The sequence below is a fragment of the Undibacterium sp. GW821-FHT07F11 genome (assembly GCF_059418665.1).
The window spans coordinates 545,762-602,841 of the sequence record NZ_JBWKQH010000004.1 but is presented as its reverse complement, the minus strand read 5'-3'; the positions used below and the strand labels follow the sequence as shown (position 1 = coordinate 602,841).

Sequence of the window (57,080 nt, the reverse complement as noted above, 5' to 3'; positions counted from 1 at the left end):
TAAAACTTGGTGGTCCTTGCTTCGCGATGATCCCGGGCAAGGAATCAACCATATTGCCTGGGTCGCTTTGTCCTGGCGTGGCACGAGAAAATAAATCCTGCACCGGTGTGTAGATTTGTGGACTGCCGCCATAGAAGTGGTCATCTGCGGCAGCTCGCCTGATGTCCATATCTGCTGGCGAGAAGCGGCTGCCCCAGTCAGCAGAAAACGGCAGGCTGTAGCGGTCTTCATCACTACCACCTCTACTGACAATGGTATTGGGCTTCAAGCGGGGAATGTTGGGCCCCAGGTCTGACAATTGCAGATCGTCTGCCAGATTCTGGTTGTAAGCTCGTGGATCGAAATTATCATACCCGTCAAGCTCATCAAAATCGGGAATGCGGTAGTACAGGCCGTCGCGGCCGCGTATGCTGCTTGTGTTTGGCATGGTTGTTCCTTATGTGTTTTTGAATGGGGATGCAGGCTTGTTGCCTTGTTGTGGCATTGCTGTTGCGCATGGCAATGCGCCCTGCACTACGGCAATTGCCCAGTGCAAGGTGCGCCGTGCGTCCCTGTGTTGATTTGGATATTTGAAAAAAAAATGACCGGAAATGGTACGGGTGGTGCGAGTAGTACGGGTGGTGCGGGTGATGCGTGTCATGCGATGTAGTGCGCACGGCGCACTCTACTGGATATGAGTCAGTAAAGTGCGCGTGGTTTATTGTGCCGGGCTTACAAAACCAGCTTGCGTTCTTCGACCAGGTATTGCAATTCGTCCAGAGCGTTGATAAAGGCTTCTTGCGGGTCTAGCCTGGGATACTTCCAGAAGTTCATCAGGCCCAGGTGTTTGCAGATGGCCCAGTAGGTCCAGGGTTGTTCGAGGCGCAGGTCGTTGATGAGGCAGTCTATCTCTTTGACTTTTTTCTCTCTTTCCATATCCCAGACGGCGTGGCAATCGTCACTGGCAACGCAATAATTGCTGAGGGCGTTTTTGCCGATGATGCCGCCACCGATGCCGGTGTCGCGGGCGATTTCTGCGTGGTTGTTGTTCATCCACATGGCCCATTGGTCCAGCCAATAGGTCAGCAGGTCTTTTTGTTCCTTTTGTGGGTCATTGTTTTTGGTAACTGTGTGTGCAAAATTCTGACGTGCGTTCATGCTTGCTCCTTGTTATGCATGGGCTGTAGAGGTGTTGCTTGCGTATTTTTTAAAACTTTAAAACCTTAAGATCTCTCAACACAGAGGTACGGGGAAAGGCTGGGCGCATGTTTGTTGTGTAGGTTGGGCTGGTACCCCGTAGCCTAGCGAGGCCCGGCCCAACCTACGTATCTACCAACGCTTCAATTTCTCAACGGCTTTGCATTTCTCGGTGTTAACTCTGTGTCTCTGTGCCTCTGTGGTGAGTGGTTTTGACGATCTATATCAAACCACACGCCGGTACGATTCCCAATCAAACACCACGGCTTTACCACCGCCTTCGCGTAGCCTGTCCATGGCGCGGGGGCCGATGTAGCGTTCGAGTTCTGCCAGACCCAGGTTGCTGATGAGGATGCTGGGTTTCATGACTTCGTAGCGGCCATTGATGATGTCGAAGAGCAGCATTTTTTCTGTCTCGCTGCCGAACTGCACGCCGACTTCGTCGAGTATCAATAAATCTGGTTCAACAAATTCCTGTATCAATTCCGCCTCGGTGTGCGGGCTGTCGCGGCGGTAGCTTTCTTTGATGCGGCGTACTGCTTTTAAAACGGAACTCATCACGGCCTGCTTGCCTGCATCCATGATGTGCCTGGCAATGCCCACCGCCAGATGGGTTTTGCCCGTGCCTACACTGCCGCAAAAGATCAGGCTGCGGCCCGTTTTGAGGACAGCATCAAACTCTTGCGCATAGCTTTGGCAAGTGCGCAATGCCTGCTCTGCCGCAGCGCAAGTGGGGCGATAATTTTGCAGATTGCGTTCTGCAAAGCGTGCCGGTATGGCGGCACGGCCGAGGCGTTTTTGCCACAGTGCGGCTTGTTGCGCTTGCCGCTGTTGGCGGATGCTGGCCTGGCGTTGTTGTGCATCGCTACCTTGCTGGCATTGCTCGCATGCAGACCAGATGCCGGGCTTGTGCGAGTAGGCGGTGTAGCTACCGTGCTGCTGGCAATGCCTTTGCTCGCTGCCAAGCTGCATACCGCCGACGCGGACAAAACTGCTGCTGTCAGAATGAACCATCCTGGGCTATCCCCTGTGTGTAGTTGGTGTTGGCAAACCCTGTGTGCTTGCTGCTGGCGGGTGGTGCCTGATGCTCAGGCATGCTCCAGTCGGCCTTGTAGTGCTCGTAAGGGCCAAAGAAGGTCGCAGCATGCTTGACGAACCTGGGTGCCTGCCCGCTGGCGGCGATGTAGGCGGCATAGCGCTTGACGCCATCGACCATGAGGGTTGCATCGACACCGTCCCGCCGTCGTGCCAGCCAGGCTTGCCAGGCTTCTTTTTTGCTGGCACCGGGTCGGCGTGGGTAGGCTTGCCAGGCGGTTTCGAATTCGGCAGGGCATTCGTCGAATTTGCCTGATTTTTTTGGCTTGGCAGCGGCCGTTTTTTTATCGGCAATATCCTGGCGAGGCAAAGCCGTGACAGCTTCAGGGTTAAGGGAATCAGGAATCCGGTTAAGGGGATCAGGAATCAGGTTAAGGGAATCAGCCGGGCCAGTTCCGGTTAACTCTGGTGCTGGCATCATGCCTGGCACGGTCATCATCTGGTGCTGGTCTGGTGCCGGAATGAGGCTGTCATTTTCTTTGACGTGCGGGTTTTGGTGCGCATCCCATTTGCAGATCTGGATATAGTGATTGTCACCCACCACATAACGATGAATGAAGCCACGCGCATCAAGTATGCTGAGCAGGCAATCCACATCACAGTCGTCATAAGGCAAGACCTTGGCCTTGATTTTTTTGACGCGGTCTTCCAGCCGTCCTGCTCTGTCGGCAATGGTCCAGAGGCCGACAAACAATAAACGCCCGAGGGCGGGTATGTCTGCCAGCACATCATTGGTAAAAAAACCGGGTTTGATATTTCTTGCGCGTGCCATGTCAGCATTTTCCTTTTATCACTTTAAGACCTTAAAAATTGCAGCTTTCACTACCCACCACGACACAATTTGCAATACGTATACACAGGCTGGTTCTGCGCATTGCAAAACTGCCGTATCGAGCGCATTTGTCCACGCCCGTGACGACAACGCGGGCCTTTGCATAAACGGCGTGGTGTGATGGTGTGGGTGGGGGAAATCACCCGGTTGTCCAGATGCTGCCAGTCGGTGGTTGCGGGTGACTGGCTCAGCATAGGCAGACCTTTGTTTGTATTGATGCGTATGCGGATACTTGATCTGTTCCGCAGGCTTGCCCCAACAGGCGTGCGCGTGCGAACACCTGACGCAGGATGTCATTTTGTATTTTCATGTTGTCGTCGTGTGGCTGCCTGGGCAGCTTGGTTTGTGTTTTTTAAACAGGGAAGACCTCTGAACACAGAGACACAGAGGGGGCACAGAGAGGCACAGAGAAAAGCGAAACGTTAGTAAAACGAGAGTGTTGGCAAGTGCGTAGGTTGGGCTGGTAAAACGTAGCCTAGCGAGGCCCGGCCCAACCTACAGATACAGCGCACCTTCGCCTTCGCTTTTCTCTATGCCTCTGTTTCGAGAGGTCTTCATCGTAAAATTTTGCCCCTTGCATGAGGGGCCTCGGTCGCTGAAAACGCGACAAAATAATCAGCCGGATCGCCAGAACAAAAGGCGGCTGATGGTGGCCGGGGAATCCCGGCGGGTAAGTAGATAGTTAAACAGCATTCGCGCGGTAATGAATCAAGGCAGGCGAACGGCTAGTATGTTTATTTGATCGGGATTATTGAATTTATACAGTGGGCGGCTTGTTTAAAGTAAACGAGCTCATCCCCACAAACTCAATTATATACACTTTCGTATTGCGATCCAAGTTTTTTTCGTATTGTTCTTGGCATTTTTTATGCGATAACGCATAATGCGCTCATGGACGCGAAAACTAATATCAAATACCTCATGGATAAGTCGGGCATGAACCCGACTTCGTTGGCAACTGCCCTGGAAAAAATGTTCCCTGATGAAGTCAGGGTGCCGCAGGCGACGATATTCCGTATCGTCGAGGGCATCACCAAGGACCCGCGCACTTCGTCGCTGGCGCCGATTGCCAAGTTCTTTAATGTCAGCCTGTCAGACTTGCGCAGCAAGGATTTGCGCGGCTATGAATCAAACCAGCCCGCCGCTGTCAATGATGAGCATATCGGCATTGCTGCTATTAATTACTATGCAGCCAAAGGCTCATGCGGTGGCGGCGCACATAATGAAGATGCCGAACCCAAGGGCCAGCTGATTAAAGAAGTCGGCTTTTTCAAGAAATACGGCGTCAAGGCAGAAAACCTGGCTGCCATCTATGCCGATGGCAGCTCGATGGCTGACTTTATCGTCGATGGCGACATGGTCATCATCGACCAGACCAAGACTGAACCACAAAGCGGCAAGATCTTTGCCATCCAGCATCCTGACGGCCTGCGCATCAAGCAACTGCGCCGCGAAATCGATGGCACCTGGGTCCTGGAAAGCCGCAACCCTGACAAGCGCACTTATCCCGATGAGCGCATCACACCTGAAAACGTGGGCCTGCTGAAGATCATCGGGCGCTTTGTATACAGGCAAGGCGGTTGATCAATGACCCTGAAAGTGCGGTATGAAGGGGCGGTATATGGCGGTATATATATGTAGCACCGCAGTGTCATCTCAATGTCGCCGCACTTTCCCATGCTGATTTGCTATGATAGGCACTCATTCAGAGTGCTATACCCCTGCTCACCATCATGATTGGATGATCAAGTCTCATGCAAACCAAGTTGCCACATCCCCTCCACACCCCGCGCCTGATCGTGCGCACAATAGAAGAGGGCGATCTGCCTGATTTGTTCCAGGTATTTTCTGACGACACCGTCACCCGCTTTTTGCCCTATATCACCTGGCAAGACACGCTTGCTGCCCATAGCTGGTATCAGCGTGCCAAGGACATGGCGGCGCAGGCAAGTGCCTTGCAATGCGTGATCGTTGATAAAGAAAGTAACAAGGTCATCGGCTCTTGCCTGCTGTTTCGCTTTGATACCGACAGTGAGCGGGCCGAAATCGGCTATGCCCTGGCCCAATCGCACTGGGGCGGCGGCTACATGGCAGAAGCCGTGCGCGCCCTGCTCAAGCATGCTTTTGGCGAGATGGGTATCAACCGCATAGAAGCTGAAGTTGATCCGCGCAACCCCGCCTCTGCCCAGCTTTTGAAGAAACTGGGCTTTGTCCAGGAAGGTTTGCTGCGCCAGCGCTGGAAGATGAAGGGCGAAATCAAGGACACCTGGATGTTTGGCCTGCTGCGGGATGAATGGCAGGCACAGGCGGCAAACCGGCCTGCTTGAAGCTGCTGGTGTACTGGTGAGTGGAGCTTGATCGCAGCGAACTACCTCTTGACTTCAGCAATTTATTCACTGCTTCCACTGTATTCACCATATCCAACTACACTACAGACTTAGCAAACTACATCAAGGAAGACGCATATGACTACTTTCTTCACCTCGCGCGACATCCCTTCCCCCCCTGAGCAAGTCTTCGCCGCCATCAGCGACCCGCAACGCCTGGCGCGCTGGTGGGGGCCTGCTGGTTTCACCAATACTTTCAGCATCTGCGAGTTCAAACCTGGCGGCCAGTGGTCTTTCATCATGCATGGGCCGGATGACAAGAACTATCTCAACGAAAGCCAGTTTGCCGAGATAGAAGCCCCCAGCAGGGTCGTCGTGCAACACGTTTCAGAACCCCGGTTCCGCCTGACCATTACCCTGGCACCATCGGCGACGGGCACCCTGGTGTCGTGGTCGCAGGTTTTTGAAAACCCGGATTTCGCCAACAGCATTGAGCATATTGTCGTACCGGCGAATGAGCAGAATCTTGACCGGCTGACGGTGGAAGTGATGGGGGATTAAACCCAACTCGGGAACCCTCCTTAGACAAAACTGCACAGTAAATTTATAGATATGTCGATAGTATTTAAAAAAATCGACATATTGATTCTATATGCCGACGTGACCAGCAAATAAGGGTTTCTTCTCTTATAGCCCCTATCTACCTCTGTGTGCGTCTCACTGCAAAAGCTGGCATTCTTTAATTCTGTCCATGGTGCAAGACGCATAACCCACACAGCAAGCATTTCACTGCCCGCTTCAGCCAATTTCTTTATACCAAATCCAGCACTTTCCGCGTTTACATATAACCAACTATTCCATACGAAATCATACTTTTCAATACAATTTCGTATTGACTCGTTTAATACAAAAGCGTATAGTTCTATACATGGTCAGACAAACAAAGAAAGCGACAAATGAGCACGCAAACTTATTTCGGATTGCCTAAAACTTACTATGCCCAGCCTGCCACTGCATCTACTGCAGTGCTCATGAACGGGCAAAACCTGATCGACGCCTTTGCAGAATGCAGCATGGAACAATGCGACAAACTGGCCAGCATGCTGGACCAGGGGCGATATGAAAACTTTGGCCGGATGATGGCGAAGGTTTTATCAGACTGGCAGCAGTAATCTCAATAATCACAACACCATGCAACTGATCTGCAACTGATCCGCATCTGATCATATTGCGCACACAAAAGTATACGCTGGTGAAATTGGGTCGCGGCCAATTTCGCGCTTGCCGGGGTCAGCGTCCGGCACCTTGTCTGCGCTGGCCTTGCATATTCTGCTGCCGCGTTCACCCGCGGCGGGCAAGGCCAGCGCATCACATTGTCACCAGTTTTTTCAGCATCAACAGCCAGCCGCAATGGCCAGCTATAGCAGCAACAGTTTTACCCTGCAGATTTACATCCAGCAGACTTACATCCAGCAACTAACACCTATTTTTTAACACGAGAACGAGTGCGTTTTTTCGCTGTGTACGCGCTCGCCCAAAATTTTGTGAGGACTAGTATGAAAACATCCCTGACAGACTGGCTGGTCACTGCCCTGGCGTATATCGTCATCTGCGCCGTGCTCAGCATCATCAATAATGAAGAAGACAAACAACCCGGCACAGAGCAGCCTGAACAACAGGCAGCGCCTGCCAGCAAGGCCGCCGCGACACTGCATGCCTCAGTGAGTGCATCAGTGAATGCACAGCTCACGACAAAAATAACGGCACAACAAATGAGTATGCCACGCGCTGAACGCAGCGACCTGCGCCAACTGGCGCAAGAGGCAGAACGCATGACTGGCTTTAGCGCGAGTGTGCAATGAAACATAGCCGCCAATTACACGCCGTCGGCAATGCCTTGTTCGATGCGCGCAGCAGCCAGTGCATGGCGATTGCCTATGGCTGGCAGGCCGAGGCGCATTACGATGCCAACGGCAAGATCTGCAACCCGGATGCCCTGCAACCGTCTGACGAAGCCATTGCCAATGCCCGCCTGTGGGCGATGGCACCAGAGCTGCTGGACAAGGCCCAGGCCCTGGCTGCCAAGCTGCCACAAGATAATCACTGGTTTGCCGCCGATGAAGCGCAAGCCCTGCGTCAACTTTGCCAATCTTTAGAGAAAACCAGCACATGAACGATACACACGCCCTCATCAACCACCTGCACATGCGTGTGCGCATCATGTGTGCGGTATACCGCATGATCAGGAACCTGGGATACAGCCGCCTGGCAGCATGCAAGACAGCACTGCAACACTGAACGATTTTTCTTACCGCAAGGCGACAACACACATGGCATCTGTCAATAAAGTTATCCTCGTCGGCAACCTGGGCCGCGACCCTGAAACCCGTTATGCCCCCAGTGGCGAAGCCATCAGCAGCATCACCATCGCCACCGCCGACAGCTGGAAAGACAAGTCCACTGGCGAGCGCAAAGAGCGCACTGAATGGCACCGCATCAGCTTCTTTGGCCGCCTGGCAGAAGTGGTAGGCATGCACCTCAAAAAAGGCGCATCCGTCTACATCGAAGGCAGCCTGCGCACACGCAAATACAAAGACAAGGATGGTGCAGAAAAATCCATCACCGAAGTACGCGGCGACACCATGCAGATGTTGAACAGCAGACCAGTGGCCCAGACAGATGGGCAGGATGGCGCACCAACAAGACCCCGTCAGCCAGCCCGCGCGCCTGAGACCTGGGACAACATGGATGATGACTTGCCGTTTTGAATGACGCGCAAAACCGCACAGATACAAATGTAGCAATCCCCTCCATTTCAAGGGGAAGGAAGTAACAACCCAAACAACCGCCGAAAGGACACATCATGAGAAACGACATCGCCGTACGCTATGCCCAGGTAGCGCAAATCCTGAGTGACAAATTCCTCTTCATCGAAGACATCATGCGCGAGTTGCGCACTTCAGAAAATTATGCGCGCAAGCTGGTTGCCGACCTGTGTTTTTCTGGTCACGTCGTACAACGCGCCATCCCCAACAACCGTGGCCGCAGCAAGCTGCAGTTTGGCTGGCACAGCGGCAAGCCTGCGCCGACTATCTACACCCGCCAGATCAAGCCCAGTGCAGAAAAAATCCGCCGCACTGATCCGCTGATGATTGCCCTGTATGGTGAGGCCTGAATATCACTTTATGTGCTTCATGCGCTTTGATCCAGGCGAAGATGTAGGGCGCTTAGTAATGCGCCACAGGTAATTTCGCATTCCCTCGGGTCAATGCGCATAGGCGTGATCAACGCTTTCATGCAGTGCGTTGCAGGCACCCGACGCACTGCTTACAGAGCATCATTTAACAAGCATGCATGACATGGCATTTTTTCTGCCAGGCACATACTGGGTATAAACAAAAAAATCGCCACTTCACAGGAATATCATGGCAATCAAACGCATCATAGGCCAGGATGGCCTGCCCTACCTCATCAGCTCCCTGGATGAAGCTGGCGATGAACAGTACAGCGACTGGGCAGCCCCAGACCTGCCCTCATCCAGCCCAGGATTCTATACCTCCACCCTGCTCACTGAGAGCTATCCAGGGCAGCCCGGCAACCAGGGCCACATCAGGCTGATGCCATTTGCAGAAATCAACGACACCGGCGAGTATCAAAACCCGCGTATATACGACAGGCTGCCAGGTGGAAGCAGCAACTTCCAGTCATTTGCGCCATACAGCAGCGACAAAGAACAAACGCCAGGCCAGGCACCAGTCAAAGGTTTACTATTACGTGTTATGGCGGCGAATGATGAATCAGACGCGAATGAACCTGTGATGCAGGTAAACGATGTGGATAGATGGTCCCACAATTCTGTAAATGAACAGGAAGGTGAATATCCGTCTTCTGGACCTGCAGAGCAAGATGCAATGCCCGGAAAAATGGGGTTGCTCAATAGATTTTCTTATCCTGAATCAAAAGGCAGTAAGCCACAATTTATTTTACCCGGTGAATCGGAAAATGATGTCCCGATGATGCGAGTTCCTTGTGAGGATCATATCGATCAACATGAGCATTTCACTGATTCACGCGTAGAGCAGCAACTGAATTCGCCAACTTTACTTCCATACAATAAAATTGAACAGGGTTTTTATTCCAATCACTTCAATAATTCAGATAACAATGAGTTACTCAATGAGATGAGTAAAGACATCAGCAGCTCATCCTGGGACAGTGGAAAAGGGCAATATCCTTTACTGGCTTCGAATGACCCTGTACAACTTTTGCAATGGGAAAAAAGCCCAGATTCGGAAAATAAAAAAGGCATACAGTATTATTTTGACGCTTTCAAAAAAGTCGACAAAGTAATGGATAAAGCATTGCTGGAAAAATGGAATGAAGGCTTACTTCGTAGTGCATTGAATCCAAATGAACTCAAACCTTTTCCTCTCGTTGCGCATCCAAAGACTAAAGAAGCACCTATTACCTTCAATGGAAACGAAGCCCCCACGCCTGAGTTTGTCAACGGATCAGAAATTCCAACAATTAATAGGGGGAAAGGCAGTGGTGTGTGGGGAGAAAATCCCCGAAGATTTTCTGAATTCGCCAAAAAAATTGCAATTCAAGCAGAATTGCCCTTTGTATCTATTGCGCTTCCAGATGCGACCAGGCACTTGCAGCATTATTTGGGCAATACGGGGGAAGATTACCAAGTTGACTTGAAAAGAATAGTAGAAACAACAGATGCTGGAAGGGAACTCTATTTATCGCAACGAAACGGTGCAATAAAATATGCAATAGAAAATGCCAAAGACGGTGTCCCTCTTGATTTTTCTTCCAAGCGCTTGGAGCAGCGAGTTTTTGCCGAAGGCACTGAAAACTGGTTTTATGCCAGTGGAAATTTTTCTGGGTATTCGCAATCCAAGGTAATAAGGAACGGCGATAACTTCAGCATGAAGTTCGAACTAAACTATATTGATCCCTACGATTGGGATAGAATAAAAACACCGCTTTTTAACGCCAAGGACATACTTGACAAAGATATGGCGGAGTTTCACAAACAAGGCATAGCAAAAGATTTTCTGTTGACTGGAAAACTACCGCTTATCATCACGTGGAAAGTCGGCAATGAAATGAATCCAACTGTAAAGATCGATCAAAGTAAAATGCCAAAACCAAGTCATCCTCAGAGATAAAACATGAACGCCATCCTGAAAAAAGTAGCGAGTATTCTTTTCTTGATATTGTTTGCCTTGCTCCCGCCGCTTGCCTTTATTTACTTCCTGTTCTATGAACCCGGAGAGCAAGTGCGCGAAATCTATTCATATGAAGATCAGAAAAAAAGAGGCGGCCATTATGTCACCATCTCATCTGATGGAACACACAAGCATGGATATTCTCATGAGGAAGATCGCTACGTATTGAATGTTTTCTTTTATCGACGATATATCAGCGTAGACATTTCGCTCATCAACCGGGATGAGGATATTATCTCTTACCTGAAAAAATGCCAGGTCATTGAAACAAATGATGGTATTACTTTTTTGCAGCCTAACGGTTATTCAACATTCATTCCCAAGTCGGAACTACCTTGATACAAGAACTCATTTGATCAATAGGGTGAAATGCGTTTGCCTCATAACGTGGGCTGGCCACCACATTAACCACATTAACCACATTAATTTGAAAATGACCAGGCATATGTCTCCTGTCTGATCATCAAGGATATGGCACATCATACGCGTACCGGCAAGAGTAAACATTCTGGCACTGAGCATGCGGCCTTCCATCCTGTCTGCGCCATCAGCGATGAGCAGATACGCAATGGCAGCAAGCGCCCATTGGCTTATGCCACTGCACGCATGGATGATGAGCATAAAATCATCCACATCAGCTTGCGCATGAACTATGGCAAGCCATCACTTGTTACCTGTCTGGCAGGACTAGCCACCAAACCCAGTGACGGGCAGTTTGAAAAATATGCGAGGCTGGCCGATGAAGGTATTGCACAATACTGGAGCAGAACCATCTCGCTCAAGGGCGAAGAATGGGCTGTTAAAGTAACTCCAGAAAAATCGGCAAAGGGAATGCCGCTGACACTGGCAAACCCGGGCAGCCCCCTGCTTGGCAACCTGAGCAGGCGCTCGCGCAATCCATATCCGTTTTTTACCGGCACACTGTATTTCGATGAGAACGACGGACCAGACCCTGAGCGCTCGTATGCCATGACAGCTGCACATGAAGTTGGCCATCCAATATTGACGCATGCATTTGGCGCGAAGTGGTCCTGGGGGCATGCAGGTACATCAACCATACTGGGCAGGAGGTATGACGCTGCACCAGAATGTCCTGCGCAAGGCGAGATCAACCTGATGATTTACTACAATAGAAATACCAGCTGCGTCATTGATAGTGATAGTGTTTTTAACAGAACAATCGCGAGTGAAGACGACCTTAAAACACTCTTACATATTTCTGGCAGACTTAAGTAATATGTTGCCAGGTGCCGCGAAGGTGCGGCGCGTAGGGTGCGTAGGGTGCGTTCTAACGCACCGCCTATGATGGTAAAAGAGGATGGCTGCAATTAGAAATCGGCGCGCCATAACATACACTACGCACTCTACACGTGCTTACTCTTCACACATTGGGAGTTCATCGTTACTGCAAAGCAGCCACTCAAGCAAACACCAGTGCAGCAATGGCAAAGGCAATTCCACCAAGCACCATGTACCAGGATGCTTTTTCTTTTTCAAATACAAACTCATGTGGATGACTGGGGTCATACAACACACTAACGGGCCTGCCTGCTTCAAAATCGGCAAGCAGCTCAGAAGGGAAAGAATGATTTCGGGTGATCTTTTCACCCTTTTCTGTGGTGAAGGTAAATTCAGCGCTGTAGGCTGATTTGCGTTTGGTGTAATTGCTGATGGGGTCAACCACGGCGGGTTTGCCTATGGACTTCAAGTGCGCAAGGGATGAGCGCTCAGAAAAACCAGCACCCATGAACGTCAGGCCAGCGATCACGCCCAGCACCTTGAAAACAATCCCCTTTTTTGCCATGTTCACGTCCCCAACTTATCAATATAATGACGTCCAGTGTAGCATCATGCTCCGTACCAGAACAACGCATTCAGACGCAATTCCACGCAAGTCCCCCTGATGAAACCAGATGAGTAATCACGTGCCGAAGAAACGGGCTAGTGCGCCCTCCGCTATAATCTGCGTTTTGAATCTCAAACTGCGCCATGCAAGACCAGCTCATCGCCCTGCTTCTCGCCCATCAATCTTACGACGCCACTGAAGCCGCGCATTTAACAAGTGCGCTGGCCTTTGTGTGCACTACCGCCAACTGCAGCAGCCGCGCCACACTGGCGGGGCATGTCACTGCATCTGCATGGATACTCTCGCCAGACGGCACATCCGCCTTGCTGACGCATCACAAGAAGCTCAATCGCTGGTTGCAACTGGGTGGGCATACCGAAGATACTGACGCCAGCATACAGGCCGCTGCTGCCCGCGAAGCTTGTGAAGAAAGTGGCATCAGCGATTTGCAATTACTGAGCCAGGCACTGTTTGATGTTGATGTACACCCTATCCCCGCCAGAGGCAGCGAGCCCGCGCATTATCATTACGACCTGCGCTTTTTGTTCCGGGCGCAACGTGAAGAATTTAGTGTCAGCGAAGAGTCACATGATCTGGCCTGGGTGGCGTTGACGACGCTGGCGACGGAAGATGGCAATGCATCGGTGAGCAGGATGGCGAAGAAGAGTTTGGCAGGCGGTCTCTAGCTTGATATAAGGTCGCTGCCAGATGCAGAATTGGCTACCTGCCCTACGCACTTTGTGGCACTACTTTCTTTTTTCAGAGAGCTGAAAAGAATGCAAAAAAATCCTTGATGAGCCGCTCTCACATTCTCCCTGGTAACTCACATGCCACCCCGTAAGCCACCCTCACAAATCTTGCTGCTTTTGGCAGTACGCAAGAAAGCTGCGTTTTGGATAAACGTCCCGCGGGCACCACAGCCCTGGTCACAACCGCTGTCTGGTGCTGCCAGGCTGATGTAATGCCGCTTGATGAGCAGTCTGGCCTTGCAGTTCCTGAGCTCGGGTTGTTTCGGGTCTGGCATATAAACGTAAGCCTTGCCTTTCCTGGCGAACCGGCCTTCCAGATGACACTGATGGCCGTTACCAAAGACCAGGACCGTGAAAAGTTGCACTTGATCTGGCGCGACTTTTTTCAGGACCAGGCAATCTTTCACTTTGAGATGTTTGCCATCTGAAAAATCTGATACGTGATAGTCATTGTAGGTGCCATCCAGCTTGCTGTTTGTGGCGGCATCCTCATGCCATTGCTGGATAAATTCCATGCGCTTGTCGTAAGCATCTTCCAGACATTGCTCATCCTGGCAGGCGTTGCGCACCGACTGCAACCAATCTCGCTGGCTGGACTGCAACAAATCCCTGGTGTAATTCGAATAATCGGCTTGCCCATCAATATCTCCCACCAGGCTGGCCTTGCGGACAGCCTGTTGATACATACTGGTCAGCTTTTCATCCAGTGCACCGAGATCATCGGACTGGCAAATCAGTTTTTCTGCTGGCATGCTGGTCTTGTTGCAGTCAAAGCTGGTGGCGTGTGCAGTACTGGCAAGAATGGAGAACAAAGCGAGAGTGAAAAGTCGGCGCATGGATGATGGATAATGGCAGATATAGTTTTTTGTAAGTAGCAGGGTGCGCCGCGTGCACCATCGTTGCATATGGATGAACGCTGGGCGCAAGGAACGCCGGTGCGCATGGCACACCCGAATGACGATTGCTGTTATATTTTGCGATTTTTTTTACATCACCGCAATCAAACGCACTTGCACGGCATTGCTTTCAGCTTCCATGCAGCGCTGTATGATGATCTGCAATTCTTCCAGCACTTCATTGTTGTCGCCTGATTCGGTCAGGGCGGTTTCCAGTGCGCGTATGGTGAGCAGAAGTTCGCTGGGGTTGACCCATTTGGCGTTCTCGGTGAGCCAGCTTTCATCGAGGTCATCTTCGCTCATGTTGTATTCAACGTCAGAATAATCAACAAACTCGCTCAACGGCAAGACACCCAGTTCTTCGCAGCGGGCATCGATATCTTCCAGCTCGTCAAGCAGGTAGCCCAGGTCGTCTGGCGCAACATCGTCGCTGTCGCTTTCAAGTTTTATCCATAAGACCATGCTCATGATTTGATTTCTTCCACTTTTAAAGATTTTTAAATAAATTTGATCACACTGGCTCTTGCTAAAGCTTACACTATGCGCAGTAGAACAGACATCTGGATAATGCTATCAATTCAAGGTTTTTCAAAGAGTCTGTGAATCGGGCTGTCTCTTTAAAACGTCTTTTCATACGGAAATATCATGAACTAAGACAAGTTTTGGTGACTGTGGCATTATATTTTACATAGAGCTTGTAACTGAACTGTGAACCAAGCTTGGAACCAAGTCTGTATCTGGAAAAGCGTGAAGTAAGTATTGAGTAAGTATTCAGTAAGCATTGAATGAAATAGTCTGACACCTGCTAAGGCGAGAAGCATGAAAATCTATTCTGAAATCATCGTTCTGTATGACCATGTCGCCATGCCAGGCGAAGATGATTTTTGTCCGGCATTCTGGCAGGCAGAGGAATTTGATTCGGATGGTGATTTTTATGGCGATGACGAGTCCAAAGACTGGACCACGCTGAAGCTGACCAAGCACTATGCCAATGGCCGCAATAGTGACTTTCATTTGTATGTACACCGTGAAAAAGGCGGCGATGCCGCACACGAACTGTCGCGCTATGTGCAATACCGTGATGGTGGCCAGTACAAAGAAAAAAAGAATGTGCAGGAAGCCAAGAACCTGTGCGTCGCCTCATTTGAAATCAAGGCAGCTTCGCTCGAAGACTACCGCGAATTTTTACGCACCGTGCATTTTTTCCTGGAACACACCGGCGGTATCGCCGCCAATGTGGGCGGGTATGATGCCTGGGATTTCAAGACGGAGTTTGTGGATTGATGCCGGGGTAGCTGAGCAGGGTGCGTTGTAACGCACCGGTTTTAGAGCGCAAACCTGTGTGATACTCATCTGCCAGATCATACTGATATTGCATTTCCATTCGCCAGAAACAAAATAGCGCAAATTATTTTCGACGCATAAATGGTGCGTTATAACGCACCCTACATGAATGATATGGCAATCTGGCATTTCGAATTCTCATTAATCCCTACTGCAGGTATCTACAAGACGCATGGCAAGATGGTAGACTTTTTACCAGAATATGGCCGACGTCAGCCAGATGCGCCATTCTTGGAAGACGCCGTTTTTTTCAATTATTGGGCAGGGTCTGATCTGTCATCGGCACCAGTGCGCTTGCTGGAACAATTACTGCCACAAAAAAAATCATGGCGTGACGATGTGCGCATGTATGGCAGTAAAGACCAAAGTCAGTTGGAGGTAGGGAATGAGGATATACGTTGCATTTTTAACGTCGGCAAGCTGGATATCCCATTATTAACAAGCGTTGTCAACATTGCGCACGATCTGGATTGCAAACTCGCGCTGAAAGATGAAGGCAGACTGATAGACCCAGACATGGATATGGTCTTCGAAGCGCTGCGTGATTCTTTAGCCTGGAAATTTGTGAAAGACCCAGAGGGAGTCCTCACTCGCGGAGAGTATGTGATTCGATGAGACTCATTATAATGATCACGATGCGTACCATTATGTGAGTTCGTAGGGCGCATTGCAATGCGCCGCATGCATGCGTCGTGCACAGCATTGCCATTTTGTCCGGGCGTGCAAAATCCCTGCTACTTGATTAACTCCACCGAGCGCTTGAAAGTTTCGCAGACTATCCTGAACATACTGCCGCGTGAAAAATACCATTCATGAACCACGGCCTGATGGTCGTCTGTCAGGCTCACTTCATGTATCAATAAATCGCCGTGGCCAATTGTCCCAAATGGGGGATGAGCAAAATCTTGCGGTGTCACGATGCTGTACTCAGTCACGCCAGAATAAACAAGGTGGATTTTCAGATCATGATAGGGCCCCAGAAAACTTGCTTCTATCTGGATGGCGCGAATCTCCGAGCGCTCACCACTTGCCGGTTCTGAGATACAGAATCGATCCAGCCAGGCATCATGCAGGCTTCCATGGTTCGTGAAATCATAATTACCCGTGTCTATAGCGAAGGCATACACGTCTGGCGGGAAATGATCACGGTGCTCTTGCAAGTATCGTTGATAAGACGGGAAATCGAAGTCATATTCCCCAACCTGCTGTGATTCAAAAAATTTCATCGTATAAAAATGTGTTAGCTCGTAGGGTGTATTGTAATGCGCCGCATGTGTGCGTCGTGCACGGCACCATCATTTTGCCCGAGCATGCGAATATTTCATACGGCGCATTGCAATACGCCCTACGGTTACGGCGATGGTAAAAAATGGGGCATTGCAGAGTACGCATGGAATCACATCCCCAAATAAAAAATCGCCACGGAGGGGGAAGATTCCGTGGCGACAAAATACCTAAGGAGACACAACCATCATAGGATATCGGATTAATGTTACACAAGTATGACGATGATATTTTACAATTGCTTACAAGCATGTAAATCATTCCTGCCTGTATTTGCTGTTCAATGCATTTCTGTGGTGTGGCGATGTGGCTGTGTAGCTGACCACCCGTCTCTCAGCCAACCCGCATCTTGCCTGGATGGGGTATGCCCAGTTCCCTGAGTTTTTCTTCGTGGATGCGGAAGGGGCAGCTACCCAGCCACATGTCTTCTTCCGGATGCGGGAATTTGCTGGCGACGAAATCGACAAAGCGCCTGACCTTGGCCGACAACTGGCGGCGGCTGGGATAGACCATGGAGATCGAGACGGCGCCAAAGCAGTGTTCCGGGAACAGCCTGACCAGCCTGCCCTGCGCCAGGTCGTCATCAATCTGGAATGAAGTGCGCAAGACCAGGCCCATGCCAGCCAGGGCGCAGGCGCGCAGCACGTCGGCATTATTGCTGATGACCTTGCTCTGAATGGGGATGCTGCGATAAGAGTCGCGGCCTATGCGTTTGTCAAAGGCCATCCAGTTGTCACGCAAAAAATCAAAATTGAAATTGAGGCAGCGGTGTCCTGAAATATCTTCCGGCGTGGCCGGGGTGCCATGCTCTTTCAAATAAGCGGGCGAGGCACAGAGCAGCACTTCAGACGTGGCCAGCTTGCGCGAGATCATGCTGCCGTCTATCTTTTGCAAGTCCAGGAAAAAGCCGACATCGATACCTTCTTCCACCAGATCAACCTGATGGTCGGTGATTTTGACATCCAGCAAGACATCAGGATAATCCCTGGCAAATTCGGGCAAAAGCTGCGCCAGTTGCGCTTTGCCGAAATGCGGTACAGAATAGATACGCAAAGTGCCGCTGGGTTTTTTGGCGGCATACGAGGCGATGGCATCAGCATCGTCGATATCGCTGAGAATGGCGCGCACCCGCTCCAGGTAGACCATACCGGTCTCAGTCAGCGATAATTTGCGGGTAGAGCGGTTCAACAGACGCGTGCCCAGATGGCTCTCCAGATCAGCCATATAGCGGGTCACGACAGCGTTGGACATGTCCAGCGCCGTGGCAGCCCTGGCAAAGTTACCCAGCTCCACCACCTTGGCAAAGATGCGCATTGATTGCAATCTGTCCATTTTCAAGTCCTTTATTGTTCCTGATTCAGCAATAGTATATTCCGTTTTAGATACTTTATTGTTGAATCCGAAAAGCCTACACTGCATTTCATCGGTGCAGTGCAACATAAATCAAAGCTCTTCACCGCGCCGCTGGCGACGACTTGTTTCAGTTGTTATCGGAAGTGAAATTTCACTTCTCATGACAATTGAGCAAGATCACCGAGGCGGCTTACTCTGAAACTTACTTTATTGATAGGAACGATCATGAATGCGAAACAACTCTTTTTGGCAACCAGCCTGACATTTTTGACAGCTACTGCCGCCTTTGCTGCTGACACAACTGATACAGCAACCCCAAAAACCCGCGCCCAAGTCGTCGCTGAACTGCAAGAAGCCCGCGCCAACGGCGAAGAAATCGGCCTGGAAGGTTTCTCCTGGTACCCAGCCCAAAAAGCTGCTCTGGTCAAAGCCAATGCAGAAACACGTCTGGCAGCAGAAAAAGCCAATGCTGAAAAAGTAGCGACAAAAACGCAAAAATCGCAACAAAACTAATTTTGTTCATCTTGCCGGGTGATGTACGGCTTGGCTGGTGGATGAAATAAGGATGTGATGAAACCCGGTGATCATTGATCAGCGGGTTTTGTTTTTGTGTGCTTTGGTTTTACATGTCCTGTAGGGTGCGACGTGTGCACCGCATCTTCAGCTAAATTATCAAGATAATCATCAAGATAATCTTCATGGCACAAGGCTGTTCCTGGCGTCAATTATCTTCGAAAAAATACCCTCACTTTTTTAGCCGTCAAAGCGGTGCGCATGGCGCACCCTACTGGATGCTCAGCTCCATCTAGCCATATTCGGTGTTTAGATGTGCTACTCAATACACAGCAATCCCCCAACGTCAGCCACTAGCCCCAACATCGTCATTCCAGACTTGATCTGGCATCCAGTGTCGTTATGCCCTGTGGGTCTGATGTAAGCAGAACCGCAAAAAGGTGCCGCTGTAAGCAAGCAGCAAATCAGGCTGACAGTGCACGGCCAAAGCTACTGGATGCCGGATCAAGTCTGGCATGACGGGTTTACGGGCACTACCTTGAAAACCTTCGCCTGTTTGCACAAGGCAGTGATGTAGCCGTAACGGGGGGGGCATTGTAATGCGCGGCATCAGCAACAATTGGCTGCAGAATTCCCGTCTAATAGTGGACAAAATTCCGAGGAAAGCTCAGTTTGGCTAAGTACTCGATTTGTAAGCTGACAATTTGTCCAAATATTGTTTTATATATGAGAAAATTTACGGGGGATATTAAATTTGCAATTGTATGCATTGAAAATTTAGAAATGTACTTTCGCATATTTCAGATAATATTTCTGGGCTGTACATGAACGTACAAATCATGAAGGTCCTTATTATAGGAAAAACATAATGTAGTTCTGCCAGATTTTTGCTTACCGCAATTGACGGTAGTTAATTAACTCTTAATTTGTTTCGTTTTTTTTAAAGGCTGGATATGATTTCCAACATGAACTCAAATATTGAACTTAAAAGCAAGATAATAGCTATCGTAAAAAAATATTATGATGAAAATAAAAGAGGTATGCTTTTGTCTAAGCTGGGAGATGAAATTAAGAAAGAGTATCCCGATTTGGTCTCCTTACTTAATGGAGTAAATCTAACTACTTTCATAAAAAGTGAAATGCGTGAAAGCGTAATCATCAAGATTAATCCAGATGACAAGGTAATTCGTGCAGCATTTCCTGCTGGGGTGGACATATCCGACGTTGAAATAAAAATAAATAGCGTGGATACGTCGAAGTTCGAAAGTTTGAGAACCTCAGTGCATTTGGCGTTCACAAAAGAATTACCTACAGATAAGTGCCGAGTCTTAAGCGTAGAAGGCAAGGTTATCTACCGAGATATTCCTGTAGGAGGCTCACCTCAAAATGGACAAAGATCCATTGCAAGGGGTTTTATTGTAGAGGACAAACCAGAGCTAATATTGGAAAGCGTAAAACGGTGGGCATTGGAAAATTCGGTGCCATTGAAAAGTCTTTTTGTCGGTGGGGCTAGCGCCAAAGCAAGTGAAAAACCAAGCCAAGGTCAAACATCTGGCAAAGAAAATTTACTGATCAAGATTTTAAAATCGCTTACAAGCGAGCAGCTTTCTAAAATTCAACTACCTCTAGATGTCGTGAAAACTCTTATGGAAGTTCACTGACCCTATGAGATACATCATTGGCTTTGCTGGGATCGATAAGGATGTCTTTGTACATATAGAACAAAATAAATTAGAAATAGTCGGAGGAGATGGCCTTTTCTTAGGCGCACCAATTAACGGAAGGTACAAAAGCTATGATGCAGAGTATGCACAATCATTTGTTGCAAAATTTCGAGATCAAGTAACAGATGAAAAAAAGAGAGATCTAATTGGTTGCGCAATTATTTATGTTGATTCATTGCGGAACAGGCCCGACCAAAGTTTTATTGATACTTTCTTCCCTTCTATACTTGCAATACCTTTAGAGTGCGATCAAGGTGTGCACGATGACGCTTCCAAAAAGGCACTGATACAGAAATTGAAAGATGTAGTAAAAATTGCCAAGGAATCAATAAAGACTATTCGAGAAGAGGTTACTGATAGGGCTAACAAAACTCCGTTACTATTGCCGTTGCGCAATTTCAATTCAGGTCACGTAGTCAACTTGTTGCTTGAATTGCAATGCGGGCTCCCTGTAAGTAGTGATAAAAATTTAACTTTGAAGGAGAAAATAAATCACTTTAAAGTGATGCATCCAACCAAGAGAATTGACGGAAGAAAACAGCCATGTTTTGTAGATGATAGGAAGATCGAGTTTCATTCTCCTGGACGTGCTAGGCACGGTTTTCCAAATCCAACAAATGACCATAGTTACGAATGCATTTTGAATGGCAGATTAAGACTTGGAGCCATATATGATCCAACTTTTCATTATGACTGTTGTAAAGGGAGATCTCCACTGCATGCAGAAATGTATGGTTGCCACACTGAGCAGGAGCTTAAAAAGGGTTCTCCACATTTGAATATTTCACCAAATGATTTTGTAAGGGCATAGATTTTTTTTGACGGAAAAAAGGCCAGATTATGATCTGGCCTTCTATTTAGCCTAATTAAACCTAGGCCATATAAATTACTCTGCTTTTATATGTCACTCATGCCTACTGACGAACCGCCGATCAAAACAAGGGGTCGCTATCCGACTAAGCTTGTCTTCTAACCTATGCGCGCCAGACTTTAGTAGCTGAAAAGCAATAATAGTTACCAAAGTAGATCGCTTTAAATAGAACTGATTTATTTAATTCGTATAAGTTCTAAGACACATCTCCGACTAATCATCGGATAGTGTACATGTGACGCTCACTCTGCAGGAGTGCAATTGCGACTCATATTTGCTGCGTAAGCAGCCTAATAATAGCACAATTTTGAATAACTGTGCTCAATAATTAAGTTGACAAACGCTGTTTTCGCGCGATTTCGGTTTGGAGCAATCTTTGATTTGAGGCATTGCGATTCTCTTAGTTTTGACTTGAAATAATAGGGGCTGAAAAACTGAGCAAGCATTTATGTAAACAGTGTCCTATTTTAAATTGGAGTGATATTAATTGGCAGTAGCTGCTGCTTACCTTGTTCCAACTGCGGTCAGGTCTTACATTACGAAAGCCCCATTTTCCCCTGAAAATTCCATGCCTCGCTTGTAGGAGCGACTTTAGTCGCGAACAAATGAGCCGTGGCGGCGATTTGCAGTTGAAGCCGCCCCTGCGCAACACGCCCTCCATCACTGGGCTTGGATCGGTTTCCATTCATCAATGCTACTAGTTGTTTTTTTCGCTGGCGTGCCGCTCAATATTGCAAAAACAATTATATTAAAAGACAATGCATCAAAGCTCATTTCAAGATAAAAACAAGAACCAGTTAGTTGTGATGCTTCGTCGCGGGTAGCGACTAACCCGGGGGTTTTCGCTGATCTTTTCCTGAATCCAAACCTGGTTTTACCAAACTCAAGGAGAAGTTGATGGATGTCTTATCCACCTCAGTCACCACCTCAGTCACCACCCCAATCGCCACCCCAGTTACCGACCCTGTCCCTGCCCCCTCCCGTCGCCGTTTTTTGCAAACATCCACCGCACTTGCCACCGCCAGCGTGCTGGGTATTTCAGGTGAGGCCACAGCCGCCCCGGCACTGCACAGCAAGCACAACCTGGCGGCGCTCGCACGCAGTATGGCCGGACGCCTGATCTTGCCTGGCGAGCTGGGCTACATGATGGCCGCAGCGCCGAATAACCAGCGCTATGCTGACATCCTGCCTGTCGCCGTTGCCATGTGCGCCAATGATAAAGATGTGCAGTTGTGCCTGCGCTGGGCGATAGATCATCGCCAGCCCTTTGCAGTGCGCTCTGGTGGCCACAATTACGCAGGCTTTTCTACCACCAGGGGTTTGCTGATCGACGTTAAGGCCATGAATCGCATCAGGGTCGATGAAAAGGAAAATACCTGTACCATTGCAGCAGGTGTCAGCAACCAGGACATGGCCAACTTTTTTAGCGGCAGCAGCCTGGCTGTGCCGTCGGGCCGTTGTCCGACCGTGGGTGCGGCGGGCCTGGTGCTGGGTGGTGGATGGGGCTTTTCTGCGACCCATGCAGGTTTGACTTGCGATAGCCTGAAGTCGTCAGAGATTGTTTTACCCAACCAGCGACTGGTGGTCGCCGAAGACAAGGGCACGTATCAGGATTTATTCTGGGGATTGCGCGGCGGCGGTGGCGGCAATTTTGGGGTGAATACCTCGTTCACCTTTAACCTGGTGGATGTGTCGCACAATGTCACGATTTTCAACATCCTCTGGCCTGCCCAGCAGCAGCAGCTGGAATTATTTTCTGCCTTGCAGGACCTGCAGCAAAATAATCCCACCACGATTTCTACCCGCAGCAAAATCGTGCCGCGCCGTGCCGGTACCAACTACACCATGGCAGATTTGCAGGTCACGACCCTGGGCCAGTTCTTCGGCGGCAAAGAAGCCGCACTCAAGGCTTTGGAACCGGTATTAAAAATGCTCACGCCTGTCAAAGCCGACATCCGCGAAATGACTTACTGGCAGGCGCGTGATTATCTGATTACGGACGACCCCAATGGCATGTATGACCTGCGGTCTTCTTACGTGGGCGAAAAAATGTCACCAGAAGGCATGGAAATGATGCTGCGCTGGATGCTGAAATGGCCTGGCGGTTCGCTCGTACCAGAAAACATGGGCATCCTGTTTGCCATTGGTGGCAAGGTGCGTGAAGTGCCCGTCAATGCCACTGCCTACCCACATCGCAATGCCAATTATATTTTTGAAATGGAAGCCGCCTGGGGGCCGATAGACAAGCTGGACGTGGTACACAGGCAGCAACAATGGCTACGCGACTACTTTGCCGCCATGAGCCCTTTTGTACTGCCGCAAGCCTATGTCAATTTCCCGAACCGCGAGCAACCCAATTGGGCACGGGCTTATTATGGCCCTAACCTGGATCGCTTGAAAACCGTCAAGCACAAGTACGATCCGCACAATTACTTTAAATTTGAGCAAAGTATCCCACAGGGGTGAGCTGGTTTGCTTGTGGCCGGATGATCAAGCACTGGCCCTGGTGTCGTCATGCCGCCATGCCAGGCTTGATCTGGCATCTTTGTCGTTATGCCCATGCGCCTGCATATAAGGCGCATTCTCACTATTTGCCACGCTCTTGTCACGCCAGTGCTATATTCTGCAATCAAAATAAACGCAGCAAGTGCCCGCCATCATCAACATGCAGATCAAATCCCTCTCTACGCCCGCAGGCAACAAAATCAACGAAGACCTGATCCACCACTTCAGCCACGCTGATGGCACGCTGGATGTGCTGATGTTTGACGGTGCCAGCTCAGTATCCGACCAGCATTATCTGGATGCGAGTCTGGGAGACCCGGCCTGGTTTGTGCAGCAGTTTACGCTGGCGCTGGGGCAAACCGCCACGCCTGCACAGACGCAGGCGGACAGCATCATGCTGGCCCTGCAGGTCTTGCGTGATCAACACAGCAGTTTGCTGCAGGCCGCCGCCATGCCCGCTTATGCCTGGCCAATTGCGGCCCTGACCTGGCTGCGTGTGCATGCCAATGGCGAAGACTGCAGCATCTATGCGCTGGGGGACTGCAAAAGCTTTTTGCTGGATGCGCATGGCAAAGTCACTGATCTTGACCCCTACGAAAATCCGCAAGAAGGCATACTCAAAACCGCGATAGAACAGTTGAAGCAAGAGGGCCTGGATGAACAGGCGCGCTGGGCCAGGCTGCTGCCCATGCTGCGTGAGCGCCGCGTAGCGCAAAACATGCACCCGCAGGCAACGATACTCTGCCTGTATCCACAAGGCCGCTTTGCTGCGCGTAAGTACAAAATCAAACTGGCGGCGTCTGACCGTTTATTCTTGATGACGGATGGTTTTTACAGGCTGGTGGATAGCTACCATCTCTACGATGAGCAAAGCCTGATGCAAGCCTGCGTCACCCGTGGGCTGGAGGTCATGATGCAGGAATTGCGCACGCATGAAACGGACAAGGCAGGCGGCATGACGGTGAAAAAGGCGGATGATGCGACAGTGGCGATGCTAAATCTGGGCTTGATCTGAAAAAAGAAGAATGAGCAAACACAAACTACGCATCGCCGCCTTCCAGCGCCATCCTGTTTTTGATGACATCAAAAAAGCGACGGCGCAATTATGCACTGACCTGTGCTGGTGCGAGGACCAAGGTGTTGAGCTCGCCCTCTTCCCTGAATGTTATCTGCCGGGATATGCCTCGGACGCGCAAACTATCGAAAAACGTGCGATAGCCATAGACAGCCCCAGGTTCAAACACGTGCTGCTGGAGCTGTCTGCATTTAACACCGACATCATCCTGGGATTTTTTGAGCAACGTGCAGCAGGCGTGTTCAATTCTGCTGCCGTGCTAAGGCAAGGCCAGGTAATGGGTGCGTATGCGAAACGGCATCCCAATGAGCGTGGTGTGCTGGCAGGAACTACATCCCCCGTGTTTGAAAGATCGGGATACTCTTACGGCATCAATATCTGCAACGATGCCAATTACCCTGATTGCGCAGCAGATATCCGCCAGCAAGGCGCACACCTATTGTGCTACCCGCTCAACAATATGCTGAGTGCCGCTACTGCCGACAAATGGCGCAGCAAGAGCGTGGACAACCTGCGCCAACGCGCGATGGAAACTGGCTGCTGGGTAGCATCTGCTGACGTGGTTGGCGCACATGATGGCAAAATCAGCCATGGCTGCACCTGCATAGTCGCCCCGGATGGCAGCATCGTCGCCCGCGTGGCGGAAGGGAGTGAAGGGGTAATCGTCGTCGATATTGAATAAACTGGGTGAATATCCGGGTCTGAGAAGAGCCGTTCTCTTTTATCAATTGTTGCTCTTTATAAATATTTCACAAACCCGCCCCACCCCTCGTCACATTCCTCAGTTACACTCGTCAAACGCCTGATGTAGCCGGGGTCTATCCCGGTCTTATACCAATTTCTCGCAGCATGCAGTTCCAAATACAGTTCCACAACACCATACAAACTTGAAATTTGCCTGCCAAAAACGGGCAAGATAATGGAGTCAGCATGAAATTCTCATCCAAGATCGCCCTCTGCTCTGCCCTGCCTGCTGTACTGTTTGCCGTAGGCGTGACCACATCCATCACCTCGCTGATGTCTACCCGCAGCCAGTTTGACAACTATATTTCAACTGAACAGGCGCTGGAGCGCAGTATCTCCGAGATGTATGCCCAGGGTTTGCAGATGGGGCAGGCACTCAGGAATGTGGTGCTTGACCCGTCCAACAAAAAAGGCGTGGATAATTTCCTGGCCGCGCAAGTTGCCTATGACAAGGCGTATGAAGAGGCCAAGAAAATATCGGCCAGCAATAACACCGCACAAAATCTGGCCGAGCTGCCCAAGCTGCGCGCCACCCATGCCCAGGCACAGGAAAAAATCGTCGCCATACTCAAGGACAAGGGCGATGCCGCCCCTGTGCTGAATGCTGAAGAAACCCCGGCGTGGCGCAACCTGCGGGCAGAATTATTAAAGCAGCGCGATGAAGCGGGCAAACGCTCGGCACAGGAGCATGCCAACGTCAACAGCAAGGTCAGCTTCACGGTCACCCTCTCGCTTGTCCTGGCCGTACTGGCTGGCCTGGTGGCAGTCTTCCTGAATTTTTATTGCCAGAAAACCTTGCACAAGGAACTGGGCGGCGACCCGGCGCAGGCCAGGGATGCCCTGTCGAATATCGCCAAGGGCAATCTGGCGCAAAGCATCAACAATAATGCTGGTGACGACAGCCTCATGGGCGTGCTGCAAGAGATGCAGACTTCACTCGAATCTTTGGTCAATGGCGTGCGCGGCTCGGCCAGCGGTATCGCCCAGGCCACCAACGAAATTGCTTCTGGCAGCATGGACCTGAGCAACCGCACGGAAAGCCAGGCCAGCTCACTGGAAGAAACCTCGGCTGCCATGGAAGAACTCAATTCCACCGTCAACCACAATGCCGACAGCGCCAAAATGGCCAATCAACTGGCAGCACAGGCATCAGCAGTTGCCAGCCGGGGTGGCGAAGTAGTTGAGCAGGTCGTGGGCACCATGCGCGGCATCAATGAATCATCGAAAAAAATCCAGGACATCATCGGCGTCATTGATGGCATCGCCTTCCAGACCAATATCCTGGCCCTGAATGCTGCCGTAGAAGCTGCCCGCGCGGGTGAACAGGGCCGCGGCTTTGCCGTGGTCGCCAGCGAGGTGCGCTCACTGGCAGGCCGCAGTGCCGACGCCGCCAAAGAAATCAAGTCACTGATAGGCAGCAGTGTAGAAGCCGTTGGCAAAGGCACGCAGCAAGTTGACCTGGCAGGCAGCACCATGGAAGAAGTGGTCAGCGCTATCCGCAAGGTCAGTGAAATCGTCGCCCAGATCAGCGCATCAAGTGCAGAACAATCGACAGGCGTAGGTCAGGTCGGCAAGGCCGTCACCCTGATGGACCAGACCACCCAGCAAAATGCCGCCCTGGTAGAACAAATGGCCGCCGCCGCATCCAGCCTCAATGACCAGTCGGGTGAATTGATGAATGCAGTGTCGGTGTTCAGGACCAGGCAGAGTGGCGGGGCCGTGCGGGTAACGAGGTGAGCAGGAAATTGCCGTAGGGTCTGAAAGATGTGAATATCGCAGCGTAATCGCACCTTAAGTGCCCCTTGTTCATACTCTTAAGCGCACCTTAAATCATCAGCAAGGCAAGCATGACAGGCAGGCACAAGAAACACCCTGCCATGATCGCTGCCCTGCCTCTGGTGTCCAGCAGCAGAGCCTGCCTGCCCAGCAATATGAGGCGGGTGATGGCACCCGCAGTCAAAGCCATGCACACCAAAGCAAGGCCACACAAAAGTATGGCACCACCGAATGACGACGCATTGTTGTCCGGAATACTCATCTCTCTGAAGACATAGATGAAGATCGCGATGATGGGCAAACCAAGCACAAGGGCTGCAATTGTCAGTGCGCGGCGGTCGGGCATAGCCGCCATGACGAGAAAGGGTATGGCGTACAAGGGCAAGCACACGTAGAAAAAGAAGCTCAGAAAAGATGTCATGCTTGAATTGGAAAATAATAGCAATCCACCAGATCAAGCCCCATGCTGACCCGCACCGCTATTGAGTGCGCAGCATGTCATGCTGGCGTGAAGGGAGTATGTGGTGGGTGTGAAGAATGAGAATATCCGCAATCAATGCTCGTTTGAAAGACACCTGCACGGCACAGGTATTTTCTCTGGCAGGCTGCACCTTACACACCAGAACTCCAGTTTGACTGCCCCTCACCTGCATCACAGGATGGCGTGGGTGGCGCACTTCTCTGCTGCGAAAAAATTTGGCAACCACAGAAAATCCTGGGTTATGATAATTAAAAATTACTGGTGGCGATGCGAGATGGAAGGTAAAAAAACGCAGCATCGTTTTATTTTCCGGCCTGGATTTAATTGCAGGCCCTACACTTCACAACACGGGTAAAGCAGATGGAAAACGGTATGAATGCAGCAGCGGCAAAATACAAGATAGGTGAACGGCTAGACGGTGGCATTATCTTTTATCTCGATAAAAGTGGTGAACATGGCTTGATGGCCGCGCCCGAAGACCAGGGTACGACGACCAGCTGGAGCCCGGTCGGCAGCCAGCATGTCCTGGCCATGACAGTGAGAGACGGCATAGGCATGGGCAATTACAACACAGAGAAAATCATCAGCACCTGTGGCCCTGGTGATTATGCCGCAGTACTTTGTGCACATTATCAGTTGAACGGGAATGGCGACTGGTATCTTCCCTCCATCTATGAACTGGAATTAATGATAAAGACCATAGGCAAAGCAGCTACCGGCCCTAACAGGGACATCGGCAAGTTCGCGCAGAATTATTACTGGAGTTCCAACGAAAAGAACACATCTGAAGCCTTGGTCGTTGCAAGTAACAACGGTGGCCGAACCGATATTGTGAAAACCTCAAATCAAATATGTGTAAGGGCGGTCAGGGTATTTTAGTCTGCGGTTTGTTTGCGGACATACTTGGCATGCATGCAGGTGTGATTTGCGGATTGCGCTACTGCACCACGTCCGCTACGTCCGCCAGCGGGAAACGCAATGAAGAGCGCAGTAGCTGGCTCATCGGCAGTTGCAGTTTGATGTTGTGCGGCGGGATGGCTTGCTGGAACCATTTGTCGTACATGCGGTAAATGTCGCCGTCGATCATGATGCGGCTGAGTTCCTGGTTGAGCAGGTGTTTGAAGGCGGTATCATTTTTGCGGAAGATGATGGCGTAGGGCTCGGTCGACAGTGAATCGCCGACTACCTGGAAATCTGCCGGATGCGCGGCGGCGGCGCGCAGGCCGTAGAGCAGCACATCATCCATCGCAAAGGCGGCTGCCTTGCCCTGGGCGACCATGGCAAAACCTTCTGCATGGTCCTTGCTTTCTATCAGGTTCAAATTCAATGACCGCACCTGGCCACGGTCTGCCAGGGTTTGCGCATTGGTCGTGCCTTTGGTGGTGACCACGGTTTTGCCGCGCAGGTCACCCCAGTTGCGTATGCCAGAATCGCTGCGCACCAGCATCTTTGCACCGGCGATGAAATAGCTGATGCTGAAGTCAACCTGCTTGCGCCTTTCTACGGTGTTGGTGGTGGAGCCGCATTCAAGATCGGCAGCACCATCAGCAATGGTTTGCAGGCGGTTGGCCGGGGTGACGGCCAGGTATTTGACTTGCAGCGCAGGCAGCTTGAGTTCACGACGGACGGCATCGACGACTTTGAGGCAGATGTCCATCGCATAACCAACCGGGCGCTGTTGCGCGTCGAGATAAGAAAACGGGATGGACGATTCGCGGTGCGCAATGATGATGGTCTTGCGTTCGCGGATATTGCTCAGGGTATCGCTGGCCATGGCTGACAATGGCAACAGCAGGATGACGAATTGCAGTGTCACAAACTGAAAGGCGAGCTTGACCATGAGATGTCTTCCCAAAATTTAATCGAATAAATACTTGCAGATTTAGTGAAGCTGCGCTGCCTCAGCCCGAGCTACGCATGCCTGCGCCAATATGGTCGTAGGATCAAGCAAAGCCACCGTCCTGCCAGCAATGGCAAACGCCGGGTCTTGCTGCAAGACCAGCGGTAATTCTGTACAACCAAGGATGACGACATTCGCGCCCTGCTCTACCAGATGCGCCAGCGCATCAAGCAAATCCTGCCTGCTCACACCACCGGTATGGCCTGCCTTGATACCCAGCGGGCCGTAGATGGCGTTCATGACTTTGCCTTGATGTACAGCATCCGGAGTGATGAGTTCGAACCCCTGGCCCACGGCAGCATCATGATAGACGCGGCTGGCGATGGTGCCAGAGGTGGCCAGCAGGCCGACTTTGGCTGGCAAGGGGAAATGCTCACGGATGTAGCCGACCGTTTCTTCCAGCATGTTGACGATGGGGATGGACAGGTGAGCCTGTATGCGTTTGACGTAGGCATGCGCGGTATTGCAAGGGATGGCGATGAGTGCTGCCTCGTTTTCTTCCAGACGTTTGCAGGCAGAGTACAGGGCAATGGTGGGGTCTTCGCCATCGGCAATCAGGTTGGCGGTGCGGTCGGGGATTTTGGGGTTGTGTTCGACCATGATCTTGATATGGTCCTGGTCGCGCGCGGCGTGGGTGTTCTGGATGATCTTGTCCATGAAGTCTACCGTGGCTGCTGGCCCTACCCCGCCAACCACGCCTATCTTGAAGCTGCGCGGTTGCGGCGCCTGCTCATTGCGCAAGGCATATTCAACATACACCTGATTGGTATCGACGATGGGTATGCCACGGCTGCGCAGCAAGTCGGCCACGATGGCGACATCGGTGGCACCAGAGACGATCACATCTGCACCGCGCGCCAGCAAGTGCACGCAAGCCTGGTGCAAAAGATTGACGGCATCGCCCTGCAAATTGCCTGCCTTGATACCCTGCTCGCCGTAGATGGCGCGCATGACGCAGTCGTCCTGCACGGTATCGTCGGGATAAACTACCGTGATGCCTGAACCGGCAACATGCTGGTCAAACAGTTTCTTGTTCTTGACATAGGTGGATGCCAGCACGCCGACCTTGCAGCCTGCGGGAAACTCTTGCTGCAAGTGGGCCAGCAAGGCATCCATGATATTCACGATGGGCGTCGCCAGCTCGCTTTGCAATTCTTTGATGAAGGTGTGACTGATAAAACAAGGCACCAGTACACGCTCTACCCGGCTTTTTTCAAACTGCTTGATCATGTCGAAAATGTATAGTTTGCGGGCATTCAGGTTGGGGTTCTCGCCGCCTGAGTTTTCATTGCCTTCGAACGGGTGTTGTTCAAAGAACAGTTCATAGCGTTCTGAAATGCTGTCCCTGGCCAGTGCGCGGGCGACTTTGAAATACACATCCACCCCTGCCAGCGTGCCCAATCCGCCGATGATGCCCAGCCGGGTTTTATGTGTTTCTGGTTTCATGGTCATGTTCATTGCCGGTTGATTTTCTATTTTTGTGCGTACAGATAAAGATACCGGATAGTCAGAAAATGTTTATGCAAAATCGGTCTAGTTTCATGCCGATACTACATAGATGGTTTTTTGTGCCGCGTGCGGGGATACAATGTCTGTCATCAAGACGCTGGGGGAAGGCATATGGACATCAAATGGCTGGAAGATTTTTTGAGCCTGGCGCAGACACGTAATTTTTCGCGTGCAGCAGACGACAGGCATGTGACCCAGTCCGCCCTCAGCCGCCGCATCCGCAGCCTGGAAGCCTGGGTAGGTGCCGACCTGGTTGATCGCAGCACTTACCCGCTGGTGCTGACGCCTGCCGGTAAAATCTTCAGCGCTTCGGCAGAAGAAGCCATGCGCCTGCTGAACGACACGCGGGCGCAGTTGCGCGTGCGCGGGCCGGATGAAAACCTGCTGCGCATCTCTGCCGGCCACACCCTGTCGCTGAACTTCTTCCCCATGTGGTTAAAGAGCGTACGCTCGCAAGTCGGAGAAATCCACGCCAGCATCCTGCCCGCCAATGTGCATGACTCTGTGCTGTCACTGGTAGAAGGTAATTGCGATCTGCTGCTGTCCTACTACCATGCTGACCTGCCGGTAGAGCTCGATGCCCTGCGTTATGAATATGTCAGTCTGGGCACCGAGGTAGTCTTGCCGGTGTCGGTACCCAACCGCAAAGGCTCTGCCCTGTATAGCCTGCCCGGCAGCAAAACCAAACCCATCCCCCGCCTCAATAACATCAAGGCATCCTTCTTTGGCCGCGTGGTAGAACGTGTACTGGCCCGCTCAGACCAGCCCTGCTATTTTGTGAATGCCTACGAGAGCGACATGGCAGAACTCTTGAAGCGCATGGCCCTAGAAGGCCACGGCCTGGCCTGGCTGCCGCAGAGCAGTATTGCGAATGAACTGGCAGAAGGCAAACTCGTTCGCGCCGGCGGTGAGCAGTGGTCTATGGAAATGGATATACGGCTGTACCGGGCGGTGGATAACAAGAACCCGGTGTTGTTGAAGTTGTGGGGCGCGCTGGGTGGGAATCAGGAGAAGTGATGGGTGTTGCAAACCATGTTTGCGTAGGTGCGATTAGCGCAGCGTAATCGTACGCATGTTGCATGTAATGCGATTCACGTTAGCGCTCTCCCCAGATCATAAGGATGGCTCCCAAAATCAGCAATGCCCAGCACATCAATTCGGTTTTTCTCATTGATGAGACATACTCCTTCACTTCTTCTGGCTCCCGCTCGAAAACTAAAGTTAATTTCCTGATTGAGCTTTTCCAAAAAAGACTTTCGAAAGTGCCACGACGATAGAGTCGATCTGCGTACTGTCCAGAAGCATGCGTGATATTCGGTTCGTAACGTCGCGCCCGCAACTCAGTAATCCATCCGCAAATCACACCCAATATAAACAAGGTGAATCCATATGGCATGTTTGTTTGCTTTCTCGATCAATTTTTTCTGCACTCGCATTCACCTTGGCATAGCCATGGGAACATTGTCTGTCCGCCCGCCTCTGGCTGGAGGCTGCTAATCTGGCACCAGGAATTTGCATATAAATCTCTGAACCCCGTAGATACGATTGGCGGCACTGCATCATACGCATGCTACATGCAGTGACATGAACGTATACAACAGCCTTGCCTTAATCTGCGGGAAAAACAAAAATCTTGCCGTGTAATTTCCCGTTAAAGCCAGTTTTTATAATAGCAGGGTTTTTGGCGACATGCGTACGATTACGCTAGCGCTAATCGTACCTACAGTCCTGTAGGGTGCGTTGTAACGCACCGGATGTGATGCAAAAAGATAGGGAAACTTTAAAATCCAGCCATGCAAAATACGCACGCTGAGAACATCCTCCAAAAAAACGAAAATGCTTAACGACCATTCATGCGGTGCGTTGTAACGCACCCTACGTATCTGGCTACTGGATGACCGTTGCGCGCAATATATTGCAACGCATGTGTGCGTCGTGTACGGCACAAATATTTCTCCCCAAAACCTTGAAACAACGTGAAACACACTGCAATGCGTTTCACGTTGTTTTAACGGAATTTGCGCAAAACCTGACAAGGCGACGATTGAAATTGATTTAAGTCAATTTCAATCCGCCTTGATCCATTCCCCTAAAAACAAGTGTAAAAAATGTAACAAAGTTAAATTTATATTAATATATTTGATGTCAATGTTATATTTTTGATGCACTCTGGAAAGTATGTATGTTGCCACTAATGTCAATTTATTACCAAACAAAGGAAATGCGATGACTACAATAGCGAATCAACTCAACTCGAGATCTGAAGCGAAGTTTGGAAAAAAAGGCCGCAAGGTCTACTTTAGCTCGGTACTTTTAGCACTTTGCGCAAACCTGTTTGTCCTGCCCCAGGCACATGCTGATCAAACGATATCGGCCATGGCAGGGCCCTGGCCTATCACCATCAGGACATGCTCTTACGACGCGGGCGCAGTCTGCTCACTGACGTGGAGGGGGAAAGAGTTTATCAACGATTATGATCATGGCAGGCAACTGCAATCCGCTTCGTCGTTTGACAATTTAGGGGAAAGTTTTAATCCAACTGAAGCCGGGGCAGCGGTGCCGTATAACGGCGTCAATCCAAGTGCGAGCAGCAGTATCCTGCAAGGTGAATGGGCAACGAGTAATGTCCTGGCCACACAAACCAAGATGGCATTCTGGTATCCGGTAGGTGGCAGCCAGGTATCAAACCACATCCTCAACAAGCGCATCACCATCGGCCTGCCCAACATGCCGCATGTGATTGAGTACCTGACGCAATTTACCATCCCAAGTAATGAATCGCATTCTTTCGGCGTATTTGAGGCGCTGACAGGGTATATGCCGCCAGAGTTTTCCAAGTTTTATACATTTGATGTCAGAAACAATGCCGTCATGGAAGCCCCGCTCAGTGATGGGCCTGGTGAGCAAAATCTGCCTGTCATTTTTTCCACACCAGACGGTGGCTGGGCAATGGGGATTTATTCGCCAGAAGCGCCACAACCCACGTTCGCAGGCCTGGGCTATGGTCGCTTCAGGTTTCCAGATACGGTGAAATGGAATAATGTATTTCGCATCTACAATCCATCTGGCACCTATCACTTCAGGTCTTACGTCATCGTCGGATCATTGGAGAACGTCAAGGTCTCAATGACGCAGTTATATAACTACGTCCATTGAGTATTTGCCCGCGCATTTTTCTTCCTGATCCGGTCCCGGCCAATACGCAGCGCGCTTTACAATACGCGCTGCGTAATGAAGCTTGAACGCGGGAGGTTAAATGTGGGCGACTGAATGCGTGCAGCTCGCAGGGTGCGTTGCAACGCACCGCATCTGGTGTAATAAAGACGAGAAAAATTTAAACTCCGGCCATACAAAATACGTCTGCCAAGAACGCACGGCAAAGAAAAAGAATTGCTTAGCGACCATTCATGCGGTGCGTTGTAACGCACCCTACGTCTCAGCTAATCACATCTACGGACTCAGGATCTGTTTAACCGAAAAGTGATCAGCCTTCCATTTCAGTATCTCGTCTTTTTCTGTCTCCTCCAGCCGCTTGGAATTAAGACTTGCCGGATATTTTCCGGCTCTATAGCCAGCAATCAAGAAAGCGGCTTCATCACCAATCGTTGATCCTGAACGTATTCTCGAGCTATATTCCAGTGCAACAGCCATGCATTCATCCTCAGAATTTAACAGAGCCGCAAGAGAAGGGATATGTTCAGCCTTGACCCAATTCGATATAGGCTCACGGATAGTGTACGTTTTTTTGAGTTCTATTCATTTTCAAAAAAACCAAAAACTCTAGTGGGCTCCCACTCGAAAAATTAAACCTGCCAAGATTTTCGCCCGCATGACATGCAGGAAGCAAAGCCATCGACAGCAGTACTACAACAACTCCAAGTATTTTTCTCTTCATTCGGTAATCCTGCCAGAAATTAATCGGATTTGAAAACCCGTTCGATTAGCACCGCTCAATCATACCCTCACCAAATTGTAATCAATAAAACCACAAACCCTGATATATCCACGATATAAAAGTTAAGGAATGTATAATTCCTTGTCTTGTTTTTGCACTATTAGTCTCTTAAACAAGGGCTATTTGACGATAACAGGATGACTTCCCGAAAGCGGGGGTTTGCTGGGTAGCAGGATGGAATTGCTGCCGCTATGCAGTAAATCTTCGCCAACATCGCTTTAATGCTTTCCCGTTTTTTCTCATTTGTTGTCGATTGCAGCCCATTCCACCGGTCCGTTCCTGTCAGACGGAGTTTGTTTTTGCGCTGACAAGGGGACTGGCGTGTCAATATACATGGAACATATTCTATGAAAAAAGTCTTGAAATTATTCTTGCTTGCTTTTGCAGTTTCTTTTTTCACCCACAATGCGATGGCGCAAAGCTGGCCCGTTACCAGGGTGGCGACTTCATCGGCACTTTGGCCCAATACCAATTTATATGACAATAACCCAGGTACCGTCTGGACCAGTAATGGCTATGCCGACCCCAACCATCAGGAATGGCTGGCTTACTGGTTTGACGGTTTTCATCCTGTTAATACCATCAAGCTGTATCCCCGTTATGCTGGCGGGCGCACGCTGGGCTTCCCTACTGCATTCAGTGTGTACTGGAGTGATGGCAGCAACTGGAACCTGGCGAACAGTTATGCCAATGTCACCATGCCGGCAGCAGGTAATTATGTAACAGTGAAGCTGCCCTCAACAGTCAATGCCAATGGCATCCAGGTGGTTGCCACCCAGCTGGGGCAGGATGATGTGGGCAATTACTATTTCCAGATAGGTGAAGTCGGTGCAGCGAGCACAGATGTCGTTGCAACGGACTATTTCAGGAACCCGCTTCCTGGTTCGCCGATTCTGACTATGGTTGATGACGCACCAACCAGCGTATTGGTCAGCGGCGTCCGGGCGAATATGTACCGGGTCAGACAACCTAATACCGACGCGGCAAACCCGGGCATACCGGTTCCTCTCGCGCGATATGGTGGCGTCATGCGCGAATGCCTGAAACTCAACCCGAACAGTACTGCACCAGACTGGGCATGTTATTCAACCTACCCTGTAGAATATGAAAGCAGCGCCCCTGTCCTGGCAAGCCCGCAGATGAATGCAGTCTGTGGTGTACCGGCGAAGTATCCTACGCTCATTGCATCGTGCAGCAGTGGTCAGTGCGTGTCTGAAATCTTCATGTTTGACTGCCAGACCGGTTACCCAAGCCTGGTGTCCAGCCGCTTCTTCAATTCAGAAAAAACCGATCTGAATTATGGCAACTCAGTGGATGACCCCGATGACCTGTCCAAGCAGAGTTTTAGCGGTCAGTACTACGTCACCGCCAATTACAATACGGCGCTGCAAATCTTGCAGCAGGGTCGTATTCCGGTCGTCAGTATCCCGATTTTTGACCGCCCTATTACCGGCGGCACTTATTCGCTCAAGCCCAATGCAGAGCAGATCCTCAACGACACTGTGGCGCAGTATCCGCAGTTGTTTGCATCAGGTGCGAGGATTTCCATTGTCGATGAACCGTTCTGGACCAATACCGGCATGGCACAGGGCGCGGTGCTAGAAGCCGAAATCAATGCCCTGCGTCTGGGTATCTCTATGATGCAGAGAAAATTGCCGTGGGCAAAATTCGGGCTGAATCTGGTCGGCTTGCAGAGCGTACAGCCGCAGATGATGGATGCAATGAAAAAACTGCTGACACCGACCGGTGGCGTCAGTATCAGCCTGCAATGGCTGTCAACGGATATCTATGTCAGTTCTTTTGATATAGCTGAACGCAACAGTGCCTTCAACGCCGCCAACTGGTTCGCCAATTACATGAAAACCACCGCTCCTTTCAACACCATGGAGAGATGGTTGGTAGTGCAGGGTTTTGGGCCTTTTGCGAATGGTGTCACTCCTCCAAGCTGGTCTGTCGGCGTGGAAAACGACTTCAAGAGTATCATGAGTACCATGGGTATCGCCGGGCTCAACTATACCGGCATGATCGTGTGGGGCTGGGACAAGGCATCTGAAATCGATGACAGGTTTACGGGCAAGTATTTTTCGATCAACGTCAAGCGCGTATATCAGGTACCGGTATGTTCAGGGGTTAACCTGACTGCTGCCACCCTGCCAGCCAGCGGCGGTACGGTCACTGCGCAAGCCGCTTGCGCTAATGACATATCGACTTATGCATGGACGGTGAACGGTAATGCCTTCGGCGGCAATACGCCATCGATCGGCATCACACTGACGGCAAACAGCAGCACGTCTGCGATCAATTACAAGGTCTGCTTCACTGCCATCAACATCGCCCATACTGCCCCCATCTGTAACAACCTGGTGCAGGCTGCAGCTAGTGCTGCCACGGTGCCGGGTGCGCCTGCCATCAGCTCGGTCTTGCCGGGTAATGGCAGTGTCACGGTGGCATTCAACCCCGGTGCACTGGGGTCGGGTACGCTGGTCAATTACACGGCTACTTGCGGCAGTGTTACTGTCAACGGCAACGGCTCACCTATCAATGTGACCGGCCTGACTAACGGTACAGCCTACACTTGCCGCGTCAAGACCAACAGCAGTGTGGGTAGCAGCGCCTGGTCGGCGGTATCCGCTTCGGTAACGCCAACGGCGACACCAGTTCTGCCTGCTGCACCGGCCATCAGTTCTGTTGTGGCTGGCAATGCCAATGTCAAAGTGTCGTTCAATCCAGGTGCACTGGGATCGGGCACCCTGGTCAGGTATACGGCATCCTGCGGCAGCATCTCGGTCACGGGTAGCGCGTCACCTATCACGGTCACTGGCCTGACGAATGGCACTGCCTACACCTGTCGCGTGCAGACTACCAGCAGTGTCGGCAGCAGCCCATGGTCAGCGGTGTCTGCTTCGGTGACACCATCGGCAGCAATATTGCCTGCTGCACCTGCCATCAGCTCTGTGGTGGCTGGTAATGCGGCTGTTACAGTGTCCTTCAATCCCGGTGCTTTGGGTTCTGGCACACTGGTCAGGTACACGGCATCTTGTGGCAGTGTATCTGTCAATGGCAGTGCATCGCCTATCGTTGTCACTGGCCTGACGAATGGCACGGCATACACCTGCCGTGTGCAGACTACCAGCAGCGTGGGTACGGGTGCATGGTCTGCGGTGTCGGCTTCGGTGACACCAACGGCAGCGACATTGCCTGCTGCGCCTGCCATCAGTTCGGTTGTCGCTGGTGATGGCGCGATCACGGTGTCGTTCAATCCCGGTACTTTGGGATCTGGCACACTGGTCAGGTACACGGCATCTTGCGGCAGTGTATCTGTCAATGGCAGTGCGTCGCCTATCGTGGTCACTGGCCTGACGAATGGCACGGCATACACCTGCCGCGTGCAGACCACCAGCAGCGTAGGTGCGGGTGCTTGGTCTGCGGTGTCGGCTTCGGTAACGCCAACGCTTCCGCCAGTATTGCCAACCGCACCTACCATAGGCACAGCCACCAGTGTTCCTGGGCAGGCGACGGTGTACTTTACGCCAGGTGCATTGGGATCCGGCACCCTGGTCAATTACACGGCTGCCTGCGGCGGTGTTTTTGCCACTGGCTCGGCGTCTCCTATCATCATACCGAACCTGCCCAGTGGTACACCTTTCTTCTGTCACGTGAAGACCATCACCAGCGTCGGGGCCAGCCCATGGTCCAGCTGGACGACTGATCCTATCTATCCTTAAACTGGCTTGTTCCAGGATGCCGGTGAAGTTTACAGGCATCCTGAAATAACTTCGAATCAGAGGAGACGGTGCGTATTGAATAATACGTATTGCGCACCGCCTCCTCACACCATATCTCCCCTGCAAACACCCATCACCGCCACCTCGCAAATCTGCAAACTATTTTGCACCTCTACTGCAATCCCTGAAACAAACCTCGGCATTTCCCCCTACATTCTGTCACCGCATCAAAGTATGCGTAATCAGAATAGTTAGAACAATTTAATTCCCTACACTGCGTTGCGTAGTGCATCCATCGGCAATTCTTGGCCCATTCATGGCCAATTCATCGTCTGACGAAATGCATGCAAACCCTACCAGCCCACGCAACCACCAGGAGTTTATTTTGTCTACACCAGCGACCAGAATAGAGCACGATTTGCTCGGCGACCGTGCCGTACCGGCGGATGCCTATTATGGCGTGCACACCTTGCGCGCGATTGAAAACTTCCCGATAACCGGCACGCCCATCTCCAGTTACCCTGAGCTGGTGGCGGCACTGGCCAGTGTCAAGCAGGCGGCGGTAATAGCCAACCACGGGCTGGGGCTGGTCAGTGATGAACATAGCAAGGCCATCATCAGCGCCTGTGAAAAAATCCGTACGGGCAAGTTCCATGCGCATTTTGTGGTGGACGTGATACAGGGCGGCGCGGGTACTTCCACCAATATGAATGCGAATGAAGTCATCACCAATATCGCGCTGGAAGAGCTGGGCCATGCTCGCGGCAGCTACAAGATCCTGCACCCGAATGAACAGGTCAACCTGAGCCAGAGTACTAATGATGTCTACCCCACAGCCTTGCGGATTGCGGCTTACCAGGGCATCTTGCGACTGGTCAGTGCAATGGAGGTGTTGAAGACTTCCTTCCATAACAAGGCGCTGGAATTCAAGGATGTGCTGAAGATGGGCCGCACGCAATTGCAGGATGCCGTGCCAATGACGCTGGGGCAAGAGTTCAGCACCTACGCAGTGATGATAGATGAAGACCAGGAGCGCCTGCGTGAAGCTGCCAAGCTCATGTGTGAAGTCAACCTCGGTGCAACCGCGATAGGCACGGGCATCAATACCCACCCGGATTATGCGCGGCTGGTGTGCCAGGCTTTGAAGGATATTACCGGCATACCGCTCTCCACTTCGCCCAACCTGATAGAAGCAACGCAGGATGTGGGTTCGTTTGTGCAGTTGTCGGGCGTGTTGAAGCGCGTTGCCGTCAAGCTGTCGAAGATGTGCAATGACTTGCGCCTTTTATCCAGCGGCCCGCGTGCGGGTTTTGGTGAAATCAATCTGCCTGCCGTGCAGGCCGGTTCCAGCATCATGCCGGGCAAGGTCAACCCTGTGATACCTGAAGTAGTGAACCAGATTGCCTTTGAGGTGATAGGCAATGATGTGACCATCAGCTTTGCGGCAGAAGCTGGCCAGTTGCAGTTAAATGCCTTTGAACCCATCATCGCGCACAGCCTGTTCAAGAGTGTCTCGCACTTGTCCAACGGCTGCATGGTGCTGGCAGAACGCTGTGTTGATGGCATCACCGCCAACCATGAACGCCTGCGCGAAATCGTAGAAAACTCCATAGGCATAGTCACCGCCCTCAACCCCTATATCGGTTACAGCGCCGCCACCGAAGTGGCACAACAAGCCCTGCTGAGTGGCAAAAGCGTCTACAGCCTGGTGCTGGAAAAGAAACTGCTGACTGAAGCGCAGTTGAAGGAAATCCTGCAACCGCAAAGACTGACGATGCCGCGCCAGGTCGAGATAGGCGAGACCATGATTGCCAAATAAGGCACAAGGATATCCGCGACAGAATTGATCAAACAAAACCTTAGGAGAGACAAATGAAAAAAAACAGACTGACCACATGGATCATCACCGGCATGGTGCTGGGGCTGATCACTGGCTACATCTGCCACCGCTATGCGGCAGATGCAGCACACGCCAAGACCATTGCCGGTTACTTCAGCATCGTCACTGACATCTTTTTACGTCTCATCAAGATGATTATCGCACCGCTGGTGTTCACTACCCTGGTGGCGGGCATGGCGCATAGTGATTCTGGTTCGATAGGTCGGGTGGGCTTGAAAGCCATGACCTGGTTCATCAGCGCATCGCTGATTTCGCTGGCGATAGGCTTGCTGTTCTCTAACATCTTTGAACCTGGCCGTTCGCTGGCACTGACTTTGCCTGATGTGAATGCGACCACCAAGCTGGCGACTTCATCACTGAACTTCAAGGATTTTTTGACGCACGTATTCCCGCGCAGCTTCTTTGAGGCGATGGGTAATAACGAGATTTTGCAGATACTGGTGTTCTCCATCTTCTTTGGTTTTGCCCTGTCTTCACTCAAAGGCAACGGCCCGCGCGTGCTGGTTAACGCGATAGAAGAAACCGCCAATACCATGTTGAAGATCACTGACTATGTCATGCGCTTTGCACCTATAGGTGTGTTCGCTGCGGTGGCTGCGGCAATTACGGTGCAGGGTCTGGAAGTACTGGTCACGTATGGCAAGTTCCTGGGTACTTTCTTCCTGGCGCTGGCGGTGTTGTGGGTAATCTTGATTGGCGTGGGTTTCCTGTTTTTGGGACGCGATGTATTCCGCCTGATCGGCCTGATCAAGGAACCGATGATCATTGCGTTTTCTACCGCCAGCAGTGAAGCGTCTTATCCCAAGACCATAGAGCAGCTGGAAAAATTCGGCGTCAACAGCAAGATCACCGGCTTTGTGCTGCCGCTGGGTTATTCCTTCAATCTTGATGGTTCCATGGTCTACCAGGCCTTTGCCGTGATGTTCATCGCCCAGGCCTATGGCATAGAGATGAGCCTGTCGCAGCAAATCACTATCTTGCTGGTGCTGATGGTGTCAAGCAAAGGCATGGCAGGCGTCTCCCGCGCTTCACTGGTGGTGGTGGCCGCAGTGCTGCCCATGTTCAACCTGCCAGAAGCAGGCCTCTTGCTGATCATGGGCGTAGACCAGTTCCTCGACATGGGCAGGACAGCGACCAATGTGCTGGGTAACAGCATTGCAACCTCTGTCGTGGCGAAATGGGAAGAAGGCAAAGAGCCTGTTGCCAGTGGTGTACCAGCGAATGAGGCTTATCAGGAGCAAGAACCTGTGTTGGCGAGGGTGGCGAATAGTTAAGGCCAGGATTTGATTGGTAGTGCTTGCAGGGATGGCGCGCGTAAAGTGTGCCATCCCTTTTTTGTAGGGTGCGTTATAACGCACCATGGATGCGCCGTATAGTATGTGCTTTCTGAAATTGAAATGCGGTGCGCTAATTGGTGCGTTATAACGCACCCTACTTGCTACAAATCTGGCTACGATATACAACGATATGGCGTGATGCATGTACGACCAATACATACAGATAATCATGCATGCGATCGGGTTTCGCTAATCGTCACGACAGGCTAAAAAGTATTCACTCATCATTCAAGCGTTCACAAGCCATGGCTTCACTTAAACCGCATCGCCCTCAACAAAAGCCTCGCTTCACTGTCTGCATTTTTGTCAGGTGCAGGTGGTCCCCAACCTTTTTCTCTCGGCATCATCATGGGGGCATAGCTTGTGCCAACGATGTGATAAGTCGTTTTACCGTTGACAAAGATATAGTTTGACGACACATGATGCGGCTTGTCGTTGACTGACACCTGATGGAAATAATGCAGGAAATTGCCCAGGAATTTGCTGTGTTGCAGTGTCGACAAAATAATGTCTTCGTGCGTATCAAGAGCACTCTTGATCGTTTTTAATAACTCTGCGCTGTCGCCATCTACTGGTGGTGGTAAGGTGATTACTTCATAGGTGAAAGGGAATATGCGCCCCTTTGACACAATTTTTATTCCCTGTACCTGATTAGGTTCAGGGGAGAATTCAGAAATTTCCAGAGGCTGGGGGTCCAGTGCTTCGATCTCGCTCAAATCAAGGCTGTAGGGCTTGTCTTTAAAAATCGCCGCCGTCTCGGTTGCTGCCGTTGTTGCCAACGTTGCCGGTGCAAGCAAGGCCAGCATCAGCATTATCAGAAAGTGGGGTAGGGCTTGCAGTCCTGGTGCTTTCATTGATCAGCCTTGTTAGTGAGTGATAGCGGTTGTCTATGTGGAGTTCTACGTGGTGTGAACACTTCAATGAGATTATATCTAAGTAATGTTGAATGCATATTTTGGATATGGTAAGCGACTTGGTGGCTTTTTAGAAGCTTGGCCTTGATAAGAAATTTTGCAATGCTTATTTCATTGCATCATTGCATCACTGTATAAAATCTGCACCGTTCGCAACACACACATGCGGCGCATTGCAACGCGCCCTGCGCAATCCCTTTGCAAGCATCGCCGTCACATCCATGATCATGCATCCATACTTTGCACAGGCTTTTGCTGCCATGCGAGGATGCCGCCGACAAACAGCGTCAGGCCAGAAAATATCAGGCCGCGTTCCAGCCCGCCAGTGCCGTCGGCGATCCAGCCTACGATGGTGGGGCCGACGATCTGGCCCAATGCAAACACGGTGGTGAAGGCGCTGATGCCTGCAGACCATGCCTCAGGCCTGGCGTTATGCCGCACCAGCGCGGTGGTGGATGCCACTGCTGACAAAAACACTGCGCCAAACAAAATGCCGGATGCAAACACGGCGAAGACATTGCTACTCAGTGCGGGCAGCAATGCCGCCAGACCCGCCAGCGAAGTCAGAATAGCGAGTGACTGCCCACCCTTATAACGGTCCAGCATGCCTGCCCAGATGCGCGACGAGGCCAGCACCGCCAGCCCAAGCAAGGAATAAAAGCCGGTTATGGCTGGCGCTGGCATGCCCTGTTCTTTCAACAGGGCGACCACGAAGGTCATATAGCCTATGTAGCCTGCGCCAAACATGAAATAGCCCGCCAGACCAAAGCCAAACGCCTTGATGCTGAACGCGCTTGTGGCACCCGCCTGTCCTGGTAAATCCTGTATCGTCCTGACTGGCAGGCTCATGACAATGGTCGCCAGCAGGCAGACTGCGCCCATCGCCAGCCACGGCCATTGCCATGCATGCTCAATGTGCTGCGTCTGCGCAGCCGCCAATGTCGAAGGAACCAGCAAGGCAGACAGGGTAATGCCGAAACCCGTGCCACCGTAATACAGGCCGATCAACAAACCTGCGCGCGCTGCATGCAGGCCACCCAGGCGCGAAATCAATACACCGCCCGCGATAAAAATCAATGCACTCGACACGCCCGCCAATATGCGTTGCAACAGCAAAAACCCGGTTGCAGTGACCATGCCCGACACCAGCATGAATATACCCGTCAGCACAGCTCCACCAGTCAGCAGGCTGTGCGCACGATAGCGCCGCATCAGCATGGGCGTGATCAGCGCACCCAGAAAATAGCCGAGGGCGTTGCCGGTATTCATCACCCCTGCCAGCAGATAAGACCAGCCCAGGTCGGTGCGCATGGGTGGCAGCAGCAGGCCGTAAGAAAAGCGCGACAGGCCCAATGCAATTGCCGCCCCCAGCGACAATGCCAGAGCGGTCAGGACGGGGCGTTGTTGTGGAAACTGACTGAACATTCCTGGCATTACCTGCACCTCAAAATTGGGGCTGCCCCGGCAGCCAACATGTTTTATGCTCATGCGATAGAATGCATCTCATCAAACATCATGCTGTCCATTTTATAGGTAGAAGAGTGATGTACAAACGTAATTTGTGCATGTCTTGCATGAACTATATTCATGAGTATCATGAGTAACCCCTTACTTCACTTGCCGCCGCTGGACGCCATCCGTGGTTTTGTCGCCGTTGCCCGGCGCATGAGCATTACCATGGCGGCGGAAGACCTGTGCCTGACGCAATCTGCCGTCAGCCGCCAGATACAAAGCCTGGAAGAACATCTGGGCAGCAAGCTGTTGATACGCAAACACCGCGCCATCGCCCTGACCCCGGCGGGCGAGCAACTGCTGCAACTGGCCTCGCCCTGGCTGGACAAGCTGGCTGCCTACAGCATGTCCCTGCAACAACAGGGGCAGTTGCAGGCGGTGACCATGACTGCGTCCATCAGCGTCACAGGTTTGTGGATATTGCCAAGGCTGGGCGCGTTCCAGGAAGCGCATCCGAATATCGACGTGCGTGTCTCCGCCAACAACCGCACGCTGGATTTGAAGAAAGAAGGCCTGGACCTGGCAATACGCTATGCCCGCGCAGCAGATGTGCCAGTGCATGCGATCAGGCTCTTCGGTGAAAAGGTCATGCCCGTGGCCTGCCCAAAAATCGCCGCCCGCGCGTTTGCCCATCCGCAGGCCTTGCTGAATGAAGTCTTGCTGGAACTTGATGAGCGCGCCCTGCCCTGGCTGCGCTGGTCAGACTGGCTGACCGCCACCGGCCTGCTCAGCATCAGGCCAGACGCAAAACCCAAGGCCTACCTGCACCTCAACCAGTACGACCAGGTCATCCACGCCGCACTGGAAGGCCACGGCATCGCCCTGGGCCGCGCCGCGCTGATACAACCCATGCTAAAGGATGGCCGCCTGGTGGCAATGGATGACACCCGCCTGGGCAATAGCGACTATGCCTACTGGCTCATCGACGAATCATCTTCGCCACGCGCCGAAGTTCAGGTGTTCAGGGACTGGATTATTGCGGAGGCGAGGCAAACGGATCAGGCATCTGAAAGTCTGGCGAACACCTGAGACAACAAGTAAACAAACTGAGCGCGTTGCTCCACACTGAATTGCATCATCGCCGTGATGTAGGGCGCATTATAATGCGTCGTATGAGATCACCGCATACCGGGGAAGAATATCTGTGCCGTGTACGACGCGCACAGCGGTGCATTGCGATACGCCCTACGTCACGGCATTTGCTAATCGCAGGAGCAGCTCCAGCAGCCAAGCTTTGGCAAGCTTGCCCTTCAAGACTTGCCATCAAATTTCTCAATGATGAATGCGCGTAGCGCGGTTGGTAATGCGATCACCGTAATACCTAGCGCCCCCAGAGTAAATACAAATGAGATACCGGGATTGCCAGCGCATGCAAATGCGGGATGAAATGTAGGCAGATGGCCGCCGCAGTCTATCGTCATCAACAACAGGCTCATCGCTCCACCGATAAAGAAAAGGAATAGCCACCCTGACCAGGGAAGCGTATCTTTATTTTTCTGATCGAAGACACCATTCCATGCCGCAATAGCGAATACAAAAGCAATCGAGTTCGCCCCGACTAGTGTGGGCAAAATATTTGCTTCCGCCGACATCAAGCCAACGCAAGCCGTTACTATGGCGACGAGCAATATCAGTGCAATTACCGAGGCGGTCAGATTGACTTTACTGATTTTGAGCATGCCGTTAGCTTTCTATTTTTAGTATTGTTGCACCCGCTACCCCGGCTTATGCGCCGTGCACAACGTATGCATGCGGCGCATTGCAATGCGCCCTATGTCACGGCAATGCTTGAGTGAGTCATGCCTCTATGTGCTTACGCCAAGCTTGTTACATTGACGTCCCTGATTTGTCACCGACATATCTGTCTTCTTCAGTATCGTAGGTACGATTAGCGCAGCGTAATCGTACGCATGTCAGCAAAATCCTGCTATTTTCAAAGCTGATTTTCATGGGAAATTGCATGAGTAAAATTTTTGTTCTTCCGGCAGATTGTGGCATGGCTGTTCTATATATTTTTGTAATTTCAAAGCTCAACATGCGTACGATTACGCGAATCTAATCGTACCTGCCCTGGCTCCGCTCGTCACCCCGGCTTCCGCGCCGTATGCACTGCCACTATCCCCAGCGACAGTCTTTCAAACTGGATATCGCTAAAGCCCATGTCCTGCATCTCCGCAGCGAGTTGTTCTGCGCCTGGGAATTCGCGTACGCCTTGCAGCAGATATTTGTAAGCCGAGGCATCGCCGCCGGTGGCTATCCATGCGATGACGGGGGTGCAGATGGACATGTAGGTCAGGTAGGCACTATGCAGCCATGCGGGGCGGATGTTGGAAGCTTCTAATATGATCAGGCGACCACCAGGGCGCAGGACGCGCAGGGCTTCTTGCAAGGCCAGGTGGCGCTGGCAGATTTTGAGGCCCAGTGAAATCGAATAAGCATCGACACTGCCGCTGGCAATATCAGGCATGCTGTGCATATCCAGCTGACACAGCCGCACTTGCTCTCTATGCTGGCCCAGCTTGCCTTGCGCAATCGCCAGCATTTGCGGGCTGATGTCAGAGGCGATGATGTGGCGGCTGGCGGGTAGCTGTTTTGCCAGCACGCGCAACATGATGTCACCTGTGCCGGTTGCGCCATCGAGCAGGGTTTGCCATTCTTCCTGCGCAATGATGTCGGCGACGCGGCGCTTCCAGGTACGGTGTATGCCAAAGCTGAACAGGTCACACAGCCTGTCATAGCGGCTGGCAATGCGGCCAAAGACATCGTCACTTGTGGCGACGAATTCTGCGGCATTGTCGGATTGTCGTGTGGGTATGTGCTCAGACATGCTTACGGCAAGAATTAAATAAATCGTGAGTGTAGCGTATCACGCAAACCAGCATCCGTTTTCATCATCCCCGTGATGTAGGGCGCATTGTAATGCGCCGTATGAAAGCACCACATCCCGAGGAAAACTACTGTGCCGCGCGCGACGTGTACATTCGGCGCATTGCAATGCGCCCTACGGTTATGGCTTCGATATGCAGTTCCGTGCACACTGACCCGCTAGTTTATCAATATTGATATACGGCATCTTATTGGTGCGCAGGGTATCCCCACATCTCCTGGTTTTGCCTCTCCAAAAATTTTTTTAAAATATTTTAAAAAGAAGTGTAAGTAATCTGAAATCCGTCCGACTGATGCTTAAGTTCTGCTTGTTGATGCTGACGATAAGGCAGGCAAAGAACTTGGTTTGACTTTCAATAGCACTTAAATAGTAATTAATTACCTTCACTTATTTTATATTTTACGGAGAACACATCATGAAAAAATCTATCCAAACTGGTGCCCTGATCGCTGCTGCTGCCGCTACTCTGGCTTTGTCTGGCTTTGCTGTTGCTGGCACAAGCACGATCAGCGCTGGTGACAAGGTACATTGTTCTGGCATCAACAGTTGCAAAGGTACTAGCGACTGCAAAACAGCAGAAAACGCATGCAAAGGCCAAAATTCTTGCAAAGGCCATGGCTTTGTAGCGGTAGCTGCTGGTCAGTGCCTGGCCAAAGGCGGCAAGATCATTGATCTGGATAAATAATCCTTATTGATTGATGAAATGCGCTGGTTCTATGGAACTGGCGCATTTTCTGTTTTCACTCTACATGCATTCATCATGACAAATCCCCTCACCTCTTCCAGCTTTGGCCTGGGTTTGCGTACCGACCATTATCTGTCCATACTGGCCGATAAACCGGCTGTGGACTGGTTCGAGATCTTGTCTGAAAACTATATGGTGCCCGGTGGCAAACCACTGGCGATGCTCGATGCCATACGCGCTGATTACCCCGTGGTCATGCACGGCGTTTCGATGTCGATAGGCACGCCAGAAGGCCCGACGGATGACTACCTGCGTGACTTGAAAAAGCTCATCGACAGGGTTGCGCCTATGTGGGTGTCTGACCATATCTGCTGGACGGGTGTGCATGGCAAGAATATGCATGACCTGTTCCCGCTGCCATATAACGAAGAAACGATCAGGCTGGTCGCCAGCAATGTGCGTCGTGTGCAGGATGTGCTGGGACGCAGGCTGGTGCTGGAAAATGTATCGAGCTATCTGCAATACAGCAGCGACAGCATGCCCGAATGGGAATTTGTCGCCGCCATTGCCGAACAGGCTGACAGCATGATTTTGCTGGATGTGAATAATATCTACGTCAGTAGCATCAACCATGGTTTTGACGCGATGGCATATTTGCGCGGCATCCCCCTTGACCGGGTCCAGCAAATTCACCTGGCCGGGCATAGTGATCACGGCACGCATATTGTCGATACCCATGACCAGCCCATCGCCGACCCGGTATGGGCCTTGTATGCGCAGGCGATACGCCGCTTTGGTGCAGTGCCCAGCATGATAGAGCGTGATGACAATATCCCGCCGCTGGCAGAGCTGGTGGCTGAACTCAATCAGGCACGCCGTATTTGTGCCGACATACTTTCACCAGCCATTGCGGCATAAAGGTGACAATGATGAACGCGACCCAGACCCTGCAATCAGATTTCCAGCAATTTATTTTAGGCCAGCGCGATGCGGGCAGCATGCACAGACACCTGGTCGAAACACCCGGCCTGGGGCGTGATGCCCGGCTGGATATTTATTACCAGGCTTATCGCCTGCGCCTGCGCGATGCATTGTCTGAGGCTTACAGCAAGACCCATGCGTATCTGGGTGACGAATTATTTTATCAGGCCTGTGCACAGTACATAAAAGCCCATCCCTCTCACTATCGCAACCTGCGCTGGTTTGGTGATGCATTTGCACAGCAGTTACGCACGCAGTTTGCCGAACACCCACAAGTCGCTGAACTGGCGCAATTTGAATGGGCGCTGGGCCTGTCCTTTGATGCGCCTGATCACGCTATCCTGACCCTGCCTGATCTGGCAACAGTCAGCGATTGGGAGACCGTGGGTTTGCGCACCAGCAGCTCGCTGCAATTCATCCCCATGCAATGGAACAGTGTGGCGATCTGGCTGGCCCTGAATGAAGACAGCACACCGCCTGCGCCAGAGTGCACAGAGCAAGCGACCACGTGGATAGTCTGGCGCAAGCAGTTGCAGGCGCATTTCAGGTCATTGGGCACAGAAGAAGCCCAGGCCTTGCAGCAATTGGGAACAGGCATGCGCTTTGCCGATGTGTGTGAACAGGCGGCAGAAAATAATCCAGAGATTGCCAGTGAAATAGGTGGCTGGTTGCAGACCTGGGTGGTGGATGAAATGCTGGTGGAAGCGACAGAGGCTTAGCCATCAGCATGACCACGTGCGGCGTAAAATTCGGTACATCCCCATCGCCAATATTGCCGTGACGTAAGGCGCATTGCAATGCGCCGCATAACATTGCTGCTCACACATTAGCTCACCATCACCATACACGACGCACATAAGCGACATACATAAGCTGCTCAATATATTAGGTCCTGAGTCTGCGTGCTTTCCATCATCGCTGTCAACAAGTCTGGGGTAAACGTCTACCCTCGCCCAACATTCCCGCATGGCAATTATATCGACTTGTAAAGCACTGAAACAATTTGACACAAACAGAAGGCCAATGTTTTAATCCACGCTTTGATTTTGGCGAAACGCGTGCCATTCCACCGACTAAAAAATAAACCACATGGAATTTGACCCTTTCGCCCCCAAGCCGCAAAGTCGGCCAAGTCCATCTGCCACCGGCACCCTGAGTCTGGAAGACTGGGATAAACCCGCCGCAAAAAAACCAGAGCCAGTCGCCACGCCATCCAGCCAGCGCGAACTGACGGGGCATGACATTTCCAATCTGAATCCCAAAGCATTTCGCAATGCCAATCTGAACCTGGAATTTTATGCGCCAGGCAGCTGGAAAGAAGTCAAGAACAGCCGCTCACTGCATTTGCTGGACCCGGCAACCGGCACCAAGCTCGAAGCCAATGGCTTTGCACGCGACCATATATCCATAGAAAAATGGGTGGGCATGCGCCTGCACATTGTGGACAAGGAACTGCCGCACATGCAGCAGGTGGCCAAGCCCAGCATCATCAAGGGTGAAAACTGGGGTAACCGCATCCAGGGTATCGTGGCAGAGTACAAAGGCAAGCAGCCAGGCGACGACGAAGAAAGCCATATGCTGATTTGCTGCATACGTACCGACAGCATGCTGGTCTCGATTGCGATCACGGCGAAAGCCTCCGTGTTTGCCATCAACCGTGCCGTGTATAACTGGATCTTCAGCCGCACGGACATCAATTCGTTTCCTGCCATGGCGGGTAGCACAACACCTGCCAGCAGCACAAATGCCAGGACCAGAGATGTTGGCGGCAGCGGCGGCAACAATTCCTCCGCAGGCAATGTGCAGTTTGAACATCACCACGGTGCCAGTGACGAAGTAGGCCGCCTGGCCAGCGGCCAGCGCTTGCTCATCCTCGGCATTGTGGCTTATTTTGTGCTGGCAGCCTGGGCCAAGAATGTTGACTATGGCAGCCGTGCAGAATTGATGTCGATTTTCTGCCTGAGCGTGATGACCATCATCATGAGCATCTTTGGCTTCTTCCGCGTTGCTGGCGGCCTGGGCTGGTCTGGCGGCAAAACAGCATTGATGTTCCTGCTGTCTTTTGTCCCCATCGTGAACATCATCCTTATGGTGGTCTTCAACATGAAAGCCACTGCCCTGATCAAGGAAGAAGGCTATAAAGTCGGCCTGTTTGGCGCGCGCGAGGCCATTCCCGATGATAACCATGACCTGCGCAATATCTTCCTGGTCAGCCTGGCGCTGACCGCCTGCATGTATGCGATGTCGGGCAAGTTTATCAAGCCCCCAAAAGAAGACCCGGTTGCCGAATTTTCACCACCTGATCAACGCTACACCATCAGCATGCCGGGCACGCCAACAGAACAGGCAAACCCCAAAGCCGAAGGTGTTTTCAACAACCACAGTTACTCGCTGCGCGCTGGCAAGATGCAGTATGGGATTACCTCTTTCGACCTGGCTGTGCGACCTGCTGATGCGACATACTTCCTCGACACGCTCAGGGAGAGTATCGTCAGCCAGGGCAAGATCAATATCACCGACGAAAAAACCATACGGGTAGAAGGCAACACCGGCCGCAGCCTGATGCTGTCTGCCAAGGGCGGTGTCAAGCGCGTGGATTATTTCCTGGTCGGAAAAACCGTCTACATCATCGAAGCCGGCGCCCCTAAGGACGAAGCAAATTCACCCAAGATAGCGGCATTTTTTGATTCTTTCCATTTGAATTGACTGGCTGACTTGATAAGCTGGATTCACCGACATTACCAAATGCTGCGTCATACAGATGATGCAGCATCAGCGCTCTGGCGTACCAGCTAGCATCACCTTGCGTGACGATTCCATATACCGCACGATCATCATCTCACTACTATCATTGCAGTAATGCAGGGCTCATTGCAATGCGCCCTGCGATTATCCATTTATTCATTGACCAAAGTCACCGCAAAGTGGAATGCCTGCGCCTGATTGCAGCACTCTTCAGGATGCCTGAGCATTTTAGAAATTACGTGCCACCACGACACCGTGGTAAGTCGTGACATACAAAGCATCACCGCTAAAAACCACAGACTGGGGTTTGGACAAGGCACCTGGCAGTGTCCCGGGGGTGAAGCCTTCCTGACCGGCTACCCCTATCAATGTGCTGACCAGGCCTGCTGGCGTGATTTTACGTACGGTATGATTGTCCGTATCAGCGACGTAAAGATTGCCTTTGGTATCAATACTCAGGCCTTGCGGACGGTTGAAGCGGGCTGCCGCGCCACTGCCGTCAGCACTGCCTGCCTGGCCGCTGGCACCTGCAAAAATGCTGCTGACACCTTCGCTGGAAATTTTGAAAATCACATGATTGCCACCATCTGCCACATAGAGATTGCCACTGCCATCCACCACCATGCCGTTAGATACCAACGGCGTCAAACGTACCGACGCAGGATTGCTGAAGTAAACTGCCTGTCCCAAGGGGACGCTGGCAAATGTATCGACCAGGCCGGCTATCGTCATCTTGCGTATGGTTTTATTGGCGATGTCGGCAATCAGCATATCGCCATTGCTGGTGGTGACTATACCATTCGGTGAATTGAACCTGACATTACTGCCTGTTCCATTGACCAGGCCATACCGGTCGACCGTACCAGCCAGTTGCGTGATGACGCCTGCGGGGCTGATCTGGCTGACCGTGCCTATCGTGTCTGCAACATAGACATTGCCGCTGGCATCTATCGTCAAACCATGGATCTGGTTGAATTTTGCCGTGCTGTTGACCACAGTCGTGACCATGCCTGCAGCGCTGATCTTGCGCAAGGCAATGCCATCTGAGAGGAGCAGATTACCGCTGCTGTCTGCAGTCAGATTAGCTGGTGCATTGAAGTTGGCCACTGCGCCGTTACCATCAGCCATACCCCAGACAATACTCGAACCGGCCAGTGTCGTGACGACACCTGCAGCGCTGATTTTGCGCACTTTGAAATTTTTCGTATCTGCCACATACAGGTTACCGGCGCTGTCGCTGGCTATGGATTCAGGCGTATCAAAACGTGCTGATGAACCTGTACCATCTTCTGGGCCCGTCAGCCCGGCAACACCTGCAATTGTACTGACCACACCGGCAGGTGTGATTTTTCGTATTAAGCTGTTGAGCGAATCTGCTACATACAGATTGCCTGCCGCATCCAATGCCACTGCGCGTGGTTCCTGGAAACGGGCTGCTGCCCCTGCCCCGTCAAGGCTGCCTGTTTCACCAGCGCGACCGGCAATGGTGCTAACCACGCCTGCAGCGGTGATCTTGCGTATCACGTGGTTGTATTTGTCCGGCACATAAACATTGCCTGCATCATCTACCGCCAGATCACCTGGCCAATAAAAGCGCGCATTTGCACCTGCCCCATCCTCAGAACCCGCCACCCTGAACTGCCCGGCCATAGTCGTCACCACGCCTGCCGGTGTGACCTTGCGTACGGTCTGCTCATCAGACACATATAATTTACCCGCCTTGTCAATCGCCAGACCATTCAGCATGTTGAACCTGGCAGTATTGCCAGGGCCGTCAACGGGGGAATCACATGCATTGCCAGCCAGGGTTGACGAGACAGCAGCAGGTGTCAGCTTAAGTATCTTGCAGCCGTAATCAAGGACATAGATATTACCAGCAGCATCTGTCACCATATGGTCGAATTTAAACAACCTTCCACTGCTGCCGGTGCCGCCTGCAGATGTTCCACCCGCAAAGGTCGTGACCACGCCAGCCTGGGTGATTTTACGCACGCGCCCGTAGTCGCCGACATACACATTACCGCTGCCATCAACAGCAATACCGCTCAAGACGTTAAAGCGTGCATAGGCACCAGCACCGTCGGCATTGCCAGAGCCACCGACATTACCAGCAAACAGGGCGATGCTGCCGGTACTTACAGTACCAGTGTTGCCACTGCCATTGTTACCACTATTACCGCCATCAACGGGATTGGAAGTTGCCACATTACTGCCACCACCACAGGCAGCTAATATGGCTGCCGTCATCAGGCCAAGCAAGGGAGTACGTAAGTGCGTGAATTTCGTCATGGATGACCTTTATGAGTTTGCACATCATGCAAGCGACCTCAGAACCGCATGAAAAGGAAACCCTTTGCAGACAATCTGGACAAGCTCGCATAGAGCATTTGATCCTGATGAAATATGATTTGCCAGGCAATTAAAATTTCATATGGGAAATTAATTGCAAGGATGGTATCACAATATTAATAATAGAGTGACAAGCCATCATGGCAACTGTATTCAAACGAGGAGATGGGACATAGCCTTCGCTCCAAATACGAAAGCGGACCAATAATAATTTGTGCTAGGTAAAGAGATTCAAATGTACGCGTAAACTAGTTCAAAGTTTCGCGTCGCCTTAAAGTAAAGTTGGCAGAGACTTCCAGACAGTCGTTGAATCCCTTGCCGACTGCGCGTATGTGGGATACTGGCGAGTGCTTAATGCTCAGTATTTCGGAGTCCCCACGCGCCGCCGTCGCGTTTTTCTGGTCGCAGGTCTTGGACAGTATCCCCCAATTGGGCTGCTGGCTGACGCCGCAGCAGTGGGAGCTTTTTCTGGCTCGACGAGCCCGGCAGACTACCCCGCAGAAATCGATGGATGGGCTTATCCTACCCTTCTATCAGGAAGCGCAACCTCACAAATCAATATCAGTGGTTCGGGCCTCATCTTTGCCGAAGAGCACAGGCATAAGATGGTTGATCGGATCGGAGAGGTTGAAAATAATGGGATTTGCCGGGGACTAGATGAGGCCCACTTTGCGGAAACTCATGCTGCCGGAAACGCCGTTGTCCCGCAAGTCGCGGAATGGATTGCAAACAGACTGAAATAGATCAAATGCAATCAGTATCTACAAGCACATACGAGATTTATTGTTGTACATTTGATTCACTTAACAATAGTTAACATTGGATTTTTTATTAATTTTAATACTGTTCTCATAGGAGAAATTCAGCTGAGTGTATATACAGTTATGTACAATTTTCAACTATCTGTTTTCATTGTATGTGGATATATGCAGAAGTACAGCATTACAATGTGCGTCAGTAGCACTGGAGGAAATATAGAGCGCTATGAGATTGCAATATAAAACTACTCGTATTGCTTTCGCTTGACAGTTTTCCGGGACAAGTCACTTGTCCCGGAAAACAAAGAACCCACTTGTGCAGGTACTTTAGCTTGGAATCTAACAGTCTCGGGCATGAGCTGGTTCTTGTCAAATAAATTTTATACAAAAATCTTTTTTGATTAAAGGAGCCAACATGGCACACCAAATTGCAGCAGTAAAAAAACTTGAGTCATTTAGCCAAGCTAAAGGCAAAAATATGACGGAGCAATTAGCAGTACTGCTTGATTCAAGATCAGTTTCCGAAACTACTCTGTTGCATGACCTTTTAAAAGAGCACCGCGGCGACATGATTAGTCGGGGAACGTTCCATTCCAGCATGTACATTCTTGGAGTGTTAAGAATTTGCGCTGATTACGTTGAGAAATACAGTGCAGGAGCATTGGAAGACTACAAGCGTGCAATTTCTTCTGATTTAGACAAATATGATGAAACATATTTGTCCAATACTGCCACTACACTTTTAAATCGCATCTCACAAGAGAAGGATAAAGTGCAAGGAATTCTTATATCAAATGCAGGTGACGTCGCTGCTGCAATGTCCAATAAAGGCTTGCTCGACTACAAGTCTCTTGATAGCGCATTCCAAAGTGTTTGGAATAGGTCAAAAGCAGAAATCGAAATATTCAATGCAAAATTAATTGAAAGCAGGCCAACTTTTTATACTCTCTTAAAAGAGAAATGGGAACGACAGCCCGTTGTAGTTGCCTTTACAGTAGTCGTTACGGTAATCGTATTCTTAGGCGGTTTTCTTGAAAAAATACAGAAAATGATTTTCTTTTAAATTAGAAACTTCCTTATTTTTTCTATGCTGTCTGACCAAAAAGTCCGCTAACATGCGGACTTTTTCAATTTTTGAAAAATGCAAATTCATTTGCAAATCTGTGCAAAGTATTGCGCAGCCTTACAACAATCCAAGCTGTGCCTATTGGATACACCTATATTGACACCACCTGCCACATACAAATTACCAGCTCAAACAAACTGAAAACGGTGAGATTCGAACTCACGGCCCCCGACAGCAATCGCTGTATGTAGACAGGTGCATTGATCCACTCTGCCACGCTTTCAAATTTTTTGTTGTTACCTGCACTGCGAATGAGAATTCCATCATGCGCGCATATGGCGTTGTTATTCGCAAGACGACGCTGGATGCCAGATCAAGTCTGGCCTGACGGCGGTGATATCGATGGCAATCGTGGTGCGCGTGGTGGGACTCGAACCCACATGCCAAGAGGTGCCGGTTTTTAAGACCAGCGTGTATACCATTCCACCACACGCGCATTAACTGACATCACGCAGCAAAAAAATGCGCGATTCAAACTGGTCGGAGTGCGAGGATTTGAACCTCGGACCTTCTGCTCCCAGGGCAGTAGCGCTACCAGGCTGCGCCACACTCCGAAAAACTTTCACTACTCAAACTGGCAGGGAATCAAGGATTCGAACCTTGGTGTGCCGGACTCAAATTCCGGTGCCTGGCCTCTTGGCTAATCCCCTATTTAACTGGTGCGCGCGGAGGGACTTGAACCCTCAATCCTTTCGGCACTGGTTTCTAAGACCAGCATGTATCCCAATTCCACCACACGCGCATTAATTCATTGTTCACTACTTGCCTTCTGTAGGGTGCGTTGCAACGCACCACCTTCGGCTATCAAAACAAAACCTTGCATTTTTGTGCGCCGGTTTTTATTACTTTTTTTCGCACCAACTATCTACGCCCGGGCAAAACGGTGCGTTGTAACGCACCCTACAGAAGTGCACATGTTGATGTGCTTACCAACTGGCGGAAACGGTGAGACTCGAACTCACGGGACCT

Annotated in this window: 55 protein-coding genes, 5 tRNA genes and 1 pseudogene (1 of these 61 cut by a window edge); 35 read left to right on the top strand and 26 right to left on the bottom strand. The window is 51.1% G+C overall.

Going from position 1 to position 57,080, the window contains the following annotated elements; translation table 11 throughout:
• The 5 genes from AC07OI_RS13315 to AC07OI_RS13295 all read right to left on the bottom strand — a co-directional run.
• A protein-coding gene (locus tag AC07OI_RS13315) for a hypothetical protein (protein ID WP_495257566.1) crosses the window boundary here: on the bottom strand, positions 1-427 show its start. Its footprint begins 1,121 nt before the window's first position; only the first 427 of its 1,548 coding nucleotides appear in the window; it begins with the start codon at positions 425-427; the stop codon falls past the left edge of the window.
• A 9-nt stretch (positions 428-436) separates the two neighbouring features.
• On the bottom strand, positions 437-640 hold the full coding sequence (locus AC07OI_RS13310; RefSeq protein ID WP_495257565.1) for a hypothetical protein: 204 nt from the start codon (positions 638-640) through the stop codon (positions 437-439).
• Between the two features lie 71 nt (positions 641-711).
• Positions 712-1,137 (bottom strand): hypothetical protein, encoded by a 426-nt coding sequence (locus AC07OI_RS13305; protein WP_492701441.1) that lies wholly within the window; start codon positions 1,135-1,137, stop codon positions 712-714.
• Between the two features lie 264 nt (positions 1,138-1,401).
• Positions 1,402-2,190 carry an ATP-binding protein gene (locus tag AC07OI_RS13300; RefSeq protein ID WP_495257564.1) on the bottom strand — a complete coding sequence of 263 codons (789 nt, stop codon included), beginning with the start codon at positions 2,188-2,190 and terminating at the stop codon, positions 1,402-1,404.
• Positions 2,177-3,043, bottom strand: coding sequence for a hypothetical protein (locus tag AC07OI_RS13295; protein ID WP_492701445.1), 867 nt, complete (start codon positions 3,041-3,043; stop codon positions 2,177-2,179). The genes AC07OI_RS13300 and AC07OI_RS13295 overlap by 14 nt, the downstream gene beginning before the upstream one ends.
• A gap of 951 nt (positions 3,044-3,994) precedes the next feature.
• On the opposite strand from AC07OI_RS13295, the gene AC07OI_RS13290 reads away from it, so the two are divergent.
• The 12 genes from AC07OI_RS13290 to AC07OI_RS13235 all read left to right on the top strand — a co-directional run bounded on the left by AC07OI_RS13290 (position 3,995) and on the right by AC07OI_RS13235 (position 11,903).
• Complete coding sequence (locus tag AC07OI_RS13290) at positions 3,995-4,687, top strand: S24 family peptidase (RefSeq protein ID WP_495257563.1); 693 nt, start codon at positions 3,995-3,997, stop codon at positions 4,685-4,687.
• Between the two features lie 170 nt (positions 4,688-4,857).
• Positions 4,858-5,430, top strand: a complete 573-nt coding sequence (locus AC07OI_RS13285; RefSeq protein WP_492701449.1) for a GNAT family N-acetyltransferase — start codon at positions 4,858-4,860, stop codon at positions 5,428-5,430.
• Positions 5,431-5,568: 138 nt separating this feature from the next.
• Positions 5,569-5,991, top strand: coding sequence for an SRPBCC family protein (locus AC07OI_RS13280; RefSeq protein WP_495257562.1), 423 nt, complete (start codon positions 5,569-5,571; stop codon positions 5,989-5,991).
• Between the two features lie 395 nt (positions 5,992-6,386).
• Positions 6,387-6,602 carry a hypothetical protein gene (locus AC07OI_RS13275; protein ID WP_492701453.1) on the top strand — a complete coding sequence of 72 codons (216 nt, stop codon included), beginning with the start codon at positions 6,387-6,389 and terminating at the stop codon, positions 6,600-6,602.
• Positions 6,603-6,986: 384 nt separating this feature from the next.
• Positions 6,987-7,292 carry a hypothetical protein gene (locus AC07OI_RS13270; protein ID WP_495257561.1) on the top strand — a complete coding sequence of 102 codons (306 nt, stop codon included), beginning with the start codon at positions 6,987-6,989 and terminating at the stop codon, positions 7,290-7,292.
• Entirely contained in the window at positions 7,289-7,603 is a 315-nt protein-coding gene (locus tag AC07OI_RS13265) for a hypothetical protein (protein ID WP_495257560.1), read from the top strand. Before AC07OI_RS13270 ends, AC07OI_RS13265 begins: the two co-directional genes overlap by 4 nt.
• Positions 7,600-7,728, top strand: a complete 129-nt coding sequence (locus AC07OI_RS13260) for a hypothetical protein (RefSeq protein WP_423009173.1) — start codon at positions 7,600-7,602, stop codon at positions 7,726-7,728. Before AC07OI_RS13265 ends, AC07OI_RS13260 begins: the two co-directional genes overlap by 4 nt.
• Positions 7,729-7,760: 32 nt before the next feature.
• A complete protein-coding gene (gene ssb, locus AC07OI_RS13255; RefSeq protein WP_495257586.1) occupies positions 7,761-8,198 on the top strand; it encodes a single-stranded DNA-binding protein in 438 nt (145 codons plus the stop codon).
• 95 nt (positions 8,199-8,293) lie between these two features.
• Entirely contained in the window at positions 8,294-8,605 is a 312-nt protein-coding gene (locus tag AC07OI_RS13250) for a hypothetical protein (RefSeq protein ID WP_423012319.1), read from the top strand.
• A gap of 250 nt (positions 8,606-8,855) precedes the next feature.
• Complete coding sequence (locus tag AC07OI_RS13245) at positions 8,856-10,607, top strand: hypothetical protein (RefSeq protein WP_495257559.1); 1,752 nt, start codon at positions 8,856-8,858, stop codon at positions 10,605-10,607.
• Positions 10,608-10,610: 3 nt separating this feature from the next.
• The gene (locus AC07OI_RS13240; RefSeq protein ID WP_492701461.1) at positions 10,611-11,006 is read left to right on the top strand and encodes a hypothetical protein; all 396 of its coding nucleotides are present in this window, start codon (positions 10,611-10,613) and stop codon (positions 11,004-11,006) included.
• Positions 11,007-11,138: 132 nt separating this feature from the next.
• Positions 11,139-11,903: a hypothetical protein gene (locus AC07OI_RS13235; RefSeq protein WP_492701463.1), complete on the top strand. Its 765-nt coding sequence runs from the start codon at positions 11,139-11,141 to the stop codon at positions 11,901-11,903.
• A gap of 184 nt (positions 11,904-12,087) precedes the next feature.
• Here the strand turns inward: AC07OI_RS13235 and AC07OI_RS13230 are convergent, their stop codons facing one another.
• Positions 12,088-12,471, bottom strand: coding sequence for a DUF3592 domain-containing protein (locus AC07OI_RS13230; protein WP_495257558.1), 384 nt, complete (start codon positions 12,469-12,471; stop codon positions 12,088-12,090).
• 185 nt (positions 12,472-12,656) lie between these two features.
• Here AC07OI_RS13230 and AC07OI_RS13225 point away from each other — a divergent pair, with 185 nt between their 5' ends.
• On the top strand, positions 12,657-13,199 hold the full coding sequence (locus tag AC07OI_RS13225) for an NUDIX hydrolase (RefSeq protein WP_495257557.1): 543 nt from the start codon (positions 12,657-12,659) through the stop codon (positions 13,197-13,199).
• A gap of 137 nt (positions 13,200-13,336) precedes the next feature.
• Here the strand turns inward: AC07OI_RS13225 and AC07OI_RS13220 are convergent, their stop codons facing one another.
• Positions 13,337-14,098 (bottom strand): lysozyme inhibitor LprI family protein, encoded by a 762-nt coding sequence (locus AC07OI_RS13220; protein ID WP_492701469.1) that lies wholly within the window; start codon positions 14,096-14,098, stop codon positions 13,337-13,339.
• A gap of 150 nt (positions 14,099-14,248) precedes the next feature.
• Positions 14,249-14,626 carry a hypothetical protein gene (locus AC07OI_RS13215; RefSeq protein WP_492701471.1) on the bottom strand — a complete coding sequence of 126 codons (378 nt, stop codon included), beginning with the start codon at positions 14,624-14,626 and terminating at the stop codon, positions 14,249-14,251.
• A gap of 351 nt (positions 14,627-14,977) precedes the next feature.
• Between AC07OI_RS13215 and AC07OI_RS13210 the strand changes: the two genes are divergently transcribed.
• Complete coding sequence (locus tag AC07OI_RS13210) at positions 14,978-15,442, top strand: hypothetical protein (protein WP_492701473.1); 465 nt, start codon at positions 14,978-14,980, stop codon at positions 15,440-15,442.
• Between the two features lie 165 nt (positions 15,443-15,607).
• Complete coding sequence (locus tag AC07OI_RS13205) at positions 15,608-16,117, top strand: hypothetical protein (RefSeq protein ID WP_495257556.1); 510 nt, start codon at positions 15,608-15,610, stop codon at positions 16,115-16,117.
• Between the two features lie 119 nt (positions 16,118-16,236).
• Here the strand turns inward: AC07OI_RS13205 and AC07OI_RS13200 are convergent, their stop codons facing one another.
• Positions 16,237-16,662 carry a hypothetical protein gene (locus tag AC07OI_RS13200; protein ID WP_495257555.1) on the bottom strand — a complete coding sequence of 142 codons (426 nt, stop codon included), beginning with the start codon at positions 16,660-16,662 and terminating at the stop codon, positions 16,237-16,239.
• Positions 16,663-17,119: 457 nt separating this feature from the next.
• The gene (locus AC07OI_RS13195) at positions 17,120-18,118 is read right to left on the bottom strand and encodes a LysR family transcriptional regulator (RefSeq protein WP_423013450.1); all 999 of its coding nucleotides are present in this window, start codon (positions 18,116-18,118) and stop codon (positions 17,120-17,122) included.
• Positions 18,119-18,364: 246 nt separating this feature from the next.
• On the opposite strand from AC07OI_RS13195, the gene AC07OI_RS13190 reads away from it, so the two are divergent.
• The 7 genes from AC07OI_RS13190 to AC07OI_RS13160 all read left to right on the top strand — a co-directional run bounded on the left by AC07OI_RS13190 (position 18,365) and on the right by AC07OI_RS13160 (position 27,308).
• A complete protein-coding gene (locus AC07OI_RS13190; RefSeq protein WP_495257554.1) occupies positions 18,365-18,652 on the top strand; it encodes a DUF4148 domain-containing protein in 288 nt (95 codons plus the stop codon).
• Positions 18,653-19,617: 965 nt separating this feature from the next.
• Positions 19,618-20,313: a hypothetical protein gene (locus AC07OI_RS13185; protein ID WP_495257553.1), complete on the top strand. Its 696-nt coding sequence runs from the start codon at positions 19,618-19,620 to the stop codon at positions 20,311-20,313.
• Between the two features lie 4 nt (positions 20,314-20,317).
• Positions 20,318-21,187, top strand: coding sequence for a hypothetical protein (locus tag AC07OI_RS13180; protein WP_495257552.1), 870 nt, complete (start codon positions 20,318-20,320; stop codon positions 21,185-21,187).
• A gap of 957 nt (positions 21,188-22,144) precedes the next feature.
• On the top strand, positions 22,145-23,713 hold the full coding sequence (locus AC07OI_RS13175; RefSeq protein WP_495257551.1) for an FAD-binding oxidoreductase: 1,569 nt from the start codon (positions 22,145-22,147) through the stop codon (positions 23,711-23,713).
• A gap of 181 nt (positions 23,714-23,894) precedes the next feature.
• Entirely contained in the window at positions 23,895-24,767 is an 873-nt protein-coding gene (locus tag AC07OI_RS13170) for a hypothetical protein (RefSeq protein ID WP_495257550.1), read from the top strand.
• Positions 24,768-24,777: 10 nt separating this feature from the next.
• Positions 24,778-25,509, top strand: a complete 732-nt coding sequence (locus tag AC07OI_RS13165; protein WP_495257549.1) for a carbon-nitrogen hydrolase family protein — start codon at positions 24,778-24,780, stop codon at positions 25,507-25,509.
• 248 nt (positions 25,510-25,757) lie between these two features.
• Positions 25,758-27,308 carry a methyl-accepting chemotaxis protein gene (locus AC07OI_RS13160; protein ID WP_495257548.1) on the top strand — a complete coding sequence of 517 codons (1,551 nt, stop codon included), beginning with the start codon at positions 25,758-25,760 and terminating at the stop codon, positions 27,306-27,308.
• An 88-nt stretch (positions 27,309-27,396) separates the two neighbouring features.
• Here AC07OI_RS13160 and AC07OI_RS13155 read toward each other — a convergent pair whose 3' ends face one another.
• Both AC07OI_RS13155 and AC07OI_RS13150 read right to left on the bottom strand, forming a co-directional pair.
• Positions 27,397-27,768 (bottom strand): hypothetical protein, encoded by a 372-nt coding sequence (locus tag AC07OI_RS13155; protein ID WP_495257547.1) that lies wholly within the window; start codon positions 27,766-27,768, stop codon positions 27,397-27,399.
• Positions 27,769-27,826: 58 nt separating this feature from the next.
• Entirely contained in the window at positions 27,827-28,126 is a 300-nt protein-coding gene (locus AC07OI_RS13150; protein WP_495257546.1) for a hypothetical protein, read from the bottom strand.
• Between the two features lie 74 nt (positions 28,127-28,200).
• Between AC07OI_RS13150 and AC07OI_RS13145 the strand changes: the two genes are divergently transcribed.
• On the top strand, positions 28,201-28,707 hold the full coding sequence (locus AC07OI_RS13145) for an Lcl domain-containing protein (RefSeq protein ID WP_495257545.1): 507 nt from the start codon (positions 28,201-28,203) through the stop codon (positions 28,705-28,707).
• A gap of 58 nt (positions 28,708-28,765) precedes the next feature.
• On the opposite strand, the gene AC07OI_RS13140 is transcribed toward AC07OI_RS13145, so the two are convergent.
• The gene (locus AC07OI_RS13140; protein ID WP_495257544.1) at positions 28,766-29,668 is read right to left on the bottom strand and encodes an amino acid ABC transporter substrate-binding protein; all 903 of its coding nucleotides are present in this window, start codon (positions 29,666-29,668) and stop codon (positions 28,766-28,768) included.
• A gap of 42 nt (positions 29,669-29,710) precedes the next feature.
• On the bottom strand, positions 29,711-31,174 hold the full coding sequence (gene cuyB, locus AC07OI_RS13135; protein WP_495257543.1) for a cysteate racemase: 1,464 nt from the start codon (positions 31,172-31,174) through the stop codon (positions 29,711-29,713).
• Positions 31,175-31,348: 174 nt separating this feature from the next.
• On the opposite strand from cuyB, the gene AC07OI_RS13130 reads away from it, so the two are divergent.
• Positions 31,349-32,254, top strand: coding sequence for a LysR family transcriptional regulator (locus AC07OI_RS13130; protein WP_495257542.1), 906 nt, complete (start codon positions 31,349-31,351; stop codon positions 32,252-32,254).
• 79 nt (positions 32,255-32,333) lie between these two features.
• Here AC07OI_RS13130 and AC07OI_RS13125 read toward each other — a convergent pair whose 3' ends face one another.
• Complete coding sequence (locus tag AC07OI_RS13125) at positions 32,334-32,633, bottom strand: hypothetical protein (protein ID WP_495257541.1); 300 nt, start codon at positions 32,631-32,633, stop codon at positions 32,334-32,336.
• 830 nt (positions 32,634-33,463) lie between these two features.
• Between AC07OI_RS13125 and AC07OI_RS13120 the strand changes: the two genes are divergently transcribed.
• A complete protein-coding gene (locus AC07OI_RS13120; protein ID WP_495257540.1) occupies positions 33,464-34,393 on the top strand; it encodes a hypothetical protein in 930 nt (309 codons plus the stop codon).
• A gap of 294 nt (positions 34,394-34,687) precedes the next feature.
• Here the strand turns inward: AC07OI_RS13120 and AC07OI_RS13115 are convergent, their stop codons facing one another.
• On the bottom strand, positions 34,688-34,888 hold the full coding sequence (locus AC07OI_RS13115; RefSeq protein WP_495257539.1) for a hypothetical protein: 201 nt from the start codon (positions 34,886-34,888) through the stop codon (positions 34,688-34,690).
• A 651-nt stretch (positions 34,889-35,539) separates the two neighbouring features.
• Here AC07OI_RS13115 and AC07OI_RS13110 point away from each other — a divergent pair.
• The 3 genes from AC07OI_RS13110 (at position 35,540) to AC07OI_RS13100 (ending at position 42,091) form a co-directional block, all read left to right on the top strand.
• Entirely contained in the window at positions 35,540-38,917 is a 3,378-nt protein-coding gene (locus tag AC07OI_RS13110; RefSeq protein WP_495257538.1) for a discoidin domain-containing protein, read from the top strand.
• A gap of 340 nt (positions 38,918-39,257) precedes the next feature.
• Complete coding sequence (gene aspA, locus AC07OI_RS13105) at positions 39,258-40,736, top strand: aspartate ammonia-lyase (protein WP_495257585.1); 1,479 nt, start codon at positions 39,258-39,260, stop codon at positions 40,734-40,736.
• A 53-nt stretch (positions 40,737-40,789) separates the two neighbouring features.
• Positions 40,790-42,091, top strand: coding sequence for a dicarboxylate/amino acid:cation symporter (locus AC07OI_RS13100; RefSeq protein WP_495257537.1), 1,302 nt, complete (start codon positions 40,790-40,792; stop codon positions 42,089-42,091).
• A 314-nt stretch (positions 42,092-42,405) separates the two neighbouring features.
• On the opposite strand, the gene AC07OI_RS13095 is transcribed toward AC07OI_RS13100, so the two are convergent.
• Both AC07OI_RS13095 and AC07OI_RS13090 read right to left on the bottom strand, forming a co-directional pair.
• A complete protein-coding gene (locus tag AC07OI_RS13095; protein ID WP_495257536.1) occupies positions 42,406-43,008 on the bottom strand; it encodes a hypothetical protein in 603 nt (200 codons plus the stop codon).
• Between the two features lie 285 nt (positions 43,009-43,293).
• Positions 43,294-44,502, bottom strand: a complete 1,209-nt coding sequence (locus AC07OI_RS13090; RefSeq protein WP_495257535.1) for a YbfB/YjiJ family MFS transporter — start codon at positions 44,500-44,502, stop codon at positions 43,294-43,296.
• A gap of 162 nt (positions 44,503-44,664) precedes the next feature.
• On the opposite strand from AC07OI_RS13090, the gene AC07OI_RS13085 reads away from it, so the two are divergent.
• Entirely contained in the window at positions 44,665-45,609 is a 945-nt protein-coding gene (locus AC07OI_RS13085) for a LysR substrate-binding domain-containing protein (RefSeq protein WP_495257534.1), read from the top strand.
• Positions 45,610-45,830: 221 nt separating this feature from the next.
• On the opposite strand, the gene AC07OI_RS13080 is transcribed toward AC07OI_RS13085, so the two are convergent.
• Both AC07OI_RS13080 and AC07OI_RS13075 read right to left on the bottom strand, forming a co-directional pair.
• On the bottom strand, positions 45,831-46,259 hold the full coding sequence (locus AC07OI_RS13080; protein ID WP_495257533.1) for a hypothetical protein: 429 nt from the start codon (positions 46,257-46,259) through the stop codon (positions 45,831-45,833).
• Between the two features lie 404 nt (positions 46,260-46,663).
• Positions 46,664-47,407: a ubiquinone/menaquinone biosynthesis methyltransferase gene (locus AC07OI_RS13075; RefSeq protein WP_495257532.1), complete on the bottom strand. Its 744-nt coding sequence runs from the start codon at positions 47,405-47,407 to the stop codon at positions 46,664-46,666.
• A 475-nt stretch (positions 47,408-47,882) separates the two neighbouring features.
• Between AC07OI_RS13075 and bufA2 the strand changes: the two genes are divergently transcribed.
• From bufA2 to AC07OI_RS13055, 4 genes are all read left to right on the top strand, one after another.
• The gene (gene bufA2, locus AC07OI_RS13070; RefSeq protein WP_492701525.1) at positions 47,883-48,152 is read left to right on the top strand and encodes a BufA2 family periplasmic bufferin-type metallophore; all 270 of its coding nucleotides are present in this window, start codon (positions 47,883-47,885) and stop codon (positions 48,150-48,152) included.
• Between the two features lie 75 nt (positions 48,153-48,227).
• Positions 48,228-49,070, top strand: a complete 843-nt coding sequence (bufB, locus tag AC07OI_RS13065) for an MNIO family bufferin maturase (protein WP_495257531.1) — start codon at positions 48,228-48,230, stop codon at positions 49,068-49,070.
• 8 nt (positions 49,071-49,078) lie between these two features.
• Entirely contained in the window at positions 49,079-49,852 is a 774-nt protein-coding gene (locus tag AC07OI_RS13060) for an HvfC/BufC family peptide modification chaperone (RefSeq protein WP_495257530.1), read from the top strand.
• A 370-nt stretch (positions 49,853-50,222) separates the two neighbouring features.
• The gene (locus AC07OI_RS13055; RefSeq protein WP_495257529.1) at positions 50,223-51,839 is read left to right on the top strand and encodes a hypothetical protein; all 1,617 of its coding nucleotides are present in this window, start codon (positions 50,223-50,225) and stop codon (positions 51,837-51,839) included.
• A gap of 267 nt (positions 51,840-52,106) precedes the next feature.
• Here AC07OI_RS13055 and AC07OI_RS13050 read toward each other — a convergent pair whose 3' ends face one another.
• On the bottom strand, positions 52,107-54,167 hold the full coding sequence (locus AC07OI_RS13050) for a hypothetical protein (protein WP_495257528.1): 2,061 nt from the start codon (positions 54,165-54,167) through the stop codon (positions 52,107-52,109).
• 356 nt (positions 54,168-54,523) lie between these two features.
• Between AC07OI_RS13050 and AC07OI_RS13045 the strand changes: the two are divergent.
• Positions 54,524-54,970: pseudogene (locus tag AC07OI_RS13045) on the top strand (DNA cytosine methyltransferase); the annotation flags it as partial.
• Between the two features lie 430 nt (positions 54,971-55,400).
• Entirely contained in the window at positions 55,401-56,048 is a 648-nt protein-coding gene (locus tag AC07OI_RS13040) for a hypothetical protein (protein WP_492701535.1), read from the top strand.
• A gap of 201 nt (positions 56,049-56,249) precedes the next feature.
• Here the strand turns inward: AC07OI_RS13040 and AC07OI_RS13035 are convergent.
• From AC07OI_RS13035 to AC07OI_RS13015, 5 genes are all read right to left on the bottom strand, one after another.
• A tRNA-OTHER gene (locus tag AC07OI_RS13035) sits at positions 56,250-56,334 on the bottom strand.
• Positions 56,335-56,463: 129 nt separating this feature from the next.
• Positions 56,464-56,547, bottom strand: a tRNA-Leu gene (locus AC07OI_RS13030).
• A 41-nt stretch (positions 56,548-56,588) separates the two neighbouring features.
• Positions 56,589-56,665 (bottom strand) — tRNA-Pro (locus AC07OI_RS13025).
• Positions 56,666-56,686: 21 nt separating this feature from the next.
• A tRNA-Gln gene (locus AC07OI_RS13020) sits at positions 56,687-56,761 on the bottom strand.
• Positions 56,762-56,768: 7 nt separating this feature from the next.
• A tRNA-Leu gene (locus AC07OI_RS13015) sits at positions 56,769-56,853 on the bottom strand.
• Positions 56,854-57,080 lie beyond the last annotated feature (227 nt).

What these genes read in the sequence shown, in the direction of transcription:
- AC07OI_RS13235 (WP_492701463.1), top strand. Translation starts at nt 11,139, where the DNA reads ATGGCACATCATACGCGTACCGGCAAGAGTAAACATTCTGGCACTGAG.
- AC07OI_RS13285 (WP_492701449.1), top strand. Translation starts at nt 4,858, where the DNA reads ATGCAAACCAAGTTGCCACATCCCCTCCACACCCCGCGCCTGATCGTG.
- AC07OI_RS13270 (WP_495257561.1), top strand. Translation starts at nt 6,987, where the DNA reads ATGAAAACATCCCTGACAGACTGGCTGGTCACTGCCCTGGCGTATATC.
- bufB (WP_495257531.1), top strand. Translation starts at nt 48,228, where the DNA reads ATGACAAATCCCCTCACCTCTTCCAGCTTTGGCCTGGGTTTGCGTACC.
- ssb (WP_495257586.1), top strand. Translation starts at nt 7,761, where the DNA reads ATGGCATCTGTCAATAAAGTTATCCTCGTCGGCAACCTGGGCCGCGAC.
- AC07OI_RS13055 (WP_495257529.1), top strand. Translation starts at nt 50,223, where the DNA reads ATGGAATTTGACCCTTTCGCCCCCAAGCCGCAAAGTCGGCCAAGTCCA.
- AC07OI_RS13095 (WP_495257536.1), bottom strand. Translation starts at nt 43,008, where the DNA reads ATGAAAGCACCAGGACTGCAAGCCCTACCCCACTTTCTGATAATGCTG.
- AC07OI_RS13205 (WP_495257556.1), top strand. Translation starts at nt 15,608, where the DNA reads ATGAATGATATGGCAATCTGGCATTTCGAATTCTCATTAATCCCTACT.
- AC07OI_RS13260 (WP_423009173.1), top strand. Translation starts at nt 7,600, where the DNA reads ATGAACGATACACACGCCCTCATCAACCACCTGCACATGCGTGTGCGC.
- AC07OI_RS13120 (WP_495257540.1), top strand. Translation starts at nt 33,464, where the DNA reads ATGACTACAATAGCGAATCAACTCAACTCGAGATCTGAAGCGAAGTTT.
- bufA2 (WP_492701525.1), top strand. Translation starts at nt 47,883, where the DNA reads ATGAAAAAATCTATCCAAACTGGTGCCCTGATCGCTGCTGCTGCCGCT.
- AC07OI_RS13245 (WP_495257559.1), top strand. Translation starts at nt 8,856, where the DNA reads ATGGCAATCAAACGCATCATAGGCCAGGATGGCCTGCCCTACCTCATC.
- AC07OI_RS13080 (WP_495257533.1), bottom strand. Translation starts at nt 46,259, where the DNA reads ATGCTCAAAATCAGTAAAGTCAATCTGACCGCCTCGGTAATTGCACTG.
- cuyB (WP_495257543.1), bottom strand. Translation starts at nt 31,174, where the DNA reads ATGAAACCAGAAACACATAAAACCCGGCTGGGCATCATCGGCGGATTG.
- AC07OI_RS13090 (WP_495257535.1), bottom strand. Translation starts at nt 44,502, where the DNA reads ATGCCAGGAATGTTCAGTCAGTTTCCACAACAACGCCCCGTCCTGACC.
- AC07OI_RS13085 (WP_495257534.1), top strand. Translation starts at nt 44,665, where the DNA reads ATGAGTAACCCCTTACTTCACTTGCCGCCGCTGGACGCCATCCGTGGT.
- aspA (WP_495257585.1), top strand. Translation starts at nt 39,258, where the DNA reads ATGCATGCAAACCCTACCAGCCCACGCAACCACCAGGAGTTTATTTTG.
- AC07OI_RS13110 (WP_495257538.1), top strand. Translation starts at nt 35,540, where the DNA reads ATGAAAAAAGTCTTGAAATTATTCTTGCTTGCTTTTGCAGTTTCTTTT.
- AC07OI_RS13300 (WP_495257564.1), bottom strand. Translation starts at nt 2,190, where the DNA reads ATGGTTCATTCTGACAGCAGCAGTTTTGTCCGCGTCGGCGGTATGCAG.
- AC07OI_RS13150 (WP_495257546.1), bottom strand. Translation starts at nt 28,126, where the DNA reads ATGCTGCGTTTTTTTACCTTCCATCTCGCATCGCCACCAGTAATTTTT.
- AC07OI_RS13050 (WP_495257528.1), bottom strand. Translation starts at nt 54,167, where the DNA reads ATGACGAAATTCACGCACTTACGTACTCCCTTGCTTGGCCTGATGACG.
- AC07OI_RS13230 (WP_495257558.1), bottom strand. Translation starts at nt 12,471, where the DNA reads ATGGCAAAAAAGGGGATTGTTTTCAAGGTGCTGGGCGTGATCGCTGGC.
- AC07OI_RS13275 (WP_492701453.1), top strand. Translation starts at nt 6,387, where the DNA reads ATGAGCACGCAAACTTATTTCGGATTGCCTAAAACTTACTATGCCCAG.
- AC07OI_RS13185 (WP_495257553.1), top strand. Translation starts at nt 19,618, where the DNA reads ATGAACTCAAATATTGAACTTAAAAGCAAGATAATAGCTATCGTAAAA.
- AC07OI_RS13125 (WP_495257541.1), bottom strand. Translation starts at nt 32,633, where the DNA reads ATGCCATATGGATTCACCTTGTTTATATTGGGTGTGATTTGCGGATGG.
- AC07OI_RS13305 (WP_492701441.1), bottom strand. Translation starts at nt 1,137, where the DNA reads ATGAACGCACGTCAGAATTTTGCACACACAGTTACCAAAAACAATGAC.
- AC07OI_RS13155 (WP_495257547.1), bottom strand. Translation starts at nt 27,768, where the DNA reads ATGACATCTTTTCTGAGCTTCTTTTTCTACGTGTGCTTGCCCTTGTAC.
- AC07OI_RS13180 (WP_495257552.1), top strand. Translation starts at nt 20,318, where the DNA reads ATGAGATACATCATTGGCTTTGCTGGGATCGATAAGGATGTCTTTGTA.
- AC07OI_RS13250 (WP_423012319.1), top strand. Translation starts at nt 8,294, where the DNA reads ATGAGAAACGACATCGCCGTACGCTATGCCCAGGTAGCGCAAATCCTG.
- AC07OI_RS13265 (WP_495257560.1), top strand. Translation starts at nt 7,289, where the DNA reads ATGAAACATAGCCGCCAATTACACGCCGTCGGCAATGCCTTGTTCGAT.
- AC07OI_RS13165 (WP_495257549.1), top strand. Translation starts at nt 24,778, where the DNA reads ATGAGCAAACACAAACTACGCATCGCCGCCTTCCAGCGCCATCCTGTT.
- AC07OI_RS13220 (WP_492701469.1), bottom strand. Translation starts at nt 14,098, where the DNA reads ATGCGCCGACTTTTCACTCTCGCTTTGTTCTCCATTCTTGCCAGTACT.
- AC07OI_RS13290 (WP_495257563.1), top strand. Translation starts at nt 3,995, where the DNA reads ATGGACGCGAAAACTAATATCAAATACCTCATGGATAAGTCGGGCATG.
- AC07OI_RS13075 (WP_495257532.1), bottom strand. Translation starts at nt 47,407, where the DNA reads ATGTCTGAGCACATACCCACACGACAATCCGACAATGCCGCAGAATTC.
- AC07OI_RS13215 (WP_492701471.1), bottom strand. Translation starts at nt 14,626, where the DNA reads ATGAGCATGGTCTTATGGATAAAACTTGAAAGCGACAGCGACGATGTT.
- AC07OI_RS13175 (WP_495257551.1), top strand. Translation starts at nt 22,145, where the DNA reads ATGGATGTCTTATCCACCTCAGTCACCACCTCAGTCACCACCCCAATC.
- AC07OI_RS13130 (WP_495257542.1), top strand. Translation starts at nt 31,349, where the DNA reads ATGGACATCAAATGGCTGGAAGATTTTTTGAGCCTGGCGCAGACACGT.
- AC07OI_RS13040 (WP_492701535.1), top strand. Translation starts at nt 55,401, where the DNA reads ATGGCACACCAAATTGCAGCAGTAAAAAAACTTGAGTCATTTAGCCAA.
- AC07OI_RS13280 (WP_495257562.1), top strand. Translation starts at nt 5,569, where the DNA reads ATGACTACTTTCTTCACCTCGCGCGACATCCCTTCCCCCCCTGAGCAA.
- AC07OI_RS13160 (WP_495257548.1), top strand. Translation starts at nt 25,758, where the DNA reads ATGAAATTCTCATCCAAGATCGCCCTCTGCTCTGCCCTGCCTGCTGTA.
- AC07OI_RS13115 (WP_495257539.1), bottom strand. Translation starts at nt 34,888, where the DNA reads ATGGCTGTTGCACTGGAATATAGCTCGAGAATACGTTCAGGATCAACG.
- AC07OI_RS13310 (WP_495257565.1), bottom strand. Translation starts at nt 640, where the DNA reads ATGACACGCATCACCCGCACCACCCGTACTACTCGCACCACCCGTACC.
- AC07OI_RS13140 (WP_495257544.1), bottom strand. Translation starts at nt 29,668, where the DNA reads ATGGTCAAGCTCGCCTTTCAGTTTGTGACACTGCAATTCGTCATCCTG.
- AC07OI_RS13060 (WP_495257530.1), top strand. Translation starts at nt 49,079, where the DNA reads ATGATGAACGCGACCCAGACCCTGCAATCAGATTTCCAGCAATTTATT.
- AC07OI_RS13295 (WP_492701445.1), bottom strand. Translation starts at nt 3,043, where the DNA reads ATGGCACGCGCAAGAAATATCAAACCCGGTTTTTTTACCAATGATGTG.
- AC07OI_RS13225 (WP_495257557.1), top strand. Translation starts at nt 12,657, where the DNA reads ATGCAAGACCAGCTCATCGCCCTGCTTCTCGCCCATCAATCTTACGAC.
- AC07OI_RS13240 (WP_492701461.1), top strand. Translation starts at nt 10,611, where the DNA reads ATGAACGCCATCCTGAAAAAAGTAGCGAGTATTCTTTTCTTGATATTG.
- AC07OI_RS13195 (WP_423013450.1), bottom strand. Translation starts at nt 18,118, where the DNA reads ATGGACAGATTGCAATCAATGCGCATCTTTGCCAAGGTGGTGGAGCTG.
- AC07OI_RS13100 (WP_495257537.1), top strand. Translation starts at nt 40,790, where the DNA reads ATGAAAAAAAACAGACTGACCACATGGATCATCACCGGCATGGTGCTG.
- AC07OI_RS13145 (WP_495257545.1), top strand. Translation starts at nt 28,201, where the DNA reads ATGAATGCAGCAGCGGCAAAATACAAGATAGGTGAACGGCTAGACGGT.
- AC07OI_RS13190 (WP_495257554.1), top strand. Translation starts at nt 18,365, where the DNA reads ATGAATGCGAAACAACTCTTTTTGGCAACCAGCCTGACATTTTTGACA.
- AC07OI_RS13210 (WP_492701473.1), top strand. Translation starts at nt 14,978, where the DNA reads ATGAAAATCTATTCTGAAATCATCGTTCTGTATGACCATGTCGCCATG.